At 38.3% G+C, this 57,671-nt stretch carries 52 protein-coding genes (2 of these 52 only partly in view); 32 read left to right on the forward strand and 20 right to left on the reverse strand.

Translation table 11 applies throughout. The features are described 5' to 3' along the window. The 5 genes from ABJQ32_07375 to ABJQ32_07395 all read right to left on the reverse strand — a co-directional run. Window positions 1–66: the 5' portion of a Spy/CpxP family protein refolding chaperone gene (locus ABJQ32_07375; GenBank protein MEP5289453.1), read on the reverse strand. It extends 255 nt beyond the left edge of the window; the window shows 66 of its 321 coding nt (coding positions 1–66); the start codon lies at window positions 64–66; its stop codon lies beyond the left edge, outside the window. Between the two features lie 80 nt (window positions 67–146). Continuing rightward, complete coding sequence (locus ABJQ32_07380) at window positions 147–839, reverse strand: amino acid racemase (protein ID MEP5289454.1); 693 nt, start codon at window positions 837–839, stop codon at window positions 147–149. Between the two features lie 13 nt (window positions 840–852). After that, window positions 853–1,344: a hypothetical protein gene (locus ABJQ32_07385; protein MEP5289455.1), complete on the reverse strand. Its 492-nt coding sequence runs from the start codon at window positions 1,342–1,344 to the stop codon at window positions 853–855. Between the two features lie 2 nt (window positions 1,345–1,346). Continuing rightward, complete coding sequence (locus ABJQ32_07390) at window positions 1,347–1,613, reverse strand: hypothetical protein (protein ID MEP5289456.1); 267 nt, start codon at window positions 1,611–1,613, stop codon at window positions 1,347–1,349. Next, the gene (locus ABJQ32_07395; GenBank protein ID MEP5289457.1) at window positions 1,610–2,212 is read right to left on the reverse strand and encodes an RNA polymerase sigma factor; all 603 of its coding nucleotides are present in this window, start codon (window positions 2,210–2,212) and stop codon (window positions 1,610–1,612) included. The genes ABJQ32_07390 and ABJQ32_07395 overlap by 4 nt, the downstream gene beginning before the upstream one ends. A gap of 161 nt (window positions 2,213–2,373) precedes the next feature. Here ABJQ32_07395 and ABJQ32_07400 point away from each other — a divergent pair, with 161 nt between their 5' ends. The 5 genes from ABJQ32_07400 (at window position 2,374) to ABJQ32_07420 (ending at window position 8,299) form a co-directional block, all read left to right on the forward strand. Beyond that, window positions 2,374–4,146, forward strand: a complete 1,773-nt coding sequence (locus ABJQ32_07400) for a hypothetical protein (GenBank protein MEP5289458.1) — start codon at window positions 2,374–2,376, stop codon at window positions 4,144–4,146. A 26-nt stretch (window positions 4,147–4,172) separates the two neighbouring features. Then, window positions 4,173–5,489, forward strand: coding sequence for a hypothetical protein (locus ABJQ32_07405; GenBank protein ID MEP5289459.1), 1,317 nt, complete (start codon window positions 4,173–4,175; stop codon window positions 5,487–5,489). 108 nt (window positions 5,490–5,597) lie between these two features. Further along, window positions 5,598–6,290, forward strand: a complete 693-nt coding sequence (locus ABJQ32_07410; GenBank protein ID MEP5289460.1) for a DUF6261 family protein — start codon at window positions 5,598–5,600, stop codon at window positions 6,288–6,290. A 66-nt stretch (window positions 6,291–6,356) separates the two neighbouring features. Further along, on the forward strand, window positions 6,357–7,100 hold the full coding sequence (locus tag ABJQ32_07415; GenBank protein ID MEP5289461.1) for a DUF6503 family protein: 744 nt from the start codon (window positions 6,357–6,359) through the stop codon (window positions 7,098–7,100). Further along, window positions 7,097–8,299 (forward strand): sialidase family protein, encoded by a 1,203-nt coding sequence (locus ABJQ32_07420; protein ID MEP5289462.1) that lies wholly within the window; start codon window positions 7,097–7,099, stop codon window positions 8,297–8,299. The genes ABJQ32_07415 and ABJQ32_07420 overlap by 4 nt, the downstream gene beginning before the upstream one ends. Here ABJQ32_07420 and ABJQ32_07425 read toward each other — a convergent pair. The 6 genes from ABJQ32_07425 to ABJQ32_07450 all read right to left on the reverse strand — a co-directional run bounded on the left by ABJQ32_07425 (window position 8,296) and on the right by ABJQ32_07450 (window position 15,169). Beyond that, window positions 8,296–8,637: a hypothetical protein gene (locus ABJQ32_07425; GenBank protein MEP5289463.1), complete on the reverse strand. Its 342-nt coding sequence runs from the start codon at window positions 8,635–8,637 to the stop codon at window positions 8,296–8,298. The two genes, ABJQ32_07420 and ABJQ32_07425, sit on opposite strands and share 4 nt — an antisense overlap. 1 nt (window position 8,638) lies before the next feature. Further along, window positions 8,639–9,181 (reverse strand): RNA polymerase sigma factor, encoded by a 543-nt coding sequence (locus ABJQ32_07430; protein MEP5289464.1) that lies wholly within the window; start codon window positions 9,179–9,181, stop codon window positions 8,639–8,641. Then, window positions 9,150–9,542 carry a hypothetical protein gene (locus tag ABJQ32_07435; protein ID MEP5289465.1) on the reverse strand — a complete coding sequence of 131 codons (393 nt, stop codon included), beginning with the start codon at window positions 9,540–9,542 and terminating at the stop codon, window positions 9,150–9,152. The genes ABJQ32_07430 and ABJQ32_07435 overlap by 32 nt, the downstream gene beginning before the upstream one ends. Window positions 9,543–9,547: 5 nt before the next feature. Further along, entirely contained in the window at window positions 9,548–10,318 is a 771-nt protein-coding gene (locus tag ABJQ32_07440) for a hypothetical protein (protein MEP5289466.1), read from the reverse strand. Window positions 10,319–10,521: 203 nt separating this feature from the next. Further along, a complete protein-coding gene (locus ABJQ32_07445; GenBank protein MEP5289467.1) occupies window positions 10,522–11,652 on the reverse strand; it encodes an acyltransferase family protein in 1,131 nt (376 codons plus the stop codon). A gap of 1 nt (window position 11,653) precedes the next feature. Next, window positions 11,654–15,169: an ABC transporter permease gene (locus ABJQ32_07450; protein MEP5289468.1), complete on the reverse strand. Its 3,516-nt coding sequence runs from the start codon at window positions 15,167–15,169 to the stop codon at window positions 11,654–11,656. 117 nt (window positions 15,170–15,286) lie between these two features. On the opposite strand from ABJQ32_07450, the gene ABJQ32_07455 reads away from it, so the two are divergent. The 6 genes from ABJQ32_07455 to ABJQ32_07480 all read left to right on the forward strand — a co-directional run bounded on the left by ABJQ32_07455 (window position 15,287) and on the right by ABJQ32_07480 (window position 22,403). Next, entirely contained in the window at window positions 15,287–17,164 is a 1,878-nt protein-coding gene (locus ABJQ32_07455; GenBank protein MEP5289469.1) for a tetratricopeptide repeat protein, read from the forward strand. A 114-nt stretch (window positions 17,165–17,278) separates the two neighbouring features. Beyond that, a complete protein-coding gene (locus ABJQ32_07460; protein ID MEP5289470.1) occupies window positions 17,279–18,502 on the forward strand; it encodes a DUF4476 domain-containing protein in 1,224 nt (407 codons plus the stop codon). Between the two features lie 69 nt (window positions 18,503–18,571). Next, window positions 18,572–19,813: a CsgG/HfaB family protein gene (locus tag ABJQ32_07465; protein MEP5289471.1), complete on the forward strand. Its 1,242-nt coding sequence runs from the start codon at window positions 18,572–18,574 to the stop codon at window positions 19,811–19,813. After that, window positions 19,810–21,141: an LPP20 family lipoprotein gene (locus tag ABJQ32_07470; protein MEP5289472.1), complete on the forward strand. Its 1,332-nt coding sequence runs from the start codon at window positions 19,810–19,812 to the stop codon at window positions 21,139–21,141. The genes ABJQ32_07465 and ABJQ32_07470 overlap by 4 nt, the downstream gene beginning before the upstream one ends. Before the next feature lie 12 nt (window positions 21,142–21,153). After that, a complete protein-coding gene (locus tag ABJQ32_07475; GenBank protein ID MEP5289473.1) occupies window positions 21,154–21,726 on the forward strand; it encodes a hypothetical protein in 573 nt (190 codons plus the stop codon). A gap of 131 nt (window positions 21,727–21,857) precedes the next feature. Further along, window positions 21,858–22,403, forward strand: coding sequence for a transposase (locus tag ABJQ32_07480; GenBank protein MEP5289474.1), 546 nt, complete (start codon window positions 21,858–21,860; stop codon window positions 22,401–22,403). Between the two features lie 80 nt (window positions 22,404–22,483). Here the strand turns inward: ABJQ32_07480 and ABJQ32_07485 are convergent, their stop codons facing one another. After that, window positions 22,484–24,724, reverse strand: a complete 2,241-nt coding sequence (locus tag ABJQ32_07485; GenBank protein MEP5289475.1) for an outer membrane beta-barrel family protein — start codon at window positions 24,722–24,724, stop codon at window positions 22,484–22,486. Between the two features lie 429 nt (window positions 24,725–25,153). On the opposite strand from ABJQ32_07485, the gene ABJQ32_07490 reads away from it, so the two are divergent. Together ABJQ32_07490 and ABJQ32_07495 are read left to right on the forward strand one after the other, a co-directional pair. Further along, a complete protein-coding gene (locus tag ABJQ32_07490; protein ID MEP5289476.1) occupies window positions 25,154–26,143 on the forward strand; it encodes a histidine kinase in 990 nt (329 codons plus the stop codon). After that, the gene (locus ABJQ32_07495; GenBank protein ID MEP5289477.1) at window positions 26,140–26,796 is read left to right on the forward strand and encodes a LytTR family DNA-binding domain-containing protein; all 657 of its coding nucleotides are present in this window, start codon (window positions 26,140–26,142) and stop codon (window positions 26,794–26,796) included. The genes ABJQ32_07490 and ABJQ32_07495 overlap by 4 nt, the downstream gene beginning before the upstream one ends. A gap of 31 nt (window positions 26,797–26,827) precedes the next feature. Here ABJQ32_07495 and ABJQ32_07500 read toward each other — a convergent pair whose 3' ends face one another. Both ABJQ32_07500 and ABJQ32_07505 read right to left on the reverse strand, forming a co-directional pair. Beyond that, window positions 26,828–29,485 (reverse strand): ABC transporter permease, encoded by a 2,658-nt coding sequence (locus tag ABJQ32_07500; protein ID MEP5289478.1) that lies wholly within the window; start codon window positions 29,483–29,485, stop codon window positions 26,828–26,830. After that, the gene (locus ABJQ32_07505; protein ID MEP5289479.1) at window positions 29,475–29,804 is read right to left on the reverse strand and encodes a helix-turn-helix transcriptional regulator; all 330 of its coding nucleotides are present in this window, start codon (window positions 29,802–29,804) and stop codon (window positions 29,475–29,477) included. Before ABJQ32_07505 ends, ABJQ32_07500 begins: the two co-directional genes overlap by 11 nt. Before the next feature lie 155 nt (window positions 29,805–29,959). On the opposite strand from ABJQ32_07505, the gene ABJQ32_07510 reads away from it, so the two are divergent. From ABJQ32_07510 to ABJQ32_07535, 6 genes are all read left to right on the forward strand, one after another. After that, the gene (locus ABJQ32_07510) at window positions 29,960–30,721 is read left to right on the forward strand and encodes a hypothetical protein (GenBank protein MEP5289480.1); all 762 of its coding nucleotides are present in this window, start codon (window positions 29,960–29,962) and stop codon (window positions 30,719–30,721) included. Between the two features lie 58 nt (window positions 30,722–30,779). Next, window positions 30,780–32,276, forward strand: a complete 1,497-nt coding sequence (locus ABJQ32_07515; GenBank protein ID MEP5289481.1) for a cryptochrome/photolyase family protein — start codon at window positions 30,780–30,782, stop codon at window positions 32,274–32,276. 289 nt (window positions 32,277–32,565) lie between these two features. Then, window positions 32,566–32,967, forward strand: a complete 402-nt coding sequence (yiaA, locus tag ABJQ32_07520; protein ID MEP5289482.1) for an inner membrane protein YiaA — start codon at window positions 32,566–32,568, stop codon at window positions 32,965–32,967. After that, window positions 32,968–34,491 carry a phospholipase D family protein gene (locus ABJQ32_07525; GenBank protein ID MEP5289483.1) on the forward strand — a complete coding sequence of 508 codons (1,524 nt, stop codon included), beginning with the start codon at window positions 32,968–32,970 and terminating at the stop codon, window positions 34,489–34,491. A 118-nt stretch (window positions 34,492–34,609) separates the two neighbouring features. Continuing rightward, window positions 34,610–36,040: an amidohydrolase family protein gene (locus ABJQ32_07530; GenBank protein ID MEP5289484.1), complete on the forward strand. Its 1,431-nt coding sequence runs from the start codon at window positions 34,610–34,612 to the stop codon at window positions 36,038–36,040. Between the two features lie 11 nt (window positions 36,041–36,051). Beyond that, window positions 36,052–36,501 carry a hypothetical protein gene (locus ABJQ32_07535; GenBank protein ID MEP5289485.1) on the forward strand — a complete coding sequence of 150 codons (450 nt, stop codon included), beginning with the start codon at window positions 36,052–36,054 and terminating at the stop codon, window positions 36,499–36,501. A gap of 42 nt (window positions 36,502–36,543) precedes the next feature. Here the strand turns inward: ABJQ32_07535 and ABJQ32_07540 are convergent, their stop codons facing one another. Then, window positions 36,544–38,184 carry a serine hydrolase domain-containing protein gene (locus tag ABJQ32_07540; protein ID MEP5289486.1) on the reverse strand — a complete coding sequence of 547 codons (1,641 nt, stop codon included), beginning with the start codon at window positions 38,182–38,184 and terminating at the stop codon, window positions 36,544–36,546. Between the two features lie 348 nt (window positions 38,185–38,532). Here ABJQ32_07540 and ABJQ32_07545 point away from each other — a divergent pair, with 348 nt between their 5' ends. Both ABJQ32_07545 and ABJQ32_07550 read left to right on the forward strand, forming a co-directional pair. Next, entirely contained in the window at window positions 38,533–38,955 is a 423-nt protein-coding gene (locus ABJQ32_07545) for a hypothetical protein (protein MEP5289487.1), read from the forward strand. A gap of 192 nt (window positions 38,956–39,147) precedes the next feature. Continuing rightward, window positions 39,148–40,131, forward strand: coding sequence for a DUF6624 domain-containing protein (locus ABJQ32_07550; GenBank protein ID MEP5289488.1), 984 nt, complete (start codon window positions 39,148–39,150; stop codon window positions 40,129–40,131). 2 nt (window positions 40,132–40,133) lie between these two features. On the opposite strand, the gene ABJQ32_07555 is transcribed toward ABJQ32_07550, so the two are convergent. Genes ABJQ32_07555 through ABJQ32_07565 form a run of 3 tightly spaced genes read right to left on the reverse strand, consistent with a single transcriptional unit; the run spans window position 40,134 to window position 41,561 of the window. After that, on the reverse strand, window positions 40,134–40,796 hold the full coding sequence (locus ABJQ32_07555) for an ATP-dependent Clp protease proteolytic subunit (protein MEP5289489.1): 663 nt from the start codon (window positions 40,794–40,796) through the stop codon (window positions 40,134–40,136). Then, on the reverse strand, window positions 40,793–41,062 hold the full coding sequence (locus ABJQ32_07560) for a hypothetical protein (protein MEP5289490.1): 270 nt from the start codon (window positions 41,060–41,062) through the stop codon (window positions 40,793–40,795). Before ABJQ32_07560 ends, ABJQ32_07555 begins: the two co-directional genes overlap by 4 nt. After that, window positions 41,043–41,561: a sigma-70 family RNA polymerase sigma factor gene (locus tag ABJQ32_07565; protein ID MEP5289491.1), complete on the reverse strand. Its 519-nt coding sequence runs from the start codon at window positions 41,559–41,561 to the stop codon at window positions 41,043–41,045. Before ABJQ32_07565 ends, ABJQ32_07560 begins: the two co-directional genes overlap by 20 nt. Before the next feature lie 172 nt (window positions 41,562–41,733). Here ABJQ32_07565 and ABJQ32_07570 point away from each other — a divergent pair, with 172 nt between their 5' ends. From ABJQ32_07570 to ABJQ32_07590, 5 genes are all read left to right on the forward strand, one after another. Then, window positions 41,734–42,321 (forward strand): hypothetical protein, encoded by a 588-nt coding sequence (locus tag ABJQ32_07570; protein MEP5289492.1) that lies wholly within the window; start codon window positions 41,734–41,736, stop codon window positions 42,319–42,321. Window positions 42,322–42,356: 35 nt separating this feature from the next. Beyond that, window positions 42,357–42,857, forward strand: coding sequence for a hypothetical protein (locus tag ABJQ32_07575; GenBank protein ID MEP5289493.1), 501 nt, complete (start codon window positions 42,357–42,359; stop codon window positions 42,855–42,857). Window positions 42,858–42,887: 30 nt separating this feature from the next. Further along, window positions 42,888–43,868, forward strand: coding sequence for a hypothetical protein (locus ABJQ32_07580; GenBank protein ID MEP5289494.1), 981 nt, complete (start codon window positions 42,888–42,890; stop codon window positions 43,866–43,868). 493 nt (window positions 43,869–44,361) lie between these two features. Next, window positions 44,362–45,123 carry a hypothetical protein gene (locus ABJQ32_07585; GenBank protein ID MEP5289495.1) on the forward strand — a complete coding sequence of 254 codons (762 nt, stop codon included), beginning with the start codon at window positions 44,362–44,364 and terminating at the stop codon, window positions 45,121–45,123. Next, window positions 45,120–45,455 (forward strand): hypothetical protein, encoded by a 336-nt coding sequence (locus ABJQ32_07590; protein ID MEP5289496.1) that lies wholly within the window; start codon window positions 45,120–45,122, stop codon window positions 45,453–45,455. Before ABJQ32_07585 ends, ABJQ32_07590 begins: the two co-directional genes overlap by 4 nt. A 153-nt stretch (window positions 45,456–45,608) precedes the next feature. On the opposite strand, the gene ABJQ32_07595 is transcribed toward ABJQ32_07590, so the two are convergent. Beyond that, on the reverse strand, window positions 45,609–49,862 hold the full coding sequence (locus ABJQ32_07595; GenBank protein MEP5289497.1) for a T9SS type A sorting domain-containing protein: 4,254 nt from the start codon (window positions 49,860–49,862) through the stop codon (window positions 45,609–45,611). 181 nt (window positions 49,863–50,043) lie between these two features. On the opposite strand from ABJQ32_07595, the gene ABJQ32_07600 reads away from it, so the two are divergent. The 6 genes from ABJQ32_07600 to ABJQ32_07625 all read left to right on the forward strand — a co-directional run bounded on the left by ABJQ32_07600 (window position 50,044) and on the right by ABJQ32_07625 (window position 57,448). Next, a complete protein-coding gene (locus ABJQ32_07600) occupies window positions 50,044–50,745 on the forward strand; it encodes an SDR family oxidoreductase (GenBank protein ID MEP5289498.1) in 702 nt (233 codons plus the stop codon). Window positions 50,746–50,750: 5 nt separating this feature from the next. Continuing rightward, a complete protein-coding gene (locus ABJQ32_07605) occupies window positions 50,751–52,208 on the forward strand; it encodes an SDR family oxidoreductase (GenBank protein MEP5289499.1) in 1,458 nt (485 codons plus the stop codon). Between the two features lie 54 nt (window positions 52,209–52,262). Continuing rightward, a complete protein-coding gene (locus tag ABJQ32_07610) occupies window positions 52,263–53,585 on the forward strand; it encodes a deoxyribodipyrimidine photo-lyase (GenBank protein ID MEP5289500.1) in 1,323 nt (440 codons plus the stop codon). A gap of 167 nt (window positions 53,586–53,752) precedes the next feature. Continuing rightward, window positions 53,753–54,274, forward strand: a complete 522-nt coding sequence (locus tag ABJQ32_07615; GenBank protein MEP5289501.1) for a DUF3124 domain-containing protein — start codon at window positions 53,753–53,755, stop codon at window positions 54,272–54,274. Window positions 54,275–54,378: 104 nt separating this feature from the next. Beyond that, window positions 54,379–56,262, forward strand: coding sequence for a CBS domain-containing protein (locus ABJQ32_07620; protein ID MEP5289502.1), 1,884 nt, complete (start codon window positions 54,379–54,381; stop codon window positions 56,260–56,262). Next, window positions 56,237–57,448: a succinylglutamate desuccinylase/aspartoacylase family protein gene (locus tag ABJQ32_07625; GenBank protein ID MEP5289503.1), complete on the forward strand. Its 1,212-nt coding sequence runs from the start codon at window positions 56,237–56,239 to the stop codon at window positions 57,446–57,448. The genes ABJQ32_07620 and ABJQ32_07625 overlap by 26 nt, the downstream gene beginning before the upstream one ends. Window positions 57,449–57,451: 3 nt before the next feature. Here the strand turns inward: ABJQ32_07625 and ABJQ32_07630 are convergent, their stop codons facing one another. Next, window positions 57,452–57,671 carry the 3' portion of a BamA/TamA family outer membrane protein gene (locus ABJQ32_07630; GenBank protein ID MEP5289504.1) on the reverse strand. It continues 911 nt past the right edge of the window, so only the last 220 of its 1,131 coding nucleotides appear in the window; the start codon falls outside the window, past its right edge; the stop codon is at window positions 57,452–57,454.

The raw sequence follows: 57,671 nt of genomic DNA on the forward strand, positions 1-57,671 counted from the left end.
TTGCCCTTGCGCATTCACAAAAGTTACCATGCATATCATTCCCAATATTATTAATGTCTTTTTCATCATTATTTTGTTTTAGTTTCAACTTTAGACGCGAACTATTCAGGAATCCGTCGGCCTTAAACGTTAAAATCAGTTAATAACTAGCCTAAGATAAATTTCACTGCCGCTTCTGAATGGCATTTTACAGTATTAAAAATTGGTACGCTTAAGTCCTCCTTTGCTATCATCAAAGGAAATTCTGTGCACCCAAGTATTACACCTTTTGCTCCTTGAGAAATCATTTTATCGAGAGAGCTCATCACATATTCTTTTGAAGAATCTTTACTTATCCCGAATGTAAGTTCTTCTTGAATAATCCGGTGAAGTTCTTCTATTGTTGAAGTCTTTTTTGGAACTAGTACCTCAACTCCATTGCGCGAAATCTTATCTATTATATATGACTCTTCCATGGTGAATCTTGTACCAATAAAACAGACTATTTTAATACCATTTGATATAATTGACTTAGCTGTTGCCTCCGCGATATGCAGTATAGGCACATTTATTGAATCGTTGACTGTATCGTAAACTTTATGAGGTGTGTTAGCACAAAACATAACCGCTTCCGCACCCGCTTTTTCAAGATCTAAGGCAGCATTAGTGAGCATTTTTGCTACTTCTTCCCACTTATCCTCTTTTTGATATTTATGAATTTGCGATTGGTTAAGTGTATAAAGGACTATCGGTGGATTAGTGTTATCTCCAAAGTGATCATTAATACTTTGATTGATTGAGCTATAATATTCAATGGAAGAATGCCACGATGTACCCCCTATCAATCCTAGTTTTCTCATCTTCAAAAAAAATTCAATTTCTAGACCTTCCAGATGGAGGTGGTTGATTCTTTTCTTTTCCAACTAGCACATTAGCAATGTCATCAACTACTAATTCATAGCGGGTTTGTTGTTCTTCATTGCAAAGATCTCTCAAATCCTCAAAGTGCTGATACGTAATAGTCAACTTCTCTTCTTCCAGGCTCTTTAGCTTCTCTAATGTCTTGGAAATCTGAATAGAGTCCTGTTCTAAATTCTTTAGATGGAAAAAATAGGACTTAATTATATTTCGATAATCGTGATTAATCCGTCTCATACGGGCGCCATGAACTTTGGCTAATTCAAAATAAGCTTCTTCTTGCTCAATATTGAGATCCAATTCTCTACTTATCTTTTGCATTAAATCCCTTTTCTGTCGAAATGGTCTCTGACTTCCACCCTTAGCTGAAAACATCATTACAATCAAGATGCCATTCACAAGGAGCATCAAGATCAATCCAATTTTGTATACGTTTAATTTACTCATCGTTAGTAGATATTGTAGTCACTGACTATAGTTGAATATGCATCCTGTTTTTCCACATCTGATAAAGATGAACGGTAGGTTATGATAAAATATAGATTGGCAGAAAGTACCAGAGTAACAGTCGCAGCTACTGCAAGCCACTGACGTTTATTTAAGGATTCCATACGGATTTTTCTACGGATTTTTTGAAAAACAGCTTCTTGTGGTTCAACCCTCTTCATGCCTTCCAGACTGTTCATCATTTTGTCTTTCCAATCTTCCATAATCATTTAGTCGTATTTTTAAAATGCTTCCCTCTCTCAGGATAATATTTTTCTAGGGCTACTCTAAGATTTGATTTTGCCCTTTGCAATAGTGATTCAACTGCTTTTCTAGAAATTTTCATAATCTCAGCTACTTCATTTTGAGGAAGGCCTTCCATTTGGGTAAGAATAAATGCCGTTTTTTGATTTTCAGCTAATCCGTCAATAACGCTAAAAAGTAATTTTGCATTTTCCTGATTCTCCAATTTTACACCAGGATGTACAAAGTCTACTGATTCATGAAGGATTTCCGTGGTACCCGATTTGAAAATAGATGTGAATATGCCCTGACGTTTTTGACTGCTCTTTTTTCTTAGAAAGTCGAGTGACTTATTCACCGCAATTCGATAAATCCATGTGCTGACCTTTGCATCAAATCGGAATTTACTAGCTGTACTAAATATAGTTACAAACACATCCTGCAATACTTCCTCAGCATCCTCCACACTCTTTGTGTATCCGATAGCAGTGTTGTAGATTTTCGAGGAATATTCATTGTAAAGTTTTTCTAATGCGTACTCGTCACCTTTCGCTATCGATTTGATCCAATTGTTCTCTTTACTCATTACCCGATTATCCCTCACTAAAAGAGGTACTTGATTTCAAATATATGCAAAAGCTTACCTGAGCATGAAACTGAGACTAGACTTACAGACTAAATACTTCAAATTAAAACTCAGTTAATGGATTGATAATCGTTAATCTTGTCATCTGAATTTAAGCAACTGTGAAAATCTATTCTTCCAACATCATAAACCTCAAAGAGGACTTCAATAAGCTTTCAGCAAGTGACAAACAAATGAGCTTCACACGGCTATTTACAGCTTTGGCCGCCGGTTTGCTTTTTTATCAATACTATCAAACTGATCAAATAGCTTTTGGCTTAGCGAGCCTTTTAGTGACAATAGGATTTTTCTTACTTATCCAAAAGCACCAATCGATACGCTGGAAAAAAAGGCTTGCAAAAGAAAAAATAGAGATTAATGAAAATGAGTTAGCACATTTAGAAAGTGGAGAATTACCTTTTGAAGATGGATCAGAGCTTACTCAACATGATCATCCTTATTCCTATGACTTGGATTTTTTTGGCGAAAGATCATTATTCCAAACATTAAACCGTACTGGTACAATTCGAGGGAAACAAAAGCTTGCGGACTCATTGCTTTTCATTTTATCCAAAAAGGAGATTGAGAAAACACAAGAGTCGGTAAAAGAACTCACTCCGATGGTAGACTGGCGCCACCATTTTCTTGCTCTGGCAAAGATAGAACCCGATAGTTCTGAGACGTATCAAAAGCTGATTGATTGGTCGAAGAAAAAGCCGTCAAAAATCATTGTTTTTGTCCGTTTGCTTTCCTTTATTCTACCTACTGCAACACTCCTACTTATTACCTTGTATTTCATCAATGGGTCAGGATTCATAGGAAATATGGTAGGGCTATTATGTCTTACAAATCTTGCTGTTTTAGGAGTTCATTTTAATTCGCTACGCAGTGAACTTACCGCTACTACAGACATAGAGAAAATTCTAAAACAGTACTCTCATCTTCTTAAGGCAATAGAACGCCATCCTTTTGCCACAAAAAAACTCTCTGATCTTAGAGATCAATTAACAACAAGCCAGATCAAGGCCAGCTCCGCAATTCACAATTTGGCGCTATTGTTTGGAAGATTGGAACATGTCTCCAATGTATTTGCTAGCCCCATTTTAAATGGCCTGGTTTTGTATCACCTCCATGTTTTGCATGCTCTTAATAAGTGGCGAACATTATACGCGACTCATATTAAAGATTGGTTAGATGTTATAGGAGAAGTGGAACAATTAAATAGCTTAGCTAATTTCCATTACAACAACCCGTCATTCACTTATCCCGAAATCAATAGTGAGGAAAAGATATTTTTTGAAGATTTGGGACATCCTCTTATTCCTTCTGACAAAACGGTTACTAATTCCATAAGCTTTAATGAACATAGCTTCTTTATCCTAACGGGTTCCAATATGTCTGGGAAAAGTACTTTTCTACGTACTGTTGGAATAAATATGGTACTTGCTGGAATAGGTGCTCCAGTTTACGCTACAAAATCTAGTGTCCACCCATTGCCTGTTCTGGTATCGATGCGCTTGTCGGATTCACTAAGTGATAGCGAGTCTTACTTTTATGCCGAAGTTAAACGTCTTAAGTACATCATGGATCGACTGGAAAAAGAGCCCTGTTTTGTGCTTCTGGATGAAATACTACGAGGCACTAATTCAGATGACAAACGAAATGGAACGATAGAAGTAATTCGAAAAATGGCTGCTAAGAGAGTCTTCGGTGGAATAGCAACTCATGATTTAGAAGTTTGCAATGTATCAAAAGAATTTTCTAACACGTTAATCAATAAGCGCTTTGAAGTAGAGATCATCAATGACGAGCTAGTATTTGACTATAAACTACAGGATGGTGTATGTCAAAACAAAAGCGCAAGTTTTATCATGAAGAAGATGGAGGTAATTTAACCCCACTATCTTCCTAAATTTAGTTCATGCGATACGTACTTATCATCATTACTCTATCCATGGCTCTGTCTTCATTTTCGCAGAAAGAGCCTGCAAACAATCCAAAAATTACCGAGTTGGTAATGTCCATGTCTCAACGATCACTTGTGATGCCGGGATATCTCACCGACTTGAAAGCTTTAGTCGCCAGGCAAGCATATGAATTTTGGAAAAATGGAAATACAGAACTCTATGTTTCTCACCTGAATGTCTATCAAGCATTGTATCAAGCTAATAAGTATCTCGGTTACGATTCGGCTAGAGATATGACCTATAATCAAGTTGGTTTTCATTCCAACACCGTGACTTCAGTTGTTTTCAGCTCAGATCCTAACTTCTATTACTCCTCTTCTACGGATGGTAAAATTCTGAAATGGAATGTCAATGAACCTCGTAACATTCCTGAAGTAGTTTATGAATCTGAGAAAATAATTCAGTCAATCGAAATGTCGAGTGATGGAAAGATTCTCATGGCAATTTTCTATCAGAAAGGACTTGCTCTTATCCCCACAGTTCAAAACCCACAAAAAGATATCTCTGTACTAGAGGATCCCCAACCCGTACAAACAGCCACATTTATTCCTGGAGAGCGCAAATATCTGAGTGTGACGAAGGAAGGAGACTTGATTTTGAAAGGATTTGATGCTCAAGCTAAAAATGTGGGAAAAACAGCTTTAAAGGTGAACAAACTAAAAGTTGACCAGCAGAATGGAACAGTCTACGCTGGCACAGAACAGGGTGTTCTTGAAGCTTGGGAGAAACCGTATGAAGTCAAAGAAAGTCCTATTGAAGACATCATGAAAAACTGGCATGAGCAATCTTATTTTGGATATGAACTAGGTTCATTTGCCATCAACTGTCTGGATATAAACCCTGACGGAAATACATTAGCTATAGGGAGGGATCGTGGAGATGTGATTTTATGGGATATCTCAAAGAAAGAATTGATTCGAATCATCTCCGGACATCAAAGTACTGTAACTGATATTCAGTTTAGCCCAAATGGAAAGCTATTGCTCACCACGAGCCGAGATGGCTCTGCCAGAATCTGGGATCTCAGCGATTCTCGCAAGCTACCAATCATTTTGGATGATCATAACGATTGGGTATTCACTGGTAGCTTTAATCCTTCTGGCAGTCAGGTCATCACAGGGGGCGGTGATGAATATATTCGCACTTGGCCAGTAGATCCAGCTTTTTTTGCTTCGCGAATTTGTGAACTCGTTGACCGAAGCTTAACTCAAGAAGAATGGAATGAATTCGTGGGGATTAATATTCCATATGAGGGAACCTGCCGTAAATAGCTTTCTCTTTAATCCTAAAAAAGACTTACCTCATCGAAGTTTGGTTTCAAGATTGTGTAAAACGTATTTTCTTGGCGAATTAAACCTAATATTTGAATACCAACAACCATGCTAAAACAATTTTCACACTCATTATTGACAACTGAAGAACTTGCTATAATAGCCGAAAGGCTAGTACAAGCAGTCGATACATCTTCATTAAAGGGCATTCTTGGAAACAGAATTAAGAAAACCAATGAAGCTTCTACTGTATTGTCTGAAGCATTGAACGAAAGCTTGTCCAGCGTGTACGCCTCCCGAGTGCAGCAAGCTGACTTGCTTAGGGATGATGCGTTCCAAGCCTTCAAATATGGTGTGCTATCAGCTTCTTATAGAACAGAACCATTAATTAAAAAAGCCGGTGAAAAGCTTGTTGAAATAGTTAGAAAAAGAGGCTTTAGCTTATACAACCTCGCTTACATTGCTCAAAGTGAAGCAATGAGGAGTTTAGTAGAAGATCTCGAGAAATGCTCACACGAAATATCACAAGCGGGTGTAGCTGATTTACTTCAAGAAATGCTTACTGCAAATGAAAATTTCAGCCAAGTGTATCATGAGAAGTTAAGCGATGGCACACAGAACGAAACACCGCAGGTAGTAGTCTGGAAGACAGAATTATCTAAGCAAATAACGCTTTTCCTTAATCACATAGAACTGCTGGATGAAGACAAAGAAGAAGGTGTAGAAAAACTGGTGAATAGCCTGAATAGCATTATCACAGATATGATGAAGCAAGTTCAACAAAGGCAGCAAGTCGCTTAACAAGATTATTCCATTTGTCGGCTATTTGCTAAACCCTTTCATGAACTTGTTACGTTACGCCTCCTCATGATCAAATTCTTTTCTCTATTAATAGTAGTTGTAGTTGTTTCATGTAGTGCGCCTAGTCCTTCTGCACAACAAATAGTTGATGACGCCATACAAATGTCAGGAACAGAAGTACTCAATAATGCGAGTGCCTCTTTTTCGTTTCGCGGAATCACGTATGAATACTCATCAAAAGACGGAAAGTATACATACACTCGTTCACTACAAGATTCGCTACAAAATGAGGTTAAGGATGTTTTGAAGAATGATGGGTTAATCAGGTATATTAATAATGAAGAGGCGATCATTACAGAAGAAAAAAGAACAACATACACTGCCTCAGTGAACTCTGTTATCTACTTTGCTTTTTTGCCAGTTTCCCTCAATGATGTTGCTGTAAACAAGACTTTAGAAGGAACTGTTGAAATCAAAGGAAATAGCTACTACAAAATTAAAGTCACTTTCGATTCTGAAGGGGGTGGTGAAGATTTTGAAGATGTATTCTATTATTGGTTTGATACGAAAGATTACAGTATGGACTATCTCGCCTATAGCTACAATGAAGTAGATGGCAAGGGTATGCGTTTTCGAGTAGCTTACAATTCTAGAAAAGTTAATGGAGTCACCATACAGGATTATAAAAACCTTAAACCCAAAGTAAAAGAAAGCATATCCTTAGTAGGCATTGATCAAGCGTATACAAATGGTGAACTTGTGGAATTATCACTCATAGAATTAGAAGATGTGGTAATTTCGATTGAATGAAATTGCACTACCTCCTATTACTATTTCTTTTCAATTACTGCACACAAACTCAAGAAGAAAAATCTCAGCTGATCTATGAACTCTCCAGCCCAGCAGCTGATCACTCAAGTCTACCCTATCTAGTTAAAGGTGACGATGGAAAGCTGTATTTAAGTTGGGTGGAAAAGGGGGATTCGATCAAGGTAGTTTTAAAATATTCAGAATTTCAATCTGAAAGCTGGTCTACTCCAGAGTCTATTGCTCACGGAAATAACTGGTTTGTTAACTGGGCTGATTATCCCATGATTGCAGCGGATAAGAAGGGAAATAAAATTGCCCATTACTTAGCCAAAAGTTCTAAAAGCACCTATTCTTACGATGTTAATATAGTTCTGAAACATCCTGACTCAGCAAATTGGTCTAAACCGATTATTCCCCATACTGATAACACACCTACAGAGCACGGATTTGTTACCATGTTGCCTAATAACAATGACTCTTTTGTACTTGCTTGGTTGGATGGACGAAATACTACCACTGGGGATCATAGCGATCATGGAAGTGGTGGAGCCATGACCATTCGTACCGCGGTTTTAGATATGGAAGGGAATCTATCTAAGGAATTTGAACTTGATAGTCGAATCTGTGACTGCTGTCAAACAAGCGGCATACTGACTAAAAATGGGCCAATCTTTGTATATCGTGACCGTTCTGTAGATGAAATACGAGATATGGCATATATTTCGAAAGTGGATGAGGAATGGCAAGCACCAAAGCTAGTAGCCAGAGACAACTGGAATATTTCAGGCTGTCCAGTCAATGGTCCTAGAATGGCTGCAACTGATAACACCATAGCTGTAGCCTGGTATACAGCAGCTTTGAATCGTCCCATGGTCAAAGTTGCATTCAAGGCTGGTGTAGAATTTGATGCTCCAATCATTGTTGACAATTCTTCTCCTATCGGAAGAGTAGATGTTGTGATCATTAATGATCAAACAGTAATTGTTAGCTGGCTGGACGATGGGGAAACACCTGCCATCAAATATAGAGAGGTCCGTAAAAATGGATCTATGTCCCCAGTATATGTAGTCGCAGCAACATCGGAAGCGCGTGGAAGTGGCTTTCCCCAAATGGAGATTCATGAAGGATCGATCTACTTCGCCTGGACCGAAGTAGGCGAAGTAGATCAAATCAGAATGAAGAAAGTCACCCTTAATTAGGTGGAATATCTATTGATTAACCTTCGATAGTTTCCAGTGCTTAAGATCGCAATTACCAGCATTAAAAAGACAGATATTATTACCACTGTTTTGCTTGACAGTATGGCAAGTGATTCATAGAAAATTGTAGAGATTAGTAAGATCATTCCTATGACAATTGAGAATAAAAAGTACCGAAATGATATTCTAAGCTTTGCTGCAACTGAAGCTTTATGCTCATCAATTTCGACCATCTTTAATAGGACAGTTTCTTCGAAATTTTTATCAGAAATTTCAATTTTTGCCTTTCTGACTATCTCTTGAAGGAAATCGTCCTTAAATTCATCAGACTCTATCATGCTATTTCGTTTTTTCCATTTTACTTCTCAAGTTCTTTCTTGCTCTATGCAAAATTACTTTTGTATTTGCCAGAGTCCAGCCTGTAATGTTCATAACCTCTTTTAAACTATTCTCTTCCAAATAAAAAAGATTTAGTGCCAGGCTTTCATTTGCAGGCAATGCCTTTAGTGCTTTTTCAATTCTTTCTCGATCTTCATCTGACTCATTGGCTGAAGTTTTCTTAAAACTAACCTCGTTTATATCTGTTGTCGGAACTTCCTTTTTCAGCTTTCTCAGTCGCTGGAAAGATTCATTGACCACTATCCGATAAAACCAAGTACTAAATTTTGACTCTCTGTTGAAGGACTTAATTCCACTAAAAGCTTTTACAAAAGCATCTTGAGCCACTTCCTCGGCATATTGATCATCTTTTACAATGGATACCGCAATGTTTAAGGCCATGTCTTTGTAGGTATTGATGAAGTAACGATAAGCATCGGAATCTCCTGCAAGGATTTTATCGAGGTAAACCTCATCCATGCTTATCCAATCCCTTTTTTCCAATGAAATGATTAACCACACACGCAATTCCAAGACATGCTCCGATGATGAATGTAATCAAAAACCCTTTGAACAATTCCATATCATTTTCCAATGATTTGACTAGAAACCCTATTAACAAAAAAGCGATACTCATTCCGACTAACACCACTCCTACTTTGAGCCAAGGAAAAGTAAACTCAAACTTGTTCTCTTTCTGAACGCCAATGATGTCCTCCAATTTATCACCTCTCTCAATCAGAACCATCCGCTCTTTATCTCTTGCCTGATGATAGAAATACCAGGATAGAAACAGTGCTGCTATGAAAGCCACACCGATGATACAAAAGACAATTAATTGAGTTATTTCTATTGTATTTCCCATTTTTCTTATCCTTTATCTATTTTTTGTGCTGGCATCTCTCCTTCCGGAGTTTTCATTACAAGACTGGTAATCACTCCATTTCCGTTAGCAATAAACGTAATAATGGTACTTGAATCTTCTGTTGCAAACTCATTATTCGAGGTAGGTTTGATTTCTACTTTTTGCCCTTGAGCATCCCCGAATAATTTACCATCTTCTAGGACAATCGATAAGATAAAATCCGGAGAAAACTGATAATCACCCAGAAATTTCTTCATATTCTTATCGCTCAACTCGATAAACTCAAGGCCAGTATTCACCATCGTCACCTGACTATGAGCATAGCTTACAACTCTTGATAGCTTCCATTCTTTCCCATCGAGCAACCAAAGGTGTGAAAATTTAGCCTGTGTGCTGCCAAAGTTGTGTATCCCATTTTGTAAAGCACCATAGAGACCTTTTTCATTGTAAAGAGGAAATACTTCTAAGCTAGTATTACCAAGTTCCCGATTTAATACATTCTTACCATTCTTACATAAATTCTTTTTGATGGTATTGATAAACTCCTTCTTCGAACCAATGAATCCATCTTTATCATGAAAGAATTCAAAATCATCATTCACCAGTTTTTCCATTTGTTCAAGATTGCATTCGTTGAAGCCGATCGAGAAGAGTAATCGATCCTTTTCCTTCAATACTTCAAATAGTTCTGCTTCATTGACCACTTGTGCTTGCAGTGAGCCCGTTGAAAAAATCAGTAATGTAATAATGACTTGTAGTACAGTTAATGTGCGCATAGTATTTCTTATTTTGAATTATTATGCCCGGTTGGATGAAAAGATTTTTGAAAAGGTTACAATCCTTGAAAAAAGTTTGAGAAAATCATGAAGGGAGATTTATTCGTGCTGTATTTAATAGCTATGTATAAGATGCATTCCTGAAGAACTCCGAAGACTAGCCGTCCATGTTCAAAACTTCGGAGGTCTATTTAACTGATAAACTAACCAGTTTTCTTCAAGCCAAACAATCGCCAGAGAAGCCTTACCCTTCGAATCAAAAACTCATAAAGCAGCCAACTAAGCCCAAACGTCCCGATCAACATCACGCTGAATTTTATCACAAGACTCCATTCCATATCATAGATGTAATAGCCTATAACTATGATGATTGTCTGATGTAGGATGTAAAATGGATAAACCGCTCGATTAGCATATGCTATCGTCCTACTTTTCTTATTGAGATTCAAAGAAGACCACCCAAAAATTGTCAATATCCATGCCCAGAGGTTGATGACCTTTATAAGTGCCTCTGTGAAATGAACTATGTAAGAATCCTCTAAAAAATACCATCTGTACAAGAGCGCTGCAAAGCACATAACTCCCATAACCAGCATCTTTTTCCAAATGCGTCCTACAGCATTCCAAAACTGCTCTTTAATAGAGATCAGAATAAACCCATAAAAGAACAAGATTATACTACTCATAAAATTAAACCAGTCCCATACCAGATTGTGCGTAACATCAAAGAATGGCTCTAGAAATGCTTCGCAGAGATACAAAGGCAAAATCAGCCAAAACAAAAAATATGGATTTCTGGACACTCGTTTTCGTATCCAGGACAAAAAAGAATGATTTGGTTTGTTTCTCAGCTGAACAAATATGGGAGTGAGAACGATAGAAAAAACCAATAGATAGGGTAAAAACCAGAGGTGATGCCAGCTAAAATTTCCTTCGGGATAAAACCCATTTATAAACTCCCAACTTGCAAACCACTCTAGAAAAGAACCAGAGTAATCACCATCATAGACTCTTTCCATATAGACCTGAGGCGAAACAATCAGAACCATACCTACAGCCAGCGGAATATAAAGACGAATAAAACGTTCTTTTATAAACTGGCCAGCAGAACGAAAAGAAAGTGCATAAGCAGTTCCCATTCCTGAAATAACAAACAAGATGGGCAATCTCCATTGATTGAGAAATAGCATGGGATATCTCAGCCACCCATATACTTCATTGTTCTTGATGTGCCATCCCCAAGGAACGAAAAACATCCCTACATGATAGAAAATTAAAAGACTGAACACAATGACTCTAAGCCAGTCCAAGTCATATCGACGTACTTTTTCCATGTTACTCGTATCTCAATGAATCCACTGGATTAGAGAAGGTGATCTTAGTTACCGCTGAACCTACACTTAGAATAGCCACAACCAGTAGAGCAAGACTTGCCCAAATAAATGGCATAATTCCAAAAGACGCTTGGTACGAAAACTCGCTCATCCATGTTTGCATGAGCAAATAGGCCAAAGGAAGCCCAATCAGAAGCGCAATTGTAATCAGCTTTAAAAACTGACCTAGCACCATGCGCATGATTTGAGGAGAGCTAGCTCCCAATATTTTCCTCATACCCACTTCTTTGATTCTGTGGCTAAGTGTCGCAATGGCCATTCCTAGCAAACCAAGACATGCCAATGCCACCGCTATACCTGTGAAGACGGAAAAAATATTTAGCGTTTTCATCTCTCCTTCATACAATTCAGCCAACTGCTGATCCATGAAGTAATACTCAAAAGGAAGTTCTGCATTCAATTGGCTGTAAATTTCTTCTATCTCAGTCATCACGCTTCCGAATTCATTCCCATCCAATTTGACCAAAACATGCCCGGCTGCATAGGGTTCGACTACCATAAGTAAAGGTTGTATTTCTTGATGAAGCGATTTGTAATGAAAGTCTTTTACCACACCAATGATTTGACCTTCGTAGGTTGTATCATTATCAACCCACATAAGCAGCTCTCCTACTGGATTTTCCATGTTTAGCTGCTGGGCAGCTATTTCATTGATAACAAAACTGGCATTGGCTGTATCTGATGCATAAGATGGATCAAAAGCTCGGCCTGCTACAGTTCTTAAACCCAGTACTTCCTCTACCCCAAAATCAACCATTACCTCCGAAAAATCTATTCGATTGTCCGGGTTATTCTTCGCATATACAGGATGTTGATTAAACTGACCTCCAGGTAGGTTAGAAATCATTGAAGTACTTCTTACGCCAGAAATAGTTTCAATTTGCTGCCTCACGGAATAGACAGCAGGAAGGTTTATGCCTCCCGTAGCAATGCTCACTGGAATATTGAAAGAGATGACTGCTTCTTGATCAAACCCCAATTCTGTATTTTTCATAAAATCAATCTGACGGAAAATAATCAAGCTACCCGTAATCAAAATCGCAGAAACTGCAAATTGCAAAACAACAAGTACACTACGCATTCTCACCCCTTTTGCTGAAGTAGTCAGCTTTCCTTTCAATACCTCCGTTGGTTTGAAAGAAGAAAGCGCTATTGCAGGATAGAAGCCCGCCAAAAGACCAATACCTAGAGACAGTCCCAATGATTTAAGAAAGAAAGCACCATTGAAAATAGAATCAGTCATGAAATTTTTTCCTGATAGAAAATTGAATCCGTTAATAAAAAGGTATGCAACAATCAGAGAGAGGATGAATGCAATCAAAGAAAAGATGATTGATTCTAGGTAAAACTGAATAGTGAGATTAGCGGAAACTGCTCCCAATGTTTTGCGTACACCAATTTCCCTTGCTCGTTCCAGAGATTTTGCAGTGGTTAGATTGACATAATTGATGCCTGCAATAGTCAGCAAGAAAACTAATGTAGCTGTCAATATGTAGATATACAGCACATTCCCATTGCTTTCCAGCTCCCACCGTAAGTTTGAATGTAGATGAATATCTTCTATTGGCTGCACTCCAAAGTATCCAATCGATGCATCCATCAATCCATCTATGCTTTCCTGATCCCAATCTAAATAGTTTGAAACCCACTCTGAGATTTTGGCTTGCAGCTCTGCAGGGTCAACTCCTTTGCCAGTTTTGATATAATTGAAATGACCAAAATCTTCCCATGTCATCCAATTATCGTTGGGATTGATCTGTTTCAAAGTGATATAAGGAATGATGGCATTGAAGTGAAAATGAGCATTTTCAGGCATCCCTTTCACAACTGTTGTCACAGCAATAGGCATATCGTTTAACTCAAGTTCTCTTCCAATAGCGCTCGAATCGCCGAAATATTTTTGAGCCATTGCTTCTGTGATAATCAAAGAGAAAGGCTTGGTCAATGCTTCTTCATCTCCTTCCAGAACTTCAATATCGAAAACATCAAAAAAAGTGGAATCTGTAAAAAAGAAATCCGCCTCTTCAAACAACATATTAGTCTTAGGATTTTTCAACCTCACTGATTCCTTGCTCAGCCCCGGGCCATACCATGGTGATATAGAAACTGCTGCCTCCACCTCTGGCCAGTCATTAGCCATGGCTTGTGCCATTGGATGTGGTGTTCTTGTTTGTGGATTATCTCCCATCCATGTAATTCGGTAGATCTGGTCATAATCTGCTATGCCTTTGTCATATGAAAGCTCATCTTCAATAAACAAGTAGATGAAAATACTACACACAAACCCAACTGTCAAGCCAAATAAATTTATCAACGAGAAGAGGCTATTTCTCTTCAAATTTCTACTAAACACTTTTAGAAAATTAAGAATCATGCTGCTTTTTATTTTTAGGTTAAAAACATGATTCAAACTAAAAGTCTCACTGCCGAATGATGGTTCTTTCCGTTCGGATAGACGTTCTTCCCCATAAGTCTGAACGTTCTTTGCCTCACGATACTCCGATGGAGTAAGCCCAGTTCTCTTCTTAAAAGCAGTGTTAAACGCTGATTTTGAGTTGTAGCCAACCATAGTAGCTACATTTTCAATTTTTATCTCCTGATATCGTTTATCTCTAAGAATTTTACAAGCCTCTCTTATTCGGTAGCGTGCCATCAAATCCTGAAAGCTAATTTTCAATGACTCATTGAGTACTTGAGATAAATGATGAGTAGTCGCTCCCAATTCCTCCGCCAGTTTACTTAGTGATGCATCGTCTCTTTGGTAGAACTTTTGTTCATCCATCACAGCTTCTAATTTTTCAAGAATTGAGGCTTTTATAGATGGATTGAGTGTCGACTTTTGATACTTGTTTCCTACTGGCACAGGTGTCAAAAAATTTGACTCTTTCAGCAGTTGGTAAAGTACTTGACCAATAAGCAGCAGTAATAATAACGCAAAAGTCGGCGCTCCTACACCAATGAATGCTGTAACTAAAAGAAACAGATTATAGGTAATAAAATTTCGGAACCATCTGATTCTAGAACCCGCATTTAAAAAGTATGAAAATCCTCTGGAGTTACTCTCTAAGTACATCAATCGGATAGTTGAGAAAATATAGCTAATAATGACTATTCCACTAAAAGCTGCAAGCACATATGCCTGATCCACGTAGATAGACGTAGCAATGAGTAGAACAACTGGCAACAGATGAATTCCACTTATTCGTTTCTTTTGAAAGAAGAAGGCCTTTGCATACAAAAACAAGACGATCGAAAGAGTACCCAATAGGGTAGGTCTGTTTAAATCGAATCCAAACTGCTGAGAAACTAAAATTCCAAGATAATTGAGAGTCAATACGCCAAGCCAACGTCCAGCGGGGAATTTATTTATCAGCAATATCACACCTGACAGGGTTCCTATCAAGAGGATACTCATCGTAAAAGTCTCAACCCAAGGGAATGACAACCACTGATCCATTAATCAAAAATGGGGAAATAGTTGGATTTGATAAGCTATGGTCTAGTTTTTCTTCATATGACATTCGAAACGCGTTACTAATTAGGTCAATTATATAAATTGTCAATCGATATCAATATGAAAACCTTAGCCCTTGTTTCAGTTCTAATGGCAAGCCATTTGTTATGTGCTCAAAATTTTAATGAAATTTTGGATAGTGCACTAGTCATTGAGGATAAAAAGAAGGCACTTGACTACTATATTTCTTATCAAAATCAATTTTCAGGCGTAGATAAAGCACACTACCTGTACGGACTAGGTGAGCTTCATTATTCTATGAGAATGCCATTGGATACAGTAATTAAAACCTATTCATTAGCACATCAAAAATTTCAAGAGAGCGAGATGGACAGTATGGCTTTTGAATCACTTTTTGAAATTGCCTCGAAAGTTCGAAGAAGTGGGAATAGAAAAAGAGCGGTTCAATATTATCTGAATGCTGCTGAATTTGCTAAGAAAACCGATCAGCGAGTTTTGGAGGGAGATGCGTTGAACAGCACAGGTGTAAATCTGTATCATCAAGGTGAATACGTCGAAGCATTGAAGTATTATCTACGTGCAAACAAAATCTATGAAGAACTGGAGGATCCGGAAAATATTGCTAAGTCATACAATAATATTGGAATCATTTACAAACTCTTCAATAATTATGAATTAGCCATAGAGTACTATCAAGAATCTTTAGAAATCAGGAAAAAAAATAATCTAAAAAATCAGACAGCACCATATTTCAACTTAAACGAGCTTCATCATTTCATTGGCGACCACAGAAAAGCCTTATTCTATTCCAATGAGTCGTTGAAAGCAGCCAGAGAATATGATAATAAAGTCTGGGAAATTGATGTGGTAATCAGTCATATAAAAGATTACCAGTATCTAAATGAACCAGACTCGATGAAACTATATGTTAATTTGTTGTTTGAGTTGATCGAAAATGATCCCTCGATGGTGCCCACTGCTAGGAAATTTTTAGGAATCTATTACATTGAAATTGGCAAATCCCGGGAAGCAATTACAGCTTTAAAAGAGGCGCTTGATTTTTTTGAAAAGGACAGTGACATTGACCAGATAGAGTTAATAAATAGTCACATTGGTGATGCTTACATGCAATTGAGGTTATATGCTAAAGCAATAGAATACTATTATGTAGCATTAAACATGGCCATTGACGAGAATTTCAGTCCTATGATCAACCTTGCGATGGAAAAGCTACATCCAGCCCTTTTAGCCTCTGGAAAGGTAGAAGAAGCGTATCACATGCTGGATTCACTCCGACTAAGAGAAGATAGTTTATTCAACGAATCTAAAGCGAGTATCACTGGTGCTATGGAAGCAAGAATGAACTTAATAGAAGAAGAAAATCGTAACACGATGTTAGTGAAAGAAGCAGAAATACAATCCGCCCAAATTGCTAATCAGCGTATCATAATTCTGCTAATAAGTTCGATTTCTATTGGGTTGATTTTAGTAAGCATTCTATTTGTTAAACAACAAAAAGTCAAAAAGAAACTAGCTGAAAAAGAAAGGGAGTTAATCGCCTCAGAGCTTGATTACAAAAATCAAGAGCTCATCAATTTCGCAGTTCAGATTACTCAGAAGAATGAGTTTATAAAATCTTTGAATGAGAAAATTCAAAGTATTGAAAATTCCGATCTGGTAGGTATCCAAGAAATCGTGAGAGCCAATGAATCTATCACCAAGGATCGTGAAGAATTTGATAGGTATGTTCAAAATGTATGCGAAGGCTTCTTTGCCAAACTCAGTGACTTGTATCCAGAAGTTACTGCTTCTGAAAAACGACTGGCCGCACTTCTCAGACTCGACCTAAGCTCAAAAGAAATATCTACCGTATTGAATATTTCTCCTAAAAGTGTAGACATGAGCAGGTATAGACTCAGAAAGAAAATGAATCTAGAGGCATCTGCAAATTTGTCGGAAGCACTTCAATCCATCTAAGATTTTCGCACATTCATAGAGTATTTCACCCTTTGTAGAGATCATGTAGAGATCAAAAATTAGTGGCTATGTATCTCATTTCCGTCTTTCGTACGGATTTAAAAACATAAAATCATGAGATACTTAATTTATTCAATTTTTATTTTTGGTTCGTTTGTAGCAAACTGCCAATCCAATCTTGTCTTCTATACTGAAGAGGGTGAGAACTTCACACTTTACGTAAATGGTTCGCAGATAAATCAGGAGCCAGCATCCAGAGCAAAGGCCTCTGGAATCACAGGCGATTTCGCTCAGGTAAAAATTATCTTCGAAACTCCAGGTGCTCCCGAAATCAAAAAAGGGATCATGATGGAGGTTGGAAAAGAAATGACATCTGCAATCCAAAAGAACAATAAAGGAAAATACGTTCTTAGACCGGTAAGCTCTGCTCCTATTCCAAGAGAATCGGAAACTGAGGCTGTGCCGATTACGAATACAACTCCACCTCCTACCCAGACTTCCACAACTGCCAGTACTCAATCGTCTAGCACTACCTCTGCAATTAACACAGATAGTGAAACGATTGGCATCAATATGAAGGTCGGTGACCAATCTGTTGGCATAAGTGTGAATATGGGTGGACTGGAAAGCACACAATCAAATGAGACTCAGCAACCCACCAATCAATCAGGCAACACACAGATATCTGCTACTCAATTATCTGCTAGAGTGGAAGGAAAAAAGATTATTCTGAGTGATGGACGAGTTTTTAACTTCAACTACTACAATGCCAACCGGATGGGCCCGGTTATAGAAATGAAGAATCCGATAGGTGCTTCTGTAACTATCTCTTATGATGGTGTAGAGTCATATTCCGGTGAAGTACCATTCCAATACAATGAAAATGATTGGAAGAAAAGTAATGCATATTTCAAACTGACAGTAATAGAAGCAGCAGGTACATGGTCTGTAAAGTTGAAACATAGCGGTAAAATCATCATTGATGGAGCCTCCAGTCAATCAGTTGAGCCAAATCAAGCTCCTAACCCATCCATAAGCACTGGATGCGCATCCCCTATGAGTGATGGGAACTTCAACCGTTCAAAAGAATCCATTGAGGGGAAGTCGTTCGGAGATGAAAAGATGACGGTATTTAAGCAGATTGTTAGGGCAAATTGTTTCTCCGTAGATCAAGTAATTGGTTTCATGGAGCTTTTCACTTACGAAGAAGAAAAGCTGGATGTCGCAAAGTTCGCCTACCTCAAAACAGTAGATAAAGGCAACTACTATCAGGTCAATGATGCACTCACCTACTCAGATTCAGTTGCAGAACTAGAAGGTTTTCTGGCAGATCAATAACACTGCCCAAACTGACTTCAAAAGTTTCAAAACCTTGGAAGTCTCATTTTTCACCTAGAGAATCTCAAAATGAAACATACTCTAATTCTATTGATAATAGTAAGCTTCACTTCGCAAGCGCAAAAGAAGCTACTTAAACAAGCATTTGCGCTAGAATCCAGTGAACAGTATGAACAGGCTGCAGAAAAGTACAAAGAAGTCCTTTACAAGAACGCTACGAGAACAGATGCTATCTCTGGACTTGAACGAACTGCTCAAAAGGTTATAGATAAAAAGCTTTCCGCATACTTCATCTCACGAAATTCAGGAGAATTAGAAGAAGCAGTTAACATGTTTGAAAATGTAATTCAGTATCAAGAGGAGTTGAAATACTTCAACATTTCAGCAAAGATTCCCGCCTACTACCACACAGACTATAAAGCTGATAAACAACGTTTGAAAACCGAATCTGAATTCAAATTAACAAAGGAAAAGAAAGAAGATAACGAGAGCAAATACACAGAAGCTGTTAGTCTTTACAATCAATATAAATGGGTATTGGCATGGGATATTTTCAGTACAATAAGCGGTTACAAGGAATCTTCGGCTTATCTCGACAAAATCAAAGCAAAGGCCACAAGGGTTTCCATCCTTGAAAACAGTAAGAATAGGTCAAGCAAAGGAGATGTATTCAGAAACAGCCTACTAGCTGAAATCATTCAGCTTGACAATCCACTCATTCGGGTGATCAGTAGAGATAACCTGGATCAATTGATTGAAGAACAAAAGCTAGGTTTGACAGGATTACTAAACGAGCAGTCCGTCGCTGATTTAGGGGAAATTTTAGGAGTTGAGGTGATGCTACTTACTCGGGTGTTGAATTACAACATGAGTGACATCACCAATACCCGTGAGAATAAAACAGCGTATGTAGCAACTAGTAAGCAAGTGTATGATCCTGCTACGCAAACTACGAATTATATTAAAGATTACTACCCGGTTACTTATCAAGAATATTTCATAAAAAATGCTTTAGAAGTTTCACTTCAATATCAACTCATTGACGTAGCAACAGCTGAAGTTCTGTCATCAGATGTCATATTTGAAAATTATGAGAACAATATAAGCTATGCTTTCTATGAAGGTGATCACAATACACTTCATCCTTCAAATGGATCAGCCATCTACACTAAGGGGAAGGAACGAAAAGAATTCTTAAAGCTCTTCTCTCAAAATCCAACAACATTAACTCAAAAGGAGATGGATAGTGAAGTGCAAAAGATGCTATCTAAAAAAGTAGCAAAATCATTAGATAACTATTTCAGAAAATGAAAAAGTTTATCATTATAGCACTAATATTGGGCGCTTGCAGAGCTTATCAACCTCCTACTCCAACGTCTGTTGAGAAAGAAGAATCTCTTTCCAATCAACCGGAATGGGTGAAGCGAAAACCTACTTCTAACAAGCATTACATAGGTGTAGGAAATGCTTCACTTTCGGATCCAGACTACCAAGTAAATGCCAAGCTAGAAGCACTGGATGATTTAGCATCAGAGATCAGCGTAACAATCGAATCGACATCACTTTTAAATCAAATTGAAAATCAAGCAGGATTTAGTGAGCAATTTCAGGCGGCTATCAAGTCAACAACAACCCAATCTATCGAGCTACACGAGCAAGTTGATACCTGGAGCGATGATCAATATTACTGGGTTCAGTATCGATTAAGTAAAAGTCAACTCCAACAGCTTAGGAAAGAAAAGAAGCAAGCTGCCTTAAACATTTCCAGGGATCATTTCCAAAATGGAAGCAAAGCAAGGCAGAGAGGACAAATTATACAATCGCTTCATTTCTATGCCCAAAGCATAGAGTCACTGGCAGATTATCTCAATGAAAGAAATGAAGTCATTATAGAAGAAAAATCGATCGATTTAAGCATAGAAGCTTACTCGAGGATATTTTCTACCCTATCGGAAATTACTCTTATTTCAGACTCAGCTTCTTATCAGTTTAGTCCTGGCGAATCACAAAAAAGAATACAAATTAATGCCATTACAAAAGACAATATTCCTGTATCAAACCTGTCAATTAACATAAGCGATCGTTCAAGTGAAGTTACGAATCCAAGAGGGGAAATCCATCAAGTGATCAATAGGAGAACAGCTTCAAAAGGATTAACAGCAGTCGCCAATTTTCAATTTTTTGCCTCATACCCTATCATCCAAACATTGATAAAAGGAGTAACTCGACCGCAACTTACTATTCGATTCTTCATCCCTCCCATTACCATAGGTATTTCTTCTAGTGAACGGAACCTTGATCAAGAGGTCGATCAAGAAATCCTTCGCTCTATGCTTAAAAAACTCTTTACTCAAAAAGGGTATCGAGTAATTGATTCAAATGCAGAATATCAAGTAGAAATTAAATCAAATACACGAAAAGGAAGTGAGCTATCAGGCCTTTTTACCTCTTACCTGGATTTCACAATTGATATAAAAAATCAGTTGAATGAACGTATCTATTCCCGTTCCTTCTCAGAAATAAAAGGAATTCATACCTCTTATCAATCTGCGGGAATAAAAGCCTATCAAAATGCGGGAAAAGTCTATTTGGAAGAGCTGGAGAACTCCATTAATAAAAATTTTATCAACAAAGATTAAATCAGTTTCATTATGAAAAATCAATCTATTTTATTCAAAACTCTCATAGTCATCGTACTTATCTCAATTATGGGAGCATGTAAAAACACCCCACCACAAACAGTCCCTACTGACGAGGTTGAGGTAATTGTACCATGTTCGGGATCAGAATACTTCAGCTCAGGAGAGGTCTTCAGATCCAATTCCATCGGAGAAAGCAAAGACCAAGTAGTTTCCAAAAAGAAAGCGTTGAGCAACGCTCGAGCAGATCTTGCCGCTCAGGTGGAAACAACAGTGAAAGCCGTAACTGACAATTATGTAAACTCGCGAGAATTTGAAAACAAAGAGGAAGTAGAAGAAAGATTTGAAAGTTTGAACAGGGAAATTGTCAATCAGGAATTGAGAGGGTCAAAGGTGATTTGTGAGAAGCAAACGCTTACCTCTAGAGGTAGTTATAAATCTTATATAGCACTTGAATTGGACCCTAATTTGGTTTTATCAGCCTACAACGATCGCCTTTCTGCAGATGAACGATTGAAGATTGATTATGATTATGAAAAGTTCAAGCAGACATTCAATTCAGAAATGGAAAAGATGGGAAGATAACTTTCGAGTATCTCAATCTTTCCAGGGGCAGCCGCATGGCTGCCTTTTTTTATAGACTTCCGAAGTTTTTGAAAACTTCGAAAGTCTAGTTTCTACTTAAAGATCTTCATTCTTTATATATTTTTGATTCCGTGGAAGCTGGTAAATATTATCACATTTATAATCGAGGAAACAATAAGGAAAATATTTTCAAGGAGAATAAGAATTATGAATTTTTTCTTAATCAGTATGATAAATACTTAACCTCCAATGTGAATACTTACTGCTACTGTTTGATGTCTAATCATTTCCATATGTTCATTCAAATCAAAGATGAAGCAGAATCGGAAGAAGTTATCAAAGCATTCAAAAACTTTTTCATCTCATATGCAAAGGCGATCAACAAATCTTATAATCGAACAGGTAGCCTATTTCAAAGTAAATTCAAGAAAAAACAAATTGATAATGACTATTACTTTTCAATGATCGTCGCATACATCCATCTCAATCCGGTGAGAGCCCAAATTGTTAAGTACCCTCAAGACTGGAATCACAGTTCTTACACTTCTCTATTGAGTGAAAAACCAACCAAGCTATCAAGGAAAGAGGTTATTGATTGGTTCGGGAACCAAGAAGCGTTTATTCAATTTCATCAGTCTTTTTTAGAGGAGAGCAAGGCCAGACAGATACTTTTTTAGACTTCCGAAGTTTTATACATGGACGACTGAGTATTCGGAAGTTAGAGATTTCTGAAGTTTTGGAAACTTCGGAAATCTTCCTAATCCAACACCTTATATCTAACAGATAACGTTAGTACCTGAGTCTGGAATTTGTAATTGTTTTCCAAGTTAAAGCCCTCCCCTACTACTTCAGTTCCAAAAACTCTTGAGTCAAGGACATCTCTGAGAGATAACGTCACATGTCCTCGTTTTTGTTGGAAAGACTTTTGAATACTGGCATTGATATAATACTGTGATAGACTGATTGATTGTGCACCATATCGTGGAGCTCGATAATACTCAGTTAAATCAATTATCCAGTCTCTTTTTAAGCGAAAACGTTGCTTAAACCTGCTTTGCCAATTCCATCTTCCACTGAAAAATACGGCTTGACTCTCTTCTTTGAATTGCGTTCGATAGGCGCTTCCACTTGCTTCTAACGTAATCATTTCTGAAACATCAAATACTCCGTTCCATTCTATTCCGTCATCATTTCGAGTACCCAAATTAGCATACGATACCAGTAACTGTTCCTCATTCAGAGGTGATGTCACCCGCTGAATAACATCTTCCGTTGTTCTTCTAAAACCTGTCAAATCAAAGCTCAACTTCTCCCAGCTTCCAGAATATGTGAGTTCATACAAATACCCAAATTCAGGCCTGAGGAATGGATTGCCAGTTTCCAAATTGAGAGGATCTGTATAAGATAAAAATGGACTTACCTCCCAAAAAGAAGGCCGATTGATTCTACGTGTAAAATTGAAACCCAGGCTGTAATCTCTTTCTCCAATAGCATACTTCCATTGGAGACTCGGAAACAAGTTATTGAATCGTTGAGTAAATGTGCTATCCGTCGATTTTTGCAATGAAGTGGATCTGAATTGCTCGTATCTTATTCCCAAAGCGTACTCCAATTGATTTCTTTTATTTTCAAGCACTGCATATCCAGCATACTTGTCCATTTCAATTTTAAACCGATTATCAACTTGATCACTTTCGAAAAAAGACAATGTCTGATTTACATTTAAATCAAATGCATCAGAAACAGCCCCTACCTCTAATATTAGATTTTTGAAGAGGGGTTTCGAATAATCGAGCTTAGCTTGATAATATCGCTGATCCTCCGTTTCATCTGATGATTGAACAGATTGTTGAATAGGTGTAAGAGAAACATTTACATTTTCGTTATTAAAACTGGTGTTGTTCGTTTCATTTTCTCCTCCTGCTGTGAATTGAAGCTTTACTGATTCGTTCCTTTTTAGCTTTTTCTCAGAAGACAATGTCAGCGAAACTTCATCTTCAATTTCTAACCACTCATTAGTTAATTCTATAATCTGCATAGTAGAATTAGCATAGCCAAAAAGACCATTTTGTGTCTGATCGGCTTCATCATCCCATCGCAGATAATTCACTTCGAGTCCTATCGAAAAACTCGTATCTGGTTCGTAAGATAGACCTACACTGATTTCACGTGTCAATCCTTGACCCTCTGAAAAAGTTAGGTTTTCATATTTCCTCAAACTGTCCCCAGGTGTAAGTCGTACCTGGTCTTCACTGTTTTCAAATAATGATCTTCTCTCGCTGGCATTGACATTGAAGGTAAATTCATCTGATGAGATACTAGTGTTTAAGCCGACTGATCCTCGAAATGGAGACGAAAGACTCGTGAATACTTCCAGCTTCGTTGACTTTGATTTAGCGTAAACAAGGTTAATGATTCCTGCTACTCCTTCTGCGTCGTATTTTGCTGATGGATTTGTTATCAATTCAATTTTTTGCAATGCATCAGCTGAGATAAACTGAAGGGATTTGGGGTCTCGTTTGGTTTCTCTTCCATTCACATAAATGATCACATTTTCACTTCCTCTCACATTGATGTTTCCAGTGACGGTGGTGGTCACTGATGGAAGTGATTCAAGCACATCTACAGCTGTACTCCCTGCATTCGCCAAATCCGACCCTACATACAGTGTTTTCTTACCCAGATCATTCTCGATATAGCTTCGTTCAGTTCTAACAATCACTTCTTCCAACTCCTTAACATTTTCTTTAAGTACGAGTTTTCCAAGATTCAAATCAGCGGTGATCAACCGTTCAAATTCCAACCGTTTATATCCAACCATTTGGAAAGTGATGAGGTATTGATCAGGTGGTAATAGTATTTCAAAGTGACCTTCATTGTCAGAAAATACTCCTTCCAGTCTGGAAGAAATGGTTTGAGATTGAAAAGCAATGGTAGCGTAAGAGATGGGTTGGTTATCCTGGTCTACGATATTACCTGACACAGTAATTTGTGACATCAAATGTGATATACAAAAATTCAATAGAACGAAGCAAACTGTTTTCATGAAAGTGAATAACAATACTCAGCTCTTCAATCAAAAATTTAATCGGTCAGCGACTTTTTGCACCGGGTAAACGGAGAATAGCTTCTTAAAACATCGGTTTATTAAACATGAAGACCAAGTTCCGCATAACAAAATCAATAGATACAGAATAAAAGATGAAGTCGAAGCTGCCTAAAAGGTCTGTCATCCTGAATTTATGAAGGATCTTTTATCTATAGTTTGTCTACCTATGTATTATAAGAGATTCTTCCTGCGTCAGAATGACACTATGGATAAAGAAAAGACCTTTTAAGACTGCCTCCTTTTGTAATTAACACTCCACAAACGAGCGTTCACCGGAAATAATTTGAGTAAGCAATTGCTTCTACTATTTTAGGGGATATGAATGCACTTCTTCAGCGATTTCAACTGGTCAATGTTCTGGTCATCATACTTTCAGTTGCCTACTTGATAGTTGATGGAGAGCCATTTGAGGATATAGTCAATCTGATCTGGATTGAATCGGTCGTCCTATTTGTCATTATTCCACAGCTATTCTATCGTAGAAAATATCTTAAATCGTTTGTTTCGTTGGCTGGTGTCTTGATAGTTGGAGTCCTATTGATGGAAATGGTTATTGAAGGAGATGGGGAACTTGTAGATTTATTCAATGCATGGACCTGGACCCATGAATTTCCAGGACTGTTCTGGCCGATATTGGTTAGCTCTCTACTCAAAATCACTATCGACCTTACCATTCGCCAGCATCTGATGGTTAGCCTTGAAAAGGAACGCACAGACAGTGAAGCCAAGTTCTTGAAATCCCAGCTGAGTCCACATGTTTTGTTTAACAATCTGAACAACATTTATTCATTTGCTCTTCATAAGTCTAAACAAACGCCTAATCTCATCTTGAAACTTGCAGATGTGATGAGATATATGTTGTATGAAACCAAGGAACATCAGGTGCCACTTATCAAAGAGTTAGAACATTTGGATAGTTATGTTGAGCTTCAGAGGCTCCAACTGGAGAATCGAGGTGAGCTCTCTTTTGAACAGAAAGGAAACCCAAAAAGCAAACTAATCGCTCCTATGATGCTCATCAGTTTTGTAGAAAACTGCTTCAAACATGCTTCAGCAGGATCTATTGATGATTTACAGATTATCATTCAGGTAGAAATAAAAGACAATCAGATCAATCTTTTTACACAAAACACCTATTCTCCAAGAGAAGGAGATGCGGAAGATCAGCTTCAAGAAGGCGGCATTGGGCTAGAAAATGTCAAAAGGAGACTTGAGTTACTTTACCCGAATGAACACGAACTGATCATCAAAGAACTCAGCAATTTGTACATCGTCAATCTTTCCATTCGATTGAAATCAACCGTATGAATTGCATCATTATCGAAGATCAACTACCTGCTCAGCGCGTCATCAAAAAGTATTTGAAAGATCTCCCCTCCTTTCAGTTAATTGGAACATTTGAAAATGCAGTAGTAGCACTTGACTTCTTAAAAAATCATTCTGTCGACCTTATATTCCTTGACATTAACCTACCAAAAATATCAGGAATCAGTTTCCTGAAAAATTTGAATGATCCACCACAAGTGATCATTACCAGTGCTTACTCTGAATATGCGCTGGAAGGGTTTGAACTAGATGTGGTTGATTACCTCCTTAAGCCATTCTCCTTTGAAAGATTCTTAAAATCGATTTCCAAAATCAGTCAAAAAAAGGATGATCGAAAAAGCATATTTGTAAAGTCTGATAAGGAATTTTTTCAGATCAATTTGAAAGAGATCATTTATATCAAGGGAGACGATGATTTCACAAGAGTATACACTGGAGAAAAACTATTTCTTGATACACGCACTTTGAAAGTTTGGGAAGAGGAATTACCTGATTATTTCATGAGAATTCATAAATCATACATCATCAATAAAAGTCGAATTTCGAAGATTTCAGGTCAACGAATTTTTCTTGACGAAATCAAAATTCCGATTGGACGTACTTATAAGGAAATAGTAATAAGGATGTTGAGTTAATAAAAAGAGACTTCGGAAGTATTACAAGATGTCATTCAGATCTCAAACCTTTCGCAGGGTTCACAACGGCTGCCTTCAATGATTCATAACTCACTGTGGCAATGGCAATAACGGTAATGATGACACTGGCTATCGCAAAAACCAACCACCCAATTTCTATTCGAAACTCAAAATCCAAAAGCCATTCATCCATAAGTAAATAGCTCACCGGAATCGCAATGAGTAACGAAATGGCTACCAGCTTCATAAAATTGACTGTAAGTAAATTGAATATCATTTTTATAGAAGCTCCAAGTACTTTTCTTATGCTTATCTCCTTGCTTCGCTGTTCTACCATAAAGGCAGATAATCCAAAAAGACCTAGACAAGCAACAAAAATTGCCAGTATGGCAAAACCTGTAAACACATTGCCTGTTCGTTGTACATCTTCATACATTGAGGCAAAAACTTCATCCATAAATGAATATCTAATAGGTTGATTAGGCATCATCTCATCCCACGTGGCTGTGATTGATTCTAAGGTTGCTTGCATATTCTTTGAATTCACTTTCACGGGAACAACAGATCCGTATCTTCCTAAAGCCAAGGCCAACGGCCCAATTCCTCCTCTCATACTTTCAAAGTGGAAATCCTCTATCACTCCAATTATTGTCCAACCTTGCCTGTTTTCGATCCTCGCTCCAAGTGGATCATCCAATCCCAGTTCTCTCGCCATTGTTTGATTAATGATAAGAGAAGTCGAATCACGCACTGATGACTTATCAAAATCTCTTCCAGACATGAGGTTCATTCCTAGTGTTTCTATATAATCATCGTCGACCCTCCAGATTTGAGCACCAACAGCTTTGTCTATCTTACTCCTGCCTTCCACCCAAAATTCATTTTGATCTCTTCTAGTCCCCGAGACCGGTAAATAATTACTAGCTGAAACGTTCATTACCTCGGGAATTTGTAGAAGTTCATTTTGCAATAAATCCAGCTTATCTCCTACCGAGCTTGCTCCTTGAAGCATGATTACATGCTCTTTGTCATATCCAAGATCTTTATTCAGCATGAACTTCATTTGCTTATAGACGACCAAAGAGCCAACAATAAGAATGACAGAGCACGTAAACTGAAAAACCACCATTATACCTCGGAGGGTTGAAGTCTTAGCTCCTCTACTAACCTTTCCACTTATGGCTTCTATTGGTTTAAAAGCGGATAAGTAGAAAGCTGGATAAATACCAGCAATTGTTCCTACAACTATCGCAAGCATCAACATTGATGGTATCAACCACCACTCGGCAAAAGGCATTTCCAGCGACTTTCCTGAGATTGTATTAAAGGCAGGCATCAAAGCTGCAGCGATAAGTACTCCTATCAGTGTGGAAATAAATGTCACAAGTATCGATTCGATAAGAAACTGGCCTATAAGATTACCTCTAAATGACCCCACCACTTTTCTTAGTCCTACTTCTTTGGCACGATTTGCAGATTTAGCTGTGCTTAGGTTGATAAAGTTGATACATGCCAGTAGTAACACAAATAAAGCGATAGCAGAAAATAACCAAACGACTCCAATATCACCGTGCTTCAAAACTTCGTTAAGCTCTTTCGAGTGAAGGTATACCTCTCCAATTGGCTGTAATTTATAGCTGCGGTATTCTTCCACAGCATCAGCATATTGATTCCCTCGTTCTTTTAGATAAGGAACATATTGTTCCTTCATTGCAAACGTCATTTTATCTTCTAACAATTCAGGATCTGTTCCTTTAGCAACTTTGAAGTAAGTGTTGTAGTTACTGCAGCACCAGCTGGTTTGCTCTCCAGACCAAAATTCCTGTCCGGTCAGGGAAAGTAAGAAATCAAATTTGATGTGATTGCGCTCATCTGGATTTTCCATCACACCACCAACGACCCATGGATCTTCTAAATTCTCATCCAGAATCAACGTTTTCCCAATCGGATTTTCATCTTGGAAGTATTTCTCTGCTTTTTCCCTTGATATCAAAATAGAGTTAGGCTTTGTCAATGCTTCCTCGATACTTCCATAAACCATTTTTGGCTGCAAGATTTCCAACAACTCCTGATCCATGTAGGCAAAACTGTCTTCATACGCATTTTGCTTCCTATCAGCTCTTCTCACCTGATTGTCCCCTCCTGCAAACCAATTGTACGGAATCAGCCGTCCAGCCATTTCAATATCAGGGAATTGTTCCTTCATCATTTGAGCAATCAGTGGTTGGTGGGATAACCATTTTTCTGATTCAGCTGGATTATCCTCTACATTGATCAATCTAAAAATTTGATCCCCATCCACGTAATTTTTATCGTGTCCCAACTCATCAATAACAAAGAGTGAGATAAGCAAGCATGCAGCAATCCCTATTGCCAAACCACTTACTTTGATTAGTGAATACATTTTGTGCTTGACCAGTCCTCGCCAAGCTACTTTTAAATTATTTCTGAACATTGCATTAGTGTTTGAGTGTTTTGACCATAATTTTCTGAGTGCAAATGGACGAATCGAACTAAATACATCCCCTATAAAGCCAATATCAGCTTTGAACTTGGAGTGTCGATCTCTTCTAATGAGATACAGTTCATAAAGGTCACCTTGTAGTGTTTCGATAACCCTTTCTGAACAGAACCATTTTAGAAGAATATCAGCCCATTTGGGTGGACGAATTTCTTTATCAGGCTTCATCCATGCCTAGGTTTAGTCCTTGAATGTTTTTGGAAAATTCCATCCGAATCTTATTCGCTTCGATTATTGCGTCCTTGCCTACAGAGGTGAGTAAGTAGTACTTTTTTCTCCTTCCTCCTCTCTCAGAAGTTGCACCTCCCTCATGAGAGGTAAGGCATCCCTTATCTTCCAATCGATAGAGTGCAGAATGAAGTGCACCAATACTTGGACTCTTTCCTGTCTTCTCCCTAAGCAATTCTTTCACTGCCACACCATAAGCCTCTTCACCAAGAGAGCCTACTGCTAACAGTACCAATTCTTCAAAAGCTCCAATCTTCATCTAACTATTATTTTCCTAAAACCAAATCAAATATAAATTGATATAATTCCTAAAACCAAATGAAATGACAATTATTTCATTCCTAAAACCAAATGATATAGCATTTCACTATTATGAATTAGGCCTTACTTTTGAGTATCAGTATTTCAAATCCTATGAAAAAGCTAGTAATCATTGCTATACTCTCATCACTCTTCTCGTGCAAAACAGACAATCGAAATGAGGTTTTGGTACTTGGCTTAATTCATGGGAAACATCTGACAGAACAAGAATTCTCAACAGATGTGTTGAAAGACCTAATTATCAAAATTGATCCAGATATCATACTGACGGAAATTCCACCTGATCGCTTTCAAAAAGCCATACGGACTTACGAAGAAACTGGAGTAGTCAATGAGTCTAGAGTTGCGCGATTTCCTGAGTACGTCGATGTAATCATCCCCCTGACAAAAGAAATGAACTTTACCATTATTCCTACTGCAGCATGGACAGAAGAGATGGCAAATGCAAGACTTGAAAAAATGCGTGCAATCAGAGATGATCCTAATCGCTATGATGATTGGCAAGCCTACGGACTTGCTCGACTTAAGTCCGATTCTATTAAAGAAGCATCAGGAAGACAATTCGACCCCTACTGGATTAATTCTGATGCTTATGATGAAGCTGGGGAGGTTGCGTTGAATGTTTACAATGATCTCTTCAATGAAGAATTAGGTTTGGGTGGATGGGACAATATCAATGAAGCTCACTATGCCTACATTGAAAAAGCATTAGACCAGCATACCAATCAAGCAAAGCGAATTGTGATTACCTATGGAGCTGGACATAAAGGATGGTTTTTGAGAGAATTGAGAAAGAGAAAAGATATTAAGTTGATTGGGTTAGAGGAAGCGGTCGGTTTAGACTTGAACGATTAATTCTCTTTCTGCCCCTTAGCGAAACCAACAATACCCATTAGTAATAGTTATTTGGGGTATGTCATATCAAAGACTTGCACTCATTCTCGGAAATTGTCTTTTTCCTGATCATAATCGATTAAATCCAGATTCTTCAACGCTGTTTTTCATGGCTGAGGATATTGGACTTTGCACTCATTTCAACTATCACAAACATAAGCTGATACTATTTCTCTCTGCCATGAGGTCGCATGCTGAGGAAATTGAAAAAAAACATCAGCTCACGTACCATCAGCTTACCAAACAAAATCAGAAAAAATCCTATGAGGATAAACTGAAAGAAACCATTGATTCGTATGCCGACATTCAGGAGATTGTGACTTACGATATCGAAGATCACTTCTTTGAAAAACGTATCAAAGATTTCTGCAAAAAGGAAAAACTTAGACTCACCATTGTAGACTCACCAGGGTTCATTACCTCAAAGGAAAAATTCAAAAAATTTAATGAAGATTATAAGCCTTTCATGCAAACCTTTTATAAGCAGCAGCGAAAGGATTTAGGAGTTTTACTTGAAGAGGATAATGAATCTCCAATTAATGGAAGCTGGTCTTTTGATGATGAGAATCGAAAAAAACTACCTAATGATATTATCATACCAGATCAGCCCACCTCCCATCCTACCGAGCATACAGAAGAGATAAAAAAGTTGGTAAGTGAATTATTTTCAGATCATCCGGGTAGCACAGAAAATTTTCATTGGGCTACCACCAGGCGGCAGGTTTTATACCTTCTCAATGACTTTCTAAAAGAACGTTTTAACGATTTTGGACCTTATGAAGATGCTATAGACAGCAAGGAAACTTTTGTTTTCCACTCCGTGCTTTCACCATATATCAATATGGGCTTGGTTACACCAGATGAAGTCGTCGATAAAGCAATTGAGTATTATCAAGAAAACGACACTCACTTCTCAAGCGTGGAGGGGTTTGTAAGGCAAATCATTGGCTGGAGAGAGTTTATGCGAGGTATTTACCATGAATATGATGAAAAACTAAATACCAATCATTTCGATCATCAGCGCAAAATGAAATCGTGTTGGTATGATGGAACAACTGGTATTCCTCCTCTTGATGATTCCATCAAAAAGGCCATGAAATACGGCTATACCCATCACATAGAACGATTGATGATATTGGGAAACATCATGCTCCTTTGTGAACTAGACCCTGACGAAGTATATAAATGGTTTATGGAAATGTATGTGGACTCAGCGGACTGGGTGATGGCACCCAATGTATACGGGATGAGTCAATATGCTGACGGTGGAATCTTTGCCACCAAACCCTATATAGGTGGAGCCAACTATATCAAAAAGATGAGTGACTATGGCAAAGGTGATTGGGAAGATACCGTGAACGGGCTCTATTGGCGGTTCATTGAAGAAAATCTGGAGACTTTTGCCAACAATCAACGAATGTCTATGATGGTAGCTACACTGAGGAAGATGAATACAGAGAAAAAGGAAAAGATCTTTAAAGCTGCTGAGAAGTTTATTAGAAGAGTTACTAAATAGCTTTATTCAATAATTGAATTAATAGAGCTCTCATTTAGAGGCACAGTTCTACTATTTCAACTAATTAGTGATACTAAAAGCCTAGAATATAGATCAGAGTGAAGCAGCAACCTTACTTTCACCAATCCCTTTAAAATTCATTTTCAATCCATACAGCTCCTAAAGGACGTTTTCATAACCTTATTTTATCTCATCCCGTACACGGACGGAACTTTCGCAGAACCTCAGTTTTGTTGGAAAGTCATTTTTGAGTTTTTAAATCGATTTTATAATTAAAGATTAAACTATTATGAATCAGAAAACGTCAAACGCCTTTGTGGCAGCATCATGGATTGCCATGGGTACAGGAATCGTGGGGTACCTCATTGGGCTCTTTAGAGCTGAGATGGAACTCAACGAAAAAGGTTACTACTTTACCATTTTAATGTATGGACTATTCTCTGTTATCTCATTACAAAAAGCCGTACGTGATCGGCTTGAAGGAATACCAGTAACAGACATCTATTACGGAATCAGTTGGTTCTCTACCCTACTATCCATCCTGCTGTTAGTCATCGGGCTTTGGAACGCTGAGCTCCTACCTAGCGAGAAAGGCTTCTATGCATTTTCATTCCTCCTCGCCATATATGGCGCAATCGCGGTACAGAAAAATACTCGAGATAATCAAGTAGCTTTCGATCCAAAAGAATAAATGAAGTTTCAATTCCTCTTTTTGCTTGCTATTTCGATTGCTTGCTCTGCAGACAAGCGCCAGTACGATCCCATTACAGAAGATTACTGCGCACTGCTAACTGAGCCAAGTGTCAAGAAACTAGAACAGCTCATGAATTTTGCAGAACTCGATTCAACTAAAACGGGTGTACTAGTACTCGAAGAAGGCGATGTTTCGATGATCTTCAGAGCTTGGCTAAGTGATGCGGCACAAGAAAGCATTGATATTCAGTATTTCATATTCTCCGGCGACAATGTAGGATTGATTGCTGTGGATTACTTGCTGAGAGCAGCAGAAAGAGGAGTTATGGTTCGATTACTGGTGGATGATATCATGGTGGAAGCAGATGCGGATGAATTACTCGCACTAGACTCTCACCCCAACTTAGAAATTAGAATCTACAATCCAACAGCAAACATTGGAAAGAACTTGTCATCCAAGATAAAAACTTTAGCTCAGGATTTTCGAGGGGTGAATCAACGGATGCATAATAAAACCTTCAATGTAGATGGCAAAGTAATAATCACTGGAGGTCGTAACATCGCCGATGAATACTTTGACTATGATCATGCATACAACTTTCGGGATCGAGACGTAATGCTAGTTGGAGAAACCGTCTCTTCAGTAACTAACTCCTTCGAAACATTTTGGAAAAATGATCTGAGCGTACCCATTGAAGACTTAATCAGCTTGAGCAAGGAAGAAATGAACGTTGATGTGAAGTTTGAATACTTACACCAATACGCTTGTAGCACAAATAACTTTTGGCCTGAGGTACGCGAAAACATTGAAAACGTACCCGTATTGTTTCACCAACTGAATGCTACCGGACAAGTCGCCTGGGTAGATGACGTGTCTTTCGTTTCAGATTTGCCAGGCAAAAATGATGGATCTGAAGGACTAGGCGGTGGTGGTATGAGTACTGATGCTTTAATCAAACTAATTTCGGAGGCAGAAGAATCTATCTTCATCCAAACACCATATCTGGTAACAACCGAGCTAAGTCAACAGCTCTTCCAAAAAGCCATTAAACGAGGCGTGGAAATTAAGATTCTCACCAACAGTCTGATGTCTACAGACAATTTGGAAGCTTTTAGTGGATATAAGCGAGAAAGAAAAGTACTCTTAGATATAGGCGTTCAAATTTATGAGTTTAAGCCTGATGCGGCTATCCGCTATCAGGTGATGACAGGCGCCCTGCAACGCAAAATCAATTTCAGACCAACCTTTGGACTGCATGCTAAGTCTATGGTGGTAGACAATGAAATTGCAGTAATTGGTACGTTTAATCTGGACCCTCGGAGTGCCAATCTCAATACAGAATGCATTGCCGTAATACAAGATTCAACTATCGCCACCAACTTAGCCAACACGATGCTTGTGGAATTACAGCCAGAGAATGCCTGGCAAACCACTGTAGATTTCAATCCAGATGAATATGCCAGTAAAGGCAAGCGATTTCAGCTCTGGCTAAGAGGTGTAGTGCCTAAGTCTATTTTGTAAGGAAGTCTGCCTGATAATTCGATAATCTTTCTAAGATTATTACCTTTTCTCACTGGATTGAGTGACTTGAAAACAGGAGTGCTTTACCCAATCCCTAAAAAACCGCTAATTTCATCTCATGAAATTCAACCTGAAAAACTTAAAAACCTTAATCGTAATACTTACCATCATTTTTTCCGGATGTAGTACAGCAGAGCAAACTCAGTCATCAATTACTGTATTGAAAGGAGCCACTTCTCATGATGGGAACGGCAATACTATCGAGCAAAGTGTAATTCTTATTCAAGATGGAAAGATTAAGTCCATTGGTGATCAAAGTCTGGAAATTCCATCAGGTGCTGAAATCATTGATGTTACTGGCAAATACATCACCCCAGGACTAGTGGACAGCCATATGCACTTTGCACAAACAGGTTTTTTTGATGGAAGACCTGATGTAGTTGATTTGAGAGATTCGTTAGATTTTGATCTGCTGCAGGCTGATCTGAGGAGTAATCCAGATTCTTATTATGAAGCGTACTTAAGGTCTGGTGTGACTGCTGTCTATGATGTGGGTGGATTTCCGTGGAGCATTGAACGTCAAGCAGAAGCCGAAAGCAATCTTAGCGCTCCGCATGTTGCTGCAGCAGGACCGCTCTTCTCTGCTCTTTCTGAGACAAGACTCTCTCCGTTCAACACTGAAAATGATAAGCAAATGCTCAATCTATCAGATTCAGAGTTTGGAAGAGAAACCGTAAGAAAACATACAAAAATGGGTTCGACCGGAGTAAAAATCTGGGGTATTCAAGTCGGTGATTCTTCATTTATGAATGCTTTGAATGCTGTGGCCGACGAGACCAAACTACAAGGAAACAAGCTTATTGTACATGCCACCACTCTGGACCAGGCTAAAGAAGCGCTACGATTGGGTGCCAAAGTGTTGGTGCATAGCGTTCAAGATGTGGAAGTTGATGATGAATTCATCAAGCTTGCCCAAGAAAATGACGTGATCTATTCTCCTACTATCACCGTGGTACGAGGATACCTGAATACGTTCCGTTCGCTCAAAAAAATAAGAGAAGTGAGTGATTCAAATGATGTGATGGATGATCGGGCAAAGGCTTTACTTCAGTCAAGCACTGAATTCTATTCCTTCTACCCTGCTCAAGTTGATCTAGAAGAGCAAATGTTTGGCTTTGAACAACGAATCAATGCAATGGAGGAGGTTATGGCAATTAACCTAAAGAAAGTTCATGAAGCTGGCATTACAATCGCTGTTGCAACAGACGCTGGCAATCCAGGTACATTTCACGGCTTATCCATTTATGATGAGATGATCGCCATGCAAGAAGCAGGAATTCCGCCAAATGAAATCATTACTATGGCCACTAAAAACGGTGCGCTAGCAATGGATCGCATCGAAGATTTCGGAACACTCGAAGAAGGAAAGCTCGCCGACTTAATAATTTTGAAGGAAGATCCATCTACTGACATATCGAATATGCGTTCTATTACGCATGTGATGAGGGGTGGATTATTGAGGCCTGTAAATGAGCCATTTAACAAATAGATTATTCTGAAATGCGTGCAAATCCAGATCTAAAAACATTCTTAAAGCCGTACAACGAAAGCATTCAAAAACTAACATTTGAGCTGAGAGATTTCATTACAGACTTAGTACCTCAAATAAATGAGTTGATTTGGGATAATTACAATGCAGTAGCTATTGCATATTCCAAATCCGAAAAACTGAAAGATGCCTTTTGCCATATTTCGGTTTACGCTAAGCATGTCAATTTTGGATTTAATCGTGGCGCAGAGTTGATCAATACCAGTGTGGAGCTAAATGGAGGCGGAAAACTGATAAGACATATTTCCGTAAAGGATTTTCAATCTTTCCCGAAAAAAGACATTGAAGGTATGATTTGGGAAGCTATAGCGATTTCAGAAAAACACAATAGCCTCCTTATTGATAATGTTTCAGCTAAAAGTATAGTTATGTCTATATCTGAAAAGAAATTAAGGCCTTGAATGAATCAAGCCTTTACCTCCTATCATTTCATTAGAATCAAATTAGTCTACTCGTTCAAAAAGTATCGGTTTGAATGAATAATCACTGATGGTAAATTCACTCTTTTCCTTATTGAAGCGTAAATACCCATGATGGGTGGATTTGGAACTAAAAATATTTGTCATGACCGGAAGGTAATTCATGAGTTTCTCTCCCTTCACATGTATCGCCATACCTTCCTCTTGATCCTTCTTCAATTCATAAATCACTCCAAGTGCTTCGTTTCGATAGGTTCCTAAAAATGGATTGAGGTCTACCTTCTCACCTATCGCAGCGTATGATTCGTAACGATAATTAACAATCCCATTTCTTAAGAAATCCATTTTCTTTGGTTTTCCTTTCTCCAAAGTGAATTTCAAAGAGTAGTCAGCGATAGCCCCTAATACCTTAAAGCGATCTTTTGCAATGGGCAGTAGTTTGAATTCTGGCCCTGAATCTTCGACGTATTTGTATACGAGTGTATCATTTTCAATAACCAATTCTCGCAAATATCCATTTTTATAGGTGATGTAGTTACCTTCGTACTTCTTCAAACTCTTCGTTGAAATTTTATATTTTTTTGGTACAGCAACATTTTGATTTTGTCCCAAAATAAGGTCTAGTATGTTATATGCATGATTGGGAGCAGATACACTTGAGTTATTACTCAGCGTAAGTACCCAAAAATTTTCATCAGGAACCTTCAAAAACATCGCACTAAATCCATCCCAATAACCGCTGTGTCCATAGAATGGATAACCTTTATTAATCCCGTGCTGTACTCCCAAAGCATAACTAATTTTACTTCCGTCGTTTAAAAGTCCCCTCTCCGTCAAACGTGATTCTACGTCTTTCACAGGATGAGTATTACCCTCCAAGGATTCAGCCCAAACCATCAAGTCATTCATATTCGTATATAGACGTCCATCTCCTGAAGAGGTGAAATGTCGAGTTTGATCTATTTCATAATCATCCTCTGACATGGTATAGCTCACTGCTCTGTTCTTCATCACAGCATTGCTCTTTTCATAATAGGATGTATTCAGCATTCCCAAGGGTTTGAATAGGAATTCTGTTGCATATGCATTGATCGTAGTATCACTGAGTTCTTGAATGACTTTATTCAGAAGCACATAATTGGAGTTACTGTACTCATATTCGTTCCCAGGCTTAAAACCTAATTTGGGGTTCTTTTTAATGAGTTTATAGGCTTTACTTGTATTGATGGGACTCTCCCACACATGTCCTGTCATACCAAATGCAACAAGATAATCCATGATCCCACTAGTATGGTGAAGCAGGTGATTGATCGTAACCCCCCCCTCTGAATAGTCTGGAAGATCTTCAAGAATATCATTCACCTTTGTGTCAAGCGTAAGCTTCCCTTGATCTTCAAGCTTTAAAATACTGCAAGCTGTTATATGCATAGCCAGCCCCCCAACTTCAAAAAGAGTCTCTTCTGATATCTCAATTTCATAATCCAGGTTGCTCAGACCGAATGCATTTTTATAAACATACTGTCCGTCTTTGTGAACTGCCACCGCAATTCCAGGCTCATTAGCAAATTTTTCAAAAAGACTATCCAATTGAACTTGTTGGCCAAAAGTTGAGGTAATAAAAAATGACCATACCAGGATTGTGGATAATAGAACTAATTTCTTCATTTCTGTATCTAAATTGGGGTGTACAATAGTTATCTATCTGCTAATTGCAAACAGACTTGGTACAAGGGTAGGATTCATTCAGCGGTAATAAGTAGTTATTTATAATACAGAAGTTCTGTTTTATAAAACCGTATCTATTGATCTAGAAGAACTGACGTGATGGGTTTGATTCCTATCAAAATACATAAAGATAAGTTTCAACGAACTGAAAGATTGTAAATACTGGAATCTATTCAACAGATACCTCCAACTTCCAAAAAACCTAATATGATGCATTGCTTGAAACTTAAGTACTCATTCATTGTCCAAAACCTTTGGAATTGTTCGATCATAGAATAAACTCATTAGATGAATCATTATACAACATCATTCGAAATCAATCGATCAGCAGCAGATGTTTTTAGTGCAATAAGCACACAATTGGAAGCTTGGTGGGGCCATCAAGATCATCCTATTACTCAACTTGAAACAGCATTTAAGGTTTCATGGGGTAAGCCCTGGTATCAGTTTAAGGTCATTGCCTATCAGAAAGACAAAGAAATGATTTGGGAATGTATTGATGCAAATCAAATAATCAATGGTTTGGAAGGTGTGCAAAAAGAGTGGGTAGGCACTAAAGTGCATTGGAGACTGACATCTTTGGATGGGGAACGAACTAGATTAGATTTTGAGCATGAAGGACTCGTTCCTGATTTTATTTGTTTCGACATATGTATCAATGCCTGGTCAGGTTTTTTGGAACAGCATCTGGTTTCCTATTTAGAAAACTAACTAATAAGCTAATGGCTATATTTAGTTGTAAAAGGAATTAAAAAGTATGGGTAAAGTTCAACAGACGATAAGATACTGATGATCGTAGGAACCCATTCTAGAAAACTTAATTAGAGGTACCTTTTTTCACAATCAAGCGCAACTAATTAGGTTTACAATACATCTTTCCTTAAAACCATGATCCCACTCAACATGAAAAAGTCTTTTTCTATCCTAATTTCATTACTCCTTTGCTTATCAACTATTGTGGCACAAAAAGAAATAGTTCAACTTCCTGAGTTAGCCAAAGAGTTGAAAGAAATGAGAGATGATGATCAAAAGCTACGTAACAAATGGGTGAGTCTCTACAGGAAAGGGAAGACAGAGAGTGATAAGTTTAAAGAACTAACTGATCAGACGATAGCCAGTGATCGTGCCAATACTGCCCGCATGAGGGAGATTATTGAACAACATGGATGGCCTACTTACAACCTTGTTGGTGAAGGGCCAAGTAACAATGCTTGGTTGATTGTGCAACATGCAGATCGGAATCCACTATTTCAAGCTAAGTGCCTCCCCTTACTCAAAGACGCTGTGGACAATGGGCAAGCAAATCCCAGTAACTATGCCTATTTATATGATCGTGTACGCGTATCGAGAGGTGAAAAGCAATTATACGCTACGCAAAGTTGGACGAACAATGGTTTAGATAAAGGTTCTTATTACCCAATTGATGATGAATCGAATGTTCAGAATCGACGTGAAGAAATGACTGTCGATAGAACGGTGGTGGAAAATGCTCAATCTATGGGGTTTGAATATACAATTCCTACAGCTCAGAAGGCAGAAGCGCGTGCTAAAAAACTCAATGCTGATTATCAAGAGGCTTTGACTCAAGCAAAAATAGCAATGTCTGATAAGGAATATACCAAAGCCGCTGATAAATATATGGAGGCGACAAGCGCGTACGGATCTGTTTCTACCGAGGATTTTGTTGAAGCGGCAAGAGCCTTGTCACTGGCAGAACATACTGATATAGGAAAAGCAACTACGTTTTTGACGAGGGCCTTAGCAAGAGGGTGGGACGGACTTGATGAGTCTAAAACAAATTCGGATTTTGATTTCTTACGCAAATCAAAACCTGAGCAATGGTCAGATTTGCTCATTGTTGCTGAACAGATGAGCTTGGATCGTTAAAGCTACTTTTCACTACCTTGAAAAACAATTTCTGGTCTCGTAATTTCAAGCTTAAGGAGGTTGGATGTATCCCCCATCACTTCATCTACCAATCCAAATTCTTTAGCCTCAATGGCATTCATAAAGCGATCCCTTTTGAAAAAATCTTCTATCTCCTGCAACGTATGGCCTGTATTTTTTCCCATAATGTGAAAAAGCTGAGTTTGTAATCGTTCCTGTTCTCGTGTGGCAATTAAGACATCCTCTGTATACCCTTTTGATCCTCCTCCTGCCGGATGTTGATGAATAGTCGCTTGGGCCAAAGCGAATTTCTTTCCTTTCTGACCAGAGGTTAAAAGAAAGGTGGCCATACTTCCGCAAAAGCCTACAGCTACGGTAGACACAGGAGCAGAAATCATTTGAATTGCATCGTAAATCGCCATGCCTGCATACACAACACCGCCTGGTGAATGTATGTAAATATCGATTTGTCTTTTGGGATCCTGATTATTCAAATAAAGCAGCTGAGCAACAACGGAATTGGCTAATTGATCATCGATGGCAGTTCCTATAAAGATGATACGCTCTTTGAGCAAAAGACTATAAATATCATATGCACGTTCTCCATGACCTGAGCGATCCAAAACCATGGGTATGTAGTTATTATGAATAGGGTTTGAATTCATTTTGTGAAAATTGAATGGATTCTATCTTGAAAAAGAAAGTTCTTTTTACCTGTGAATAGCTCTCTTTCTACTTCTTTTATTTCACCTCTAAGCTTCTGCCTACCATGAAGTTTTATTAAGTCATATGCCTCTCTTTGGAGATTGACCTTTTCAAATAGCTGCTCATCAATTACAAGCTTTGCATCTATGAGCAATCTTTCTTCTTTTTTTCCTCGATTAAGAAGCCAATTCTCGATCTGTAGGGTTTCAGCTAAGGAAGTCCTCATAGTTCAGTGATTTAGATTTAACTTCATTTCTTATTTTCTCCAGGCATTTAAATTTTTGCACTGTCGCAGATCGCTCGCTTCGATAGCCAAACCTTTTTGACAAAGATTTCATACTTGAATTCTCATAGTAGAAGGATTGAAGTAGATCAAGGCATTTTTCACCCGATCGCTTTACCAAGTGGTAGATTTTTTCCTTTACTAGGCTGCTACTTTCTTCTTCTGGTAAGTCTATGAAATCAAATGAGACCTTTTTCTGTCCTTTGGCTATGGTGGAAATCCAAAGGTTTTTCACCGCCTTCATGAGATATGCCAGGTCATTCTCAACGTTCGATGCTTCTACTACTTTTTTTTCATAAACTCTGATTAGGGCTTCTTGAAATACCTCTTTGGCATCTTCCAACGAGCCACCATTTTTATGAATGTAGCTACATGCTATTGGAAAGTAGTTTTCATACCACTTTGTAAGCATTGCTTCTTTTATACAAATTTCAGTTGTCATTGCATATCAATTTATCTCTAAGACTGATTAAAGGTTGATATATCACCTAAAAAGATATTTTTTTTCAACCCAAGGTTAAAATGTTTTTACATTGCATAATTTGAATAAGTTCCAAGCATCATAACCTTGAGAACATTGCAAGCGTTTTTTCGATCAGATAAACACCTAACTCATGTACTCCAAAGTAATCCTTTCAATAGCTATCCTAGCAATCTTTATTTCCTCATGTCAGCAGACAAAAGAGCCAACTCCTCCCATGGTAGATGGTGATATTACTGACTTCCAACAGTTAGGAGTTGAGCCCATCGAACTCATGCAAGGTTCTAATCTCTATCTCTACCAAAATGATCATTTTGTGTGGCTTGGTTTTGATTATCCGGAAGAAAGTTTCGGTACTATGGATTTGAAATTGATAACTCCGACCCTTTCAGACACGCTAAACATGCATATTTCTGCCCAGATAGGTGAATGGTACCTTTCAGAAGGTTCACCACGACCCGATAACCCGGAAAGCGATCTTTGGTGGAATCATCAAGGCTGGTATGCAAACGAAGTATGGCCAAATGGCACAGATCGAAGTAGTGAAAACCCTCAACCTAAGTTCAAAAATGCCAAAGCACGTGAAATTCAAATCAGCAAAGAACGATTTGGTAGAGGCAAGTGGATGATGCAAGCTGAAATCAGAGCTATCCGAACAGGTTCAGGCTTTACAGGTACTTCCTTTCCTAAGAATGGATGGTATGAATTAACGGTGTTTTAGCTAAAAAAGTAGCGCTCTTATTTAATTTTAATGGCGTGACTCAATTCAACTATAAAAATCGAAACCTACTTTCAGGTCCACACCTATTGGGTGTACTATTAATAATTGCCGGCTTATTCGCTCTCTCGAGCCCCCTTTTCATGTTAGTAGGAGGCTCTTCGGAACGTGTCTTCGGTGTGGGGATAGGTGCTATTCTTATAGGAATAGGTATCGTCACATCGTACGAAGGAACCAAAATAGATTTCTCTAAGAAGAGACTTAAGGAATACCTTTCTATTTGTGGGTACAAACGTGGTGAGTGGAGTGACTTAGCTGAAATAATGAAAATAAGCATTGCTTCTAAAAACTACAGAACTTCAAATACGCCGAACGGAATAAGTCCAACTATCTCTGGCATATCTACACATTATGAAATGTTACTATCTACCAGTAGCCATGAATATAGGTTTCTTTATCAAAATGAAACCAAAGCAATCAAGGATGCTAAAAAACTAGCTTCAGGTTTAAACGTATCTTTAGATATCAATTCTTTCTAGAAAAGTCTATCATCAAATTGTCATTCAGAGATGAAAAAACAACTTCTAATATTCGGTCTTTTAGTGTTTTCAGCAGCTTCATTAAGCGCTCAAAGTAACTATCAAGATACAACCAAGCATTACTCCTTTCAAGTCAATTATTGGTTCAACCTACATCATTTTTTATGGCTTGAATCATTCATGAATGTCTCGAAAGACAGCACTATCATCAGTCAGACACTTTCTAAAGTTTCACAAAAAAAGTTGGATATTTCTCTTGCATATTATAGAGAAAAACTGGCCTCACAAGACCTAAGGACAAGCGACTATATGACTGAATTTAAGCACTGGATTACGAAAGGAGATAACGACCTGAGTATGGTGCCTTCAGAGTTTCAAGCACACGTAGACATGCTTAAAAATGTCAGCGATATATATCAAAAGTATTTTTGGCCATCGCATGAAAAAAGTTGTATCAATAGTATTAAAGAGAACATTGGTCTAATACGGAAAACGGAAGAAAAATTTGTAGATGAAATCACTACCCTTACTAGACAATTTTGGCAATCAGAGAAGTTGAAAGTAGATGTAACTTATGTAGGAAAAGCAACAAAGTGGAACCCAAGAAACCTACCATATACTTCGCTTTTTCCTACTCATGTGGTAATGAACACCGTTGGCACAAATGACACCAAAGGCAACTGGATAGAGCTCCTTTATCACGAATCTGCACATCACCTTATCCTTTCTAATTCATATTTTATAGGTGGCACTCTTAACGACATAGGTGAAGTAATGGATGTGAAGCTCCCAAGACAGCTAGGGCATTCCTATCTGTTTTATTTCACAGGTCAGCTAACTAAAAAGCTTCTTGAAGAATCTAGTGTGTCTTATCCTAGTACATACATGGAGCGAAATGGTATATTCTCCAAGTACTATCCATATTTGGATGTGCACCTAAAAGCCTATATGAATCGTGAGGTTACCTTAACGGAAGCTTCAGAAAGCATAATAAAAGATCTTCAAGAATAGCATATCATAAGTTTTGAACCCCTATTAAATTATGTTATCAAGCCTTACTCCTAAAAAGCTATTCCTGATCGATGGTATAGGAGCAATAATCTCTGCGTTCTTTTTGGGTATAATCTTGGTTCTATTTGAAAGTATTATTGGAATGCCATTAAATGTGCTGTATGCATTAGCTGCTTCAGCACTACTATTTGCTTGTTATTCGTTGAGTTGTCATTTCTTGTCCCCCAGTAAGTGGCAATTATATCTTAAACTCATTGCAGCAGTTAATACATTTTATTGCTTCCTCACTCTAGGCTTGGTTACATACTATTATACTAGTCTCACAATGTTGGGCTTAGTCTATTTTCTAATTGAAATAGTGATCATTGCTTTGTTGATACGAACTGAATTTTTGTTCGCTCAGAAGAAATCTTAAACCCATTTCAGATACCTATATTCCTGTTTCACTAACTATTTGCTTTCTATATATCAAGCTATGATAGAAGTTTGATTCATGGATTTTTTCACAGAGCTCGCATATCGAAACTTTGCACTCTTCACTTTTGGCATCATTTGTCTTATTGGGACATTAGTCACCGGCATCCTTTCTTTTACTACTACAACAGAAGTATTGGGAATTAATGCTTTTATCAAGCCCTTCAAGTTTTTTCTATCTACAGTCATTTTTTCCTGGTCTATGGGATGGTACTTGGGTTATCTCAATCATCCAACAGTCATTACCATTTATTCATGGACAGTGATTCTTGTTCTCAGCTTTGAACTAATCTACATTACTTTGAGAGCCGCACAGGGCCAACTTTCCCATTTCAATATTTCTACACAGCAAAACGCATTGATGTTTAGTTTGATGGGCATTACCATAAGCATCATGACACTGTTTACGCTCTATATCGGAATGCTTTTCTTTCAAAGCAAATTACCTGAACTTCCTTCGTCCTACCTGTGGGGGATTCGTCTGGGGATTATTTGCTTTGTGATTTTTGCTTTCGAAGGTGGTATTATGGGAGCTAAATTGGCTCATACTATTGGTGCCGCTGATGGAGGCCAGGGTTTAAAGCTATTGAACTGGAGCACCAAACATGGAGATTTAAGGATTGCTCACTTTGTGGGCATGCATGCGTTACAAATACTTCCTTTGATTGGTTTTTATCTACTCTCCTCATCCAAACAAATGATTATTTTTTCTTCAGTCTATTTTATTACTTGCACTGTCGTACTTATCCAAGCATTACTGAAGATCCCGTTGATTAAATGATAAACCATATATATATACTTATCGTCATCCTATATCCTTTATACATGGGTTGGGATTCTTCTGATCTAGTACGGGTCACTAATCATCGTTTGAAGCAAGAAGCGACAATCACTCAAAAAGCTTTTGACATACTAAAAGCTAAGTGTAATTCTTGTCACATGACAGAATACGAAAGAAAAGTATTTACGATAGAAAATATGAGCAAATCTGCCAAGGCTATCCATAAGCAGGTTTTCCTAAAGAAAAAGATGCCTAAAGGAGATCAAATAAAACTCACAGAAAAAGAATACAAAGTGCTTAAAGAATGGCTTCTCGAACTTGGAGTTGAATAAAGAAGCTTATCATTCCCCTTTAGAAAAGACATCAAACTTTCCTTCCTTCTGGTAGTTGAATGTGATCAACCAAAGTCAATAATATTGATGAAAATCTCTTTGATTAGCGTGTAAGAAAAGCCCCCACGAAGGAGGACTCTTACTGCCACTTAGTTATCTCGCGATAACGATCTTTGTTGCGTATAATTTTTTTGTATCACTAACCAAATTGAGAAGATAAACGCCAGGATTAAGATCTGATAGATTTATTTTATTAGATCGCGTCTTCTCTTTAGCCAATTCTCCTTTAAGTGTATAAATAATAATATCTGCAGATGCCAACCCTTCGATTTTCAGGTAATTACTTACAGGATTTGGGTAGATATGAAAAGAGTTTGAATCCAAGCCAAGTACACTTTCAATTACCTCAAATGATTGCTCCATCTTAGTTGCCGCTTCAAAATTTACATCCCCGGATTGCAATGCTGTAACGGTAACTGTTCCTACACCTGTTGGAGTCAAATTGGAACCAATTAAAGTAGCTGGTCCTGTTGTTTCATAAGAAACGAGTAATCCACTAGAAGCAGTAGCTGCTAGAGCAATAGGATTCGTATCAATTCCAATCTCAAAGTCATTAAGTTCAGGAAACGAAATGGTTTGATTAGCTTTTGCAATGGTCAATAACTGATCCATAGAAACTGCATCATGATAGTTGTCATTTCCAATTTGACTAGCAGTTATTGTGACAGATCCTGCTCCGACAATAGTAACCTCATTTCCATCAATTGTGACTACATCAAGGTCCGATGATATATATACAATAGCATTTCCAGAGTTACCACCAGTTGCGGATAACGTGAAAGGAGCATCTCCAAATGTCCTAGTTGTCAATGCTTCGAAAATGATTTGCTGGCTCGCCTTATCTACTACCAATGTCTGCTCTACATCCATCGCAGCTTCATAGTCATCGTTTCCTGGCTGACTTGCAGTAATAACAGTCGAACCGGCTCCCACAATAATTACTTCTCCATTTTCTATAGTAGCAATAGTCAAATCTGAACTAGCAAAATCAACTACTAAGTCAGCCGTGGAAGATGCTACTAGACTAAAGTCTGGTTCACCAAAAGTTTTTTCAGGTAAGGATTCAAAGAAAATAGACTGAGTTCCTTTCGCAACAGTGAACTCTCTGAAGACAGATGGTGCCGGATTATAGTCCACATCGCCGGATTGTTTTGCTTGAACTTCCACTGTTCCTGCTCCTGTGATCGTCAGCAAATTTTCACTTACGATAGCTGGTCCTGATATGATTTCAAAACTCACATCTAGCCCCGATGATGCGGTTGCCTCAAGGGTAAAGGCATCATCTTCTACTGATTTATCTGCAATTGGATCAAACGTGATCGTCTGAGATAGTCGATTAAAAATCCAACCGATTACATTCCCATTATCAATAGAATTAAAGGCATTAAAAGTGGCTCCTCCTGTTGCTGTTACCTCTTCCATCTCCAGAAAATAACCGTTTACAACACCTGTACTTTGAGAGATTGTCAATGAGGAAGAAACGGTTTGTGGCTCAATGATGATAGGGTCTAATTCAGTTCCAACTGCAATAAATTCATCTACAGTTAGAACTCGATCACCCACCGTAGACACATCTGATCCTGCTTGAAAGGTCAAGGTCGAAAGAGTCAAATCCGTATAAAAATCTACTCGTTGAGAAACTGTGAGATTATTCAGCGTAATGGTTTCACTTACGTCGCTACCAACAATGAGAGATCCTGAAATAATAATTTCAGAACTTCCTCCATTAATCGTGGTATTGGTTGAACCATCGGATCTAATGGAATTTGACTCCAAGGTTGACGTACCAAGGTTGAGTGTTTTACTTTCAGAACCTAAGAAAAAGAATTGGGATATGTCAACATAATATCCATTCGTATTAATTGTCCCACTTTCAAAATTAATATCCCTCAGCACCACATCGCTTTCCAAGGTCCATGTTCCTCCCGATAGAAAATTTGCAATCCAGTTCGATCCGGGCCCGTCACTAAAATCGATCGTCGTACTACCTGTAGTTAAAAAGTTAAAATTTCCAATATCAAGGTTTGAATTAACGGATAAATCTAACGAACCATAGATATTCATCTCTTTTGTGCTACCTGAAATAGTAAAAAACTGATCAGCCAACGAAGCATCAAAGTCATTGAAATTGGCACTTGTCCCATCAATTACTACGACCTCACTATCCTGACTAAATGAATTAGCATCAAAAATCACATTATCTAAGACTCCTGGAACAGCCACATGAAAGGTAGACCCACCTGAGGTAGTTGTCCAGTGATTGGCAAAATCAGACCAGTTACCACCATCTCCGACCCAGTAATAATCATCACCAGTCAGTCCTGTAATATTCCACCCGGTATTATTCCCATTATCTATGGTTTCAGTCGCATTAAATGTAGCTCCACCTGAGACGTTGATATCCTGCAAGATCAAATATGTTGCATTTACAGTACCAGTTGCTTTTGAAAGTGACACTTGTGTTCCAGCTAAAGTTGAAGCAAGTGAAATAGGATTTGCTTTTGTTCCAGGCAATACTAAATCACTAGTAACAGTAGTAGTGGTGCTTTCTTCAAATGAAATGCTAGATCCTTCTTTGATCGTAAGATTTTCAATGGTATGAGACCCTTCCACGACTATCGTACCATCCAATACAACATTGTAAAAGTCAAAACTTCGATTGGAGGTACTTTGTATATCAATTTCATCTGTAATCTGAACGGTAGACGTTCCTTCATTAAATACCGGTGAGCTTGATGAATTTGATAAATCAAAATTGTCACAGTAAATATTACTTGCTCCTGCATTAAATATCCCATCTATGAGCTGTAACCCACGACCTACATCCAAAGGATTGTTATTTAAATTCAAAACTCCGTCCCATAACTGTAAATCAAGACTGATTGAAACAGAGTCCTGAAAATTCACCGTGCCACTTCCATTGAGTCTGAGGACTCTAAATCGACCAGTTTCTCCATAGGTCAGCGTATGCGTACCACTTCCTTCCATCTCCATGGTGTAGACATCTTTATCCACCTCATCTGTGAAAGTGGCTGAACCATAAATATTAAGTCTCAGTCCGAAAGCACCATACAATCTCGGTGAATTGGTAACTCCAGTCCAGTCCATATCATTACAATCTACATCAATGTCCAGAGTGACTGTTTCGTCTGGTACCGTAAATGAATTGATATCAAAAAAGACATTATCATATCTGGCAGGATAGTCCGTATGGAAAGTGGTTCCGCCAGAACTAGTAGCCCAGTGACTCGCAAAATCGGTCCAGTCGCCTGCATTTCCTACCCAATAGTAATTCTGCGATACTGGCGCATTGATGGTCCATCCCGTTGTATTTCCATTTCCGGTTGAATTGTTGGCCGTGAATGTGGCTGCTCCGGTGGCATGAATATCGCTCAACTCTACATAGGAAAGAATAATTGATCCTGATAATGCTTCAAAAGTAGCTTCACTCCCACTAGTTGTAGTATTAATGACTGACGGACTAAATTTATCTCCCTGTGACACCAAGTTCCCCACGGTAAAAATATCTCCGGACCTTAGTTCAAGTTCAATTTCATCAGGAATGGTTATTTCATTAAAAGTAGAATTATATCTTAACCGACCATTTTGACTATAAAATTCGACATCATAATAGGTAAATGGACCATCTCCATCTCTGTCTGAATAAAAAGAAGTCGTGATAATCTTAGATGTTCCAGCATTCATTGTGATGTTCGTGCCTCCTATCCAAAATCTATCTGCAGCGATTTCTGATGATCCTAAAACAATCGTTTTGCTATTTGATCCTGAAGTATTGAAACCAATTTCAATGGTCAGATTATTACCATTCGTATCAAGGGAACCAGCCGTCATATTAAGGTTTTCGGTCTCCAAATTATCTTGAAGAGTCCATCCCCCACCTACTCCAACAAACATCAGATTAGCATCTGTACCCAAAGAAGTACCATTCGTTGTAATTGTATGACCCGTTGAAGTTGCTTCGAATTCTAAGTCATCAAAATCAGCTGTCATATCCGCAGCAAGTGTCAATGAGGCATAAATGTCCATAGCGTTACCATTTCCATCAATTACAGGAAAATTGGGAACTCCAGTCCAGTCCATCGAAAGACAATTGGCAGCTGCATCTAATGTCACAACTTGACCAAAGCTGTCAAATGAATTGGCATCAAAAATGACATTGTCTGATGCTGTCGGTGGTTGTGTATGGAAGGTAGATCCATTAGATGTTGTAGCCCAGTGATTGGCAAAATCAGACCAGTTTCCTGATCCTCCCACCCAATAGTAATCCTGTGAAAAAAGAGGTAATCCACACGAAAAAAGGACGAGTAAGATTATTAGATTTTTCATAATGGTGCTTGGAATTTTCATATTAAAATTCCTTCATATTACTTCTTAAGCCAAGTTTTATGGGTAAACAACCAAAATTTTGAGGGAATGACTACTGAAGCAATCAATAGGGCTAAGCATGAATCAACAAGTTGATCATTTGGCCGATCAAACCTTATTGATCAATAGTAGTTGAGGTTGCATGTCAAAACATTACTTAATAATCGGAGGGAGTACTGGTATAGGACTTCAACTAGTAAGAAATTTATCATCAGAGGGACATGAGGTTACAGTTCTCTCAAGAAATGAAGGTGAATTAACCAATGTGACTAATATTAATCATATGGTTTACGACGTAACGTCCGACGAACTTCCTGACTTAAGCATGGAGAAGCTTGATGGATTTGTGTATTGTCCTGGATCTATCAATCTCAAACCTTTTCATCGATTAAAGCCTTCGGATTTCGTTGATGATTTTCAGCTTAATGTTATTGGAGGCATTAAGGTTTTACAACACATATTACCAGCCCTTAAAAAAGCTGAAAATCCATCAATTGTATTCTTTAGCACGGTGGCAGTACAGCAAGGTATGGGATTTCATAGTTCAATAGCTGCCAGCAAGGGTGCCATTGAAGGATTGACCAAATCCCTAGCCGCAGAATTTGCTCCAAAAATACGTGTCAATTGTATAGCCCCTTCTGTTACAGACACGCCATTAGCAGAAAGACTATTATCTACAGACGAAAAGAAAGAAGCCTCCGGTAAGAGACATGCACTAAATCGTGTAGGAACACCAGAAGATATCGCTCATATGGCAAGCTTTCTTCTATCTCCTAAATCTGGATGGATGACTGGTCAGATACTCGGTGTAGATGGTGGAATGTCTACATTACGGTCAATTTGATCTAGATGAAAATATTACTCACAGGATCTACAGGTTATATTGGTCGGCGTTTACTTCCTGATCTCGTGAAGGCTGGTCATCAAGTAGTATGTCCTGTTAGGGATAAACGCCGTTTTGATTTCGAAGACTTTGATGAAGGCTTTCTTGCATCCGTTGACGTAATAGCGTGTGATTTTCTAGATCGGGAAAGTTTGGATAAGCTGCCAAAAGACATTGATGCGGCCTACTATCTCATTCATTCCCTCACTTCGAATAGCAAGGAGTTTAGTAAGTTGGAAGCCACTACCGCTGAAAATTTCATTTCCTACCTAAATACTACCAAGGCACAACAAACTGTGTATTTGGGAGGGATCGCAAACGACGAAGAGCTTTCGGATCATTTATCCTCACGTCAAAATGTAGAAGAGATTCTTAAACAATCGAAAACCAACCTTACGGTATTGAGGTCAGCGATCATCATTGGCTCAGGAGGTGCTTCTTTCGAGATCATTAGAGATATTGTGGAGAAACTTCCGGTCATGATAGCTCCAAAATGGCTCAACAGCAGGTGCCAACCTATTGGTATTTACAATGTAATGGAGTATCTCATCGGGGTTCTTGGAAACGAAAAAGCGTTCAATTCCACTTTTGATATTGGTGGGAAAGATATTCTTACCTACAAACAAATGCTTCTCCAATTTGCAGAAGTTAGAGGATTGAAACGGTATATTCTGACGGTTCCGGTTCTTACCATAAAATTATCTTCTTTATGGCTCTATCTAGTTACCTCCACCTCCTATCGATTAGCCAGAAACCTGGTTGACAGCATGAAAAATGAAGTGGTGGTTCGAGATAATAGCATTGAAAGTATTGTGACCATCAAAAAACTTAGCTATAAGGAATCACTAGAAAGAACCTTTCAAAAGATCAGTCAAGAGCAAGTAGTTTCTAGTTGGATGGATTCCTTTGCCAGTCCAGACTTTAATAATGTATTTCTTAATCAAGTAGAAGCTCCCAAGCATGGTTGTTTCAAAGACTATAAGAGCTTCACATTTTCCAGAGACCCGCAAGAGGTTATTGAAAATGTTTGGTCAATCGGTGGAGCGCGAGGATGGTATTACGGTAATTTCCTATGGAAAATCAGAGGGTTTCTGGACAAGTTAGTTGGAGGAGTAGGTTTAAGAAGAGGAAGAAGAAACCCAAGCGATCTTAAGGGAGGTGATTCATTAGATTTTTGGCGTGTACTATACGCAGACAAAGAAGAATGTCGGCTGCTCCTTTTTGCTGAAATGAAACTACCAGGTGATGCATGGTTAGAATTCAAGATAAAGTCCAATGGAGACAATCATCAATTAATTCAAACAGCCACTTTCAGACCTCTGGGCCTATGGGGTCGTCTTTATTGGTATCTGGTGTTTCCATTCCATGGGTTCATTTTCAGAAACATGGCGAAGAACATAATATCTTATGATCAGTCATCCTGAACTTGTTTCAGGATCTTTAGTTAATATCTTGGCAGACGCTGAAACAAACTCAGCATGGCAGCAAACTTTCAATTTATGAGCAAACCACAGGTTACCATTTTCTGGTTTAGAAGAGATTTCCGTTTAGAAGATAATGCAGGACTCTATCACGCCCATCAAGAAGCATATCCTGTTCAACCGACATTCATTTTTGATACAAATATTCTTGACGATCTAAAAGAAAAAAAAGACGCAAGAGTAGAGTTTATTCACCAGGAGATAACACGCCTGCAAGCAGAAATTATTGCGCAAGGAGGTTCGATGGATATTCGAATTGGAGATCCAATTGAAGTGTGGAAAAATCTTGCCAACGATTATGACATCAAAACAGTTTGGGCCAATAGGGATTATGAACCTTATGCTAGGGAAAGGGATAAAAAAGTGTACGATTTTCTTAAAGAAAATGGTGCTGAGTTTAAAGCAAAAAAAGATCATGTCATTTTCGAGAAAGATGAAATTTTGAAAGGCAATGGAGACCCATATGTTGTCTATACGCCATACAGTAATCTCTGGAAAAAGACTTTACAAGAAGATCATATTAGGGCTTATAAATCTGAGGAAGAATCTAATTGGAATCAAGCTGAAGTACTAAAAATCCCTACGCTTAATGAGATTGGATTTGAGTCAACCAACATCGAATTTCCAACAAAAGAATTGAATGAAAAAATAGTCGAAAAATACGACGAGACCAGAGACCTTCCGGCTGTCAAAGGAACGAGTAGAATGAGTCTCCATTTACGCTTCGGAACCGTTAGTATTCGTGAACTTGTAAGACGTGCAAAATCTCTAAATGAAAAGTATCAAAACGAACTCATTTGGCGTGATTTTTATCAAGCTATTTTATGGCATTTCCCACAAGTAGTAGATGCTAATTTTAATCGAAAATACGACGATTTGAAATGGAGAAATAATGAAGAAGAATTTGAAAAATGGAAGAAAGGAAAAACAGGATATCCTATCGTTGATGCCGGAATGAGAGAACTCAATGCTACTGGATTTATGCATAACAGAGTACGTATGATTGTCTCCAGTTTTCTTACTAAACATCTACTGATCGATTGGCGCTGGGGCGAGGCTTACTTCGCAGAAAAGCTTCTGGATTTCGAACTTGCCAGCAATAATGGCGGATGGCAATGGGCTGCTGGAACGGGAGTAGATGCACAGCCATATTTTCGAATTTTCAATCCGTATTCACAAACTGATAAATTTGACAAAGACCATAAGTACATTAACAAATGGGTGCCAGAAATTGACACGAAGTATTATCCTGATCCAATCGTTGATCACAAGGTTGCCAGAGAAAGATGTCTGGAAGTTTACAAGGAAGGAATGGCATAATAATGAGATTGTAGAAATTAACTACAATTAAATTATAACTATTTAATTTTCAGAAGTTAACATTACACTATTTAAGTATTAACTTATAGCTAAATAAGTGATAATTATTGTTTTCAATCAGTGAAATCAATGGATTCATTTAATCGCTTTTCGCTTATCTTTATCTTATGAGAGTAACATTCCTATTCCTTGCTATAAGCATCGCAGGTCTTTCTTCCTGCATTGAATATGATCCAAATTATGGCCAGGCTCCCAGCCAAGCCAAAGCTCCAGATATTGCTTTTGTTGGAGACCCACAACTGACCTTTAGGGACACAGTCTACATCCCCATCTACTCAGATATTTATAGTGAAACGAAGGATGTCAAATTCAATCTGACTGCTACTTTAAGCATCAGAAATACAAGCTTTCAAGATACGATATATGTATCAGATATTGACTATTATGATTCCGAAGGTGAGCTCATTCGACACTACCTCGACAGTACCTTATTGCTACGACCTATGCAATCCGTTGATTACGTCATTGAAGAGGATGACACACAAGGGGGAACTGGTCCAAATTTCATCGTCAATTGGGGGGCTAATAATCAAAAGTTGAAGCCTATTTTTCAAGGAGTGATGATCTCCACACATGGGCAGCAAGGCATCTCTTTTCTGACTAACGGTTTATCAATTAGCAAACAATAAAAATCATCTCAAAATATTTGATTCAAGTCACCTCTTGATCTGTCAAAGATCATATCTATTGGAATGATATTCTATAATCTTTATCTCCCAAATAAGACATCATTATGGGAGAGCATCTTGTCAAGCCTGCTACAGATAAAGAAGTACGTTCAAAATTCATTCGACATCTACTCAATGACATCAATTGCCTCGAGCTTATGCTGGATCGAGGACTCATTGAAAAAGGTATTAATCGTATTGGCGCTGAACAAGAATTTTGCTTAATCTCAAAAAATTGGCGACCTGAAAAAAATGCCGAAGAGTTACTCAAGAAAATTGATGATCATCATTTTACTACAGAGTTAGCTCGCTTCAATTTAGAGATCAACCTCGATCCTGTAGAGTTAAAAGGTGACTGTTTTACAACCGTTCAGAATCAACTAGAAAGGTTACTTAGTAAAGCAAAAGATAAAGCTCTAGAGGAAGATACATTAACCATCCTGGTCGGGATACTTCCAACCATTAGTAAGACGGAATTAGCTTTTGAATTTATGACGCCTCAACCGAGGTATTGGCTATTGAATGAAATGGTAAAAGACATTAGAGGTACTGACTTTCATCTCCACATCAAAGGAGTAGATGAACTAGCCATGTCTCATGATTCTGTATTGATGGAAGCATGTAACACCAGCTTTCAATTGCACTTACAGGTAGAACCTGATGATTTCGTGAAAAGCTATAATTGGGCGCAAGCCATCTCCGGTCCGGTCCTGGGTGTTTGTGCCAACTCTCCCCTTCTACTTGGCAGAGAGCTTTGGAGTGAAACTCGCATTGCACTGTTCCAGCAAAGTATCGATACACGCATCGCCAGCTATGCATTAAAAGACCAGCTACCAAGAGTCAGTTTTGGTGAAGACTGGGAAACAGGAACTGCTGCTGATATCTTCAAGAATGATGTAGCACAACACAAAGTAATACTCGCCAGAGAATTAGCCTCTGACTCGCTGGCAGAGTTAGACGCAGGGCATATCCCTAAGCTGGAAGCACTAAGCACACATAATAGCACCATCTATCGATGGAATAGACCCTGCTACGGAGTTGGAGGAGGAAAAGCACACCTCAGAATAGAAAACAGATACATCCCATCTGGGCCTACCATCCTTGATGAGATGGCCAATTTCGCACTTTGGGTGGGTTTGATGATGGGTAGGCCTCAAAAGTATGATGATATAGCCCAACTTATGGAGTTTAGAGATGTTAAGTCAAACTTCATTAAAGCAGCCAGAACGGGCAAGGAATCGGTTCTTCGATGGGACGGTGAACTCATATCTGTTAGGGATCTCATGCTGGATGTTCTTTTGCCTATTGCCAGGAAAGGATTGAAGAAAGTGCATATTGATACAGAAACAGCAAATAGGCTTCTGAATATCATTGAGGAACGAACGAAGAAGCAAACAGGAGCTCAATGGACAATCGCTAGCTACAGGAAACTTAGAAAAACCCTAAGACAAGATGACGCCCTGTTAGCTTTAACTAAAGCAATACAAGAAAATCAACAAGCTAATAAACCTGTACATGAGTGGTCAGAAATTAGCTCTACGTCAGAAACTCATGAAAATGCTTTTCAAATAGGACACATCATGTCCACACGCCTTTTCACAGTTTATGAGGATGATTTAGCAGAAATGGCCACCCAGTTGATGATTTGGAAAGATATTCACCATGTCCCTGTTGAAAACAAAGTGGGAGAGATTACCGGATTACTTACCTGGACTCATATGGAAAAACTCAGAGACTATCAATCCGATCATGATTCTTCACTCTGTGTAAATGATATCATGGCTAAAAATGTAATTCTTAGCTATCCCGAAATGCCTATCAAAGAAGCCATTCAAATCATGAAGCAAAATGAAGTTGGATGCCTTCCTGTGGTCTACAATCAGCATCTGGTTGGGATCGTCACAATAAAAGATGTAATTCAATATGACCAAGATCAAGGTGCACAGTAAAGCTTTAGAAAAAACAATTGGAATAGACAGAGTAATCGGTGAGATAAATGGACTTCACAAAGGCCCAACCTTAATTTTTATGGGTGGTATTCATGGAAACGAGCCGGCAGGAGTATTTGCATTGAATCGTTTCATTGAATCTATGAGGCACCTAAGAGACGCTATGTATGGTAATATCATTTGTCTGACTGGGAATCTGGGAGCATTACGAGAAGGTATACGATTCCACGACGAGGATCTAAACAGGGTCTGGACCCGGGAAAGAATGGCATCACTTAGCCAATCAAATGGAATAGGAAGCAACAATGAAGTCAATGAACAAAGAGAAATTTTCTCTATCATTCAGCATGTTTTAGATACTCATTCAGGTCCCTTTTACTTCTTCGATTTACACACTACTTCCAGTGAGACCATTCCATTCCTTACCGTGAATGATAGTTTACTCAACAGAGATTTCACTATTCAATACCCGCTACATATCATACTTGGGATAGAAGAGTATCTGGATGGGCCTATTCTTAGCTATATCAATGAGCTGGGATATGTAGCATTTGGCTTTGAAGCCGGACAACATGATGACATGTCCTCAATTGAAAACAATATGGCATTTTGTTACCTCTCTGCCGTATTCACAGGACTCATCAATAAAGATCTTGTAGACTATCATCACTACCATGATATGCTGGCAAAAACCAGTGGAGATGTACAATCAATTTATGAGATCCATTTCAGATACTTAATAAAGACTGGTGAGCTATTTACTATGGAGACTGGTTTCTTCAATTTCCAGAAAGTATATAAGAATCAGCTTGTTGCAAAGAGTGATGGAAAAGAAGTTCGAGCTAAAAACGATGGACGAATATTTATGCCACTCTATCAGGCTCAAGGTTCAGATGGTTTTTTTACTATTAAGAAAATTTGGAAGCCTTTTCTAAGAATTTCAGCAATCATCAGAAAATACAGATTGGATCGTATGCTTGTGCTACTTCCAGGTGTGAAATGGATAGATCATAGCAAATCAGGACTCATCGTCAATAAAAAGATTGCTCGTTTTCTTGCGAGGGAAATTTTTCACCTATTTGGATATAGGAGTATGGTTATTGATAAAAATCATGCAAAGATGTTTTACAGGGATGCGTCGGCACGCTTTGAAGAATATCTGAATCAGCCTTGGATTACTCATTAGCAGTTAGAAAGCCTCAGCAATATTGAGATAATAATTATTAGTATTCTGACCAAAGCCCCAATCAAATCTAATATTGAGATCTTCTCGCTTATCAAGCAAAAACCTAAGCCCAAACCCTACTGAAGGACGAACATTGCTGAGCTCAAAAGAGTCAATGCTGGAAGCTACATCACCAGCACCAATAAAGGCTACCATGCCGAATCTTCCTTTGATATCTCTCCGA

The sequence above is a fragment of the Marinobacter alexandrii genome (assembly GCA_039984955.1).
Taxonomy (GTDB): Bacteria; Bacteroidota; Bacteroidia; order Cytophagales; family Cyclobacteriaceae; genus Ekhidna.

Coding starts and splice junctions, on each gene's coding strand:
- ABJQ32_07405 (MEP5289459.1), top strand. CDS start 4,173: ATGCGATACGTACTTATCATCATTACTCTATCCATGGCTCTGTCTTCA.
- ABJQ32_07510 (MEP5289480.1), top strand. CDS start 29,960: ATGAAAAAGCTAGTAATCATTGCTATACTCTCATCACTCTTCTCGTGC.
- ABJQ32_07560 (MEP5289490.1), bottom strand. CDS start 41,062: ATGAGGACTTCCTTAGCTGAAACCCTACAGATCGAGAATTGGCTTCTT.
- ABJQ32_07425 (MEP5289463.1), bottom strand. CDS start 8,637: ATGATAGAGTCTGATGAATTTAAGGACGATTTCCTTCAAGAGATAGTC.
- ABJQ32_07590 (MEP5289496.1), top strand. CDS start 45,120: ATGATAAACCATATATATATACTTATCGTCATCCTATATCCTTTATAC.
- ABJQ32_07490 (MEP5289476.1), top strand. CDS start 25,154: ATGAATGCACTTCTTCAGCGATTTCAACTGGTCAATGTTCTGGTCATC.
- ABJQ32_07410 (MEP5289460.1), top strand. CDS start 5,598: ATGCTAAAACAATTTTCACACTCATTATTGACAACTGAAGAACTTGCT.
- ABJQ32_07415 (MEP5289461.1), top strand. CDS start 6,357: ATGATCAAATTCTTTTCTCTATTAATAGTAGTTGTAGTTGTTTCATGT.
- ABJQ32_07620 (MEP5289502.1), top strand. CDS start 54,379: ATGGGAGAGCATCTTGTCAAGCCTGCTACAGATAAAGAAGTACGTTCA.
- ABJQ32_07615 (MEP5289501.1), top strand. CDS start 53,753: ATGAGAGTAACATTCCTATTCCTTGCTATAAGCATCGCAGGTCTTTCT.
- ABJQ32_07540 (MEP5289486.1), bottom strand. CDS start 38,184: ATGAAGAAATTAGTTCTATTATCCACAATCCTGGTATGGTCATTTTTT.
- ABJQ32_07465 (MEP5289471.1), top strand. CDS start 18,572: ATGAAACATACTCTAATTCTATTGATAATAGTAAGCTTCACTTCGCAA.
- ABJQ32_07505 (MEP5289479.1), bottom strand. CDS start 29,804: ATGAAGATTGGAGCTTTTGAAGAATTGGTACTGTTAGCAGTAGGCTCT.
- ABJQ32_07395 (MEP5289457.1), bottom strand. CDS start 2,212: ATGAGTAAAGAGAACAATTGGATCAAATCGATAGCGAAAGGTGACGAG.
- ABJQ32_07470 (MEP5289472.1), top strand. CDS start 19,810: ATGAAAAAGTTTATCATTATAGCACTAATATTGGGCGCTTGCAGAGCT.
- ABJQ32_07380 (MEP5289454.1), bottom strand. CDS start 839: ATGAGAAAACTAGGATTGATAGGGGGTACATCGTGGCATTCTTCCATT.
- ABJQ32_07445 (MEP5289467.1), bottom strand. CDS start 11,652: ATGGAAAAAGTACGTCGATATGACTTGGACTGGCTTAGAGTCATTGTG.
- ABJQ32_07525 (MEP5289483.1), top strand. CDS start 32,968: ATGAAGTTTCAATTCCTCTTTTTGCTTGCTATTTCGATTGCTTGCTCT.
- ABJQ32_07565 (MEP5289491.1), bottom strand. CDS start 41,561: ATGACAACTGAAATTTGTATAAAAGAAGCAATGCTTACAAAGTGGTAT.
- ABJQ32_07475 (MEP5289473.1), top strand. CDS start 21,154: ATGAAAAATCAATCTATTTTATTCAAAACTCTCATAGTCATCGTACTT.
- ABJQ32_07545 (MEP5289487.1), top strand. CDS start 38,533: ATGAATCATTATACAACATCATTCGAAATCAATCGATCAGCAGCAGAT.
- ABJQ32_07625 (MEP5289503.1), top strand. CDS start 56,237: ATGACCAAGATCAAGGTGCACAGTAAAGCTTTAGAAAAAACAATTGGA.
- ABJQ32_07390 (MEP5289456.1), bottom strand. CDS start 1,613: ATGATTATGGAAGATTGGAAAGACAAAATGATGAACAGTCTGGAAGGC.
- ABJQ32_07530 (MEP5289484.1), top strand. CDS start 34,610: ATGAAATTCAACCTGAAAAACTTAAAAACCTTAATCGTAATACTTACC.
- ABJQ32_07550 (MEP5289488.1), top strand. CDS start 39,148: ATGAAAAAGTCTTTTTCTATCCTAATTTCATTACTCCTTTGCTTATCA.
- ABJQ32_07455 (MEP5289469.1), top strand. CDS start 15,287: ATGAAAACCTTAGCCCTTGTTTCAGTTCTAATGGCAAGCCATTTGTTA.
- ABJQ32_07495 (MEP5289477.1), top strand. CDS start 26,140: ATGAATTGCATCATTATCGAAGATCAACTACCTGCTCAGCGCGTCATC.
- ABJQ32_07515 (MEP5289481.1), top strand. CDS start 30,780: ATGTCATATCAAAGACTTGCACTCATTCTCGGAAATTGTCTTTTTCCT.
- ABJQ32_07580 (MEP5289494.1), top strand. CDS start 42,888: ATGAAAAAACAACTTCTAATATTCGGTCTTTTAGTGTTTTCAGCAGCT.
- ABJQ32_07570 (MEP5289492.1), top strand. CDS start 41,734: ATGTACTCCAAAGTAATCCTTTCAATAGCTATCCTAGCAATCTTTATT.
- ABJQ32_07585 (MEP5289495.1), top strand. CDS start 44,362: ATGGATTTTTTCACAGAGCTCGCATATCGAAACTTTGCACTCTTCACT.
- ABJQ32_07460 (MEP5289470.1), top strand. CDS start 17,279: ATGAGATACTTAATTTATTCAATTTTTATTTTTGGTTCGTTTGTAGCA.
- yiaA (MEP5289482.1), top strand. CDS start 32,566: ATGAATCAGAAAACGTCAAACGCCTTTGTGGCAGCATCATGGATTGCC.
- ABJQ32_07500 (MEP5289478.1), bottom strand. CDS start 29,485: ATGAAGCCTGATAAAGAAATTCGTCCACCCAAATGGGCTGATATTCTT.
- ABJQ32_07595 (MEP5289497.1), bottom strand. CDS start 49,862: ATGAAAAATCTAATAATCTTACTCGTCCTTTTTTCGTGTGGATTACCT.
- ABJQ32_07610 (MEP5289500.1), top strand. CDS start 52,263: ATGGCAGCAAACTTTCAATTTATGAGCAAACCACAGGTTACCATTTTC.
- ABJQ32_07385 (MEP5289455.1), bottom strand. CDS start 1,344: ATGAGTAAATTAAACGTATACAAAATTGGATTGATCTTGATGCTCCTT.
- ABJQ32_07600 (MEP5289498.1), top strand. CDS start 50,044: ATGTCAAAACATTACTTAATAATCGGAGGGAGTACTGGTATAGGACTT.
- ABJQ32_07555 (MEP5289489.1), bottom strand. CDS start 40,796: ATGAATTCAAACCCTATTCATAATAACTACATACCCATGGTTTTGGAT.
- ABJQ32_07485 (MEP5289475.1), bottom strand. CDS start 24,724: ATGTCACAAATTACTGTGTCAGGTAATATCGTAGACCAGGATAACCAA.
- ABJQ32_07435 (MEP5289465.1), bottom strand. CDS start 9,542: ATGGGAAATACAATAGAAATAACTCAATTAATTGTCTTTTGTATCATC.
- ABJQ32_07605 (MEP5289499.1), top strand. CDS start 50,751: ATGAAAATATTACTCACAGGATCTACAGGTTATATTGGTCGGCGTTTA.
- ABJQ32_07535 (MEP5289485.1), top strand. CDS start 36,052: ATGCGTGCAAATCCAGATCTAAAAACATTCTTAAAGCCGTACAACGAA.
- ABJQ32_07450 (MEP5289468.1), bottom strand. CDS start 15,169: ATGGATCAGTGGTTGTCATTCCCTTGGGTTGAGACTTTTACGATGAGT.
- ABJQ32_07440 (MEP5289466.1), bottom strand. CDS start 10,318: ATGCGCACATTAACTGTACTACAAGTCATTATTACATTACTGATTTTT.
- ABJQ32_07420 (MEP5289462.1), top strand. CDS start 7,097: ATGAAATTGCACTACCTCCTATTACTATTTCTTTTCAATTACTGCACA.